Raw genomic sequence first — 57,671 nt, 5'->3', positions numbered from 1 at the left:
GACGCGACCGTCGTCCTGCCCGACGACTACGCGCGCGGCAACCACGCCGCGCGTTTTCCGGTCATCTACGTGCTGCACGGCTCGGGCGGCAGTTATGCCGACTGGACCTCGAACACCCAAATCGGCAAGCTCGCCGACCGCTACCACGTGGTGCTGGTGATGCCGGACGGCGGCCACGAAAGCTGGTACATCGACAGCCCGTTCGATCGGAGCAGTCGTTATGAGACCTATGTCGGCAACGAGGTCGTGTCGTATATCGACATGCATTTCCGCACGATCGCCACGCGCGAGGGGCGCGCGATCACGGGTTTGAGCATGGGTGGTTTCGGCGCGCTGCGCATTGCGCTGGACCGGCAGGAGACGTTCGGCGCGGCCGGCAGCATTAGCGGCGCCGTCGATCCGCGCAATTGCGACGACGAACCCGGCATCGCTCACGTATTCGGCGATCCCGCGCGGCACGCGTCGTTCTGGAACAGCAATGCGATCGTGGATAGTGCGCAGGACTTCGAGCATGCGCATATCGCGCTCACCATCGACTGCGGCGTGAGCGACTTCTTCGTGCAGTCGAACCGTACGCTGCACGAAAAGCTCGTCGAACTGGGCGTGCCTCACGATTACGCGGAACGCCCGGGCGGCCATACGTGGTCCTACTGGTCGAACTCGATCCGCTATCAGGTGCTCTTCTTCGCCACGACATTCCAGCGCGCCGGCTGGCATCCGCAAGTGGCGTAACGCGTCGCGGCACGCGCGCGTTTGCCAACATCTTTCCATCACACGATTGTCCGCAGCGCTTGCCTGGCCTCAGGCACCGCGTTTGCTCCAGTGGTCCTGCAGGGATGGGCGCGTAGATCCGTCCCGCTCAACCAGATGCCGGGCATCGGGCGACCGCACGCGGCGCCGGGGCGCGGCGACCACCCTTGAGCCGGATCGCACCGGGTGCAGGAGGACGTCATGCTTCAATACGCTGTCATTTTCTTTATCATCGCGATCATCGCGGCCGTGTTCGGTTTCGGCGGCATCGCGGCGGGTGCGGCATCGATCGCCAAGATCCTGTTCTTCATCTTCCTCGTGGTTTTCCTCGTCACGTTGCTGCTTGGCGTCGTGAGAAGGGGCTAATTGGCGAGCCACGTTTGTTACGCTTGTTGCAGTCAAAGTGCAGCCCGCCCGCGCGGGCTGCACTTTTTTGTGTTCAATGCTCTGTTGCGTGTTGTGATTCGTATAACGAATCAAATCCGTGCCCTCGCGGCCGGGCGAGTCACGCGATGGTATCTACCACGCCGCCATCCACGCGCAACGCCGCGCCCGTCGTGGCCGATGCTTCCTTCGAACACGCGTAGACGATCATGTTCGCCACTTCCTCCACGCTCGCCGCGCGGCGGATGATGGAAGAGGCACGATGCGTCTGCACGAACTGCGCGGCGACTTCCTCGACGGTTTTGCCCGAAGCGGCCACTTCGTCCTTGAGCATATGCGACACGCCTTCTGAAAGCGTCGGGCCCGGCAGCACCGAATTGACCGTGACGCCCGTTCCCGCCAGGCGCTTGGCGAGGCCGCGCGCGAGCGCGAGTTGCGCGGTTTTCGTCATGCCGTAATGGATCATGTCGGCGGGAATGTTCAACCCCGATTCCGATGAAATGAACACAATGCGCCCCCAGCCACGCTTGACCATCGCGTTCGCATAGGCGCGCGAGAGGCGTACGCCCGACATCACATTCGTTTCGAAGAAACGCAGCCATTCGGCATCGGGAATCTCGAAGAAGTCCTGCTGCTGAAACACGCCGAGATTGTTCACGAGAATGTCCACCTGCGGATGCGCCTTCACGAGTGCTTCGCATCCCTCTGCGTTGGAAAGATCGCCGACGAAGCCTTGCACCCGCGCACCGGGCGCCGCGGTGCGCAGCGCCGCTTCGGCTTCGCGCACGCTTTCGGTGCGACGGCTGCTGACGATCACGTCGGCGCCCGAGAGCGCGAGACCTTTTGCTGCGGCAAGACCGATGCCGGCAGCCGAGCCGGTGACGAGCGCGAGTTTTCCAGTCAGATCGATTTTCATGCGGGCTCCTTGAGGGGGGAGGCAGGCCACGCTTCTGAACGCGCGTCGAACGTGCGGGGCGCAACGCCGGTCGCGGCCATCGTGAAGGGAACGGGCAGTGTACTGCGCAGCGGCGTTCGAGGTATTCTCGGGCGCCTCAGTCGACTCACTCACATTCACCTCATTCACCCATAGCCGGATCGCTCACGCTGTCCTTGCCGGTTTCCAGACGGCCCGCAAAGCGCCGCAATACACCGTTCTCCGCGCTTAGCGTGAAGTCGTACCAGCCGCCCGAATCCGCGAGCGCCCAGTTCGGCTGCACCTGGTCGCCGGAGCGTAACGCGTAAGTCCACGGTCCGTCGCTGCGGTAGGCATTGGCCGCTATGGTCACGTTCGAAGCCGTGCTTGCGCGATTCGCGATGCCAAGCTCGAGCGTGTTGTTCGCGGCGTCATGGCGCACGCGCACTTCAGGATTCGGCCCGTGCGCCGCCGCGCGCACGTTGCCCTCGAATGCGCGATGAAAGCCGTTCGGCCCAAGCACCCACAGGCGGTATGCGCCGTTGTCGGAGGCAGTGGGTGTCCAGGTGTCGCGCAATGTCTTACCTGCCTCGACGGTGTAGCGGCGCGGCGGCTTGTCGAGGTGAAGCTGGTTGTACACGTGAAATACGGCGCCGGCCTTTCCTTCGTTGCCGAACTCCAGCTGAATCTTGTGATGACGTCCGTCGACGCTCGCATCCACGTTGAGGCGGTACGGCAGTGCGCGCGAGGGCCGCGCCTTGCGCGCCTGCTGCGGCATGGTCTGCAGGTCGGGCTGCGGCACCGGCACGGGTTTGAGGGCGTTCTGTTGCTTGTTCAACGCGTCGGCGGCGGCTTTGGTCGGCGCGGAAAACGTCTGCACCGGCTTTTCGTTCGGTGTGCTGAAATTGAATGCCGAGGTGAGGTCGCCGAATACGGCACGCCGCCACGGGCTGATGTTCGTCTCACGCACGCCGAAGCGCGCTTCGATGAAGCGCAGCACCGACGTGTGATCGAAAACTTCGGAGTTCACATAGCCGCCCGTGCTCCACGGCGAGACGACGATCATCGGCACGCGCGGCCCAGGCCCGAACGGCAGGCCGTCTGGCTTGACCGGCTTGCCGTCGCCGGGAGGATTCGGCATGGTGAAGTATTCGTGGCGCGCGCTGGTGGTGGATTTGCCCGCGTACTCGCCATCCTTGACAGGAGAGGGCGGGCAAGGCGGCGGCATGTGATCGAAGAAGCAATCGTTCTCGTCGAAGTTCACGAAGAGCACGGTCTTGCTCCAGATGTCCGGGTTGCGCGTGAGCGCCTCGAGCAGCTTCTGGAGGTAGTAGGCGCCCTGGCCCGGCGTCGATACGGCTGGGTGCTCGCTATAGTCCTGCGGCGCGACGATCCAGCTCACCTGAGGCAACCGGTTCGCCGCGATATCGTCATTGAGCGCCTGCAGGAAGCCGCCATCGGGCATCGTATTGCCGACACCCTTGTACAAAGGTTCGCGCGCGTCGAGCGCCTCGGTCCACGGCACGTTGGGTGAACCGTCGATTGCCTCGAGCGCCTTGCGATAGCTCGCGAACCCGACGAGCGGATTGTCCGTGTAGTTATCGGGCTGATTCTCATACACCTTCCATGTGACACCTGCGGCCTGCAAGCGTTCGGGATACGTGGTCCATTTCAGGCCCGTGGCCGGCGCGGCGATGTTGTCCCAGCCGTTGTTGTCGACCACCGCGTATGGCGAGGCCGTGGGGCCATTGGTGCCGGTGAACAGAAAGAGCCGGTTCGAGTTGGTGCCGCCGTGCAGCGAGCAATAGTAGGCGTCGCAGATCGTGAAGGCGTTGGCGAGCGCGAAATGAAACGGCAGGTCGGCGGCCTGAAAGTAACCCATTGAAGCGTCGCCCTTGAACTTGGGCCAGTGCGTCATGCGGCCATGGTCCCAGGCCTCGTGGGCGTCGGCCCAGTTGTGTGCGCCGCCCGCGAGCAACGCGTTGCCTTTGCGGCTGTCCAGGTAGAACGGCAGCAGCGTGCGTGAGCCATCGCTCTGCTGCCAGACATTGGCGCCGCCGGGTAGCGGAATCGTGAAGCGGTCCGAGAAGCCGCGCACACCGGGCAGCGTGCCGAAGTAGTGATCGAAGGCCCGGTTTTCCTGCATGAAGACGACGATATGCTGCACGTCTTCAATCGTTCCGGTCGCATTGTTTGCAGGAATGGCCAGCGCCCGCTGGATGGCGGGCGAAGCGAGGCTGAGCGTGGCGCCCGCGGCGGCGGCGCGAAGGAAATCACGGCGGTCCATCGAAGTCATGTTGTGTTCGCGTTGTTGTCGTTGTACTCGCGACCATTAGCATGACACGTTGGCGCCGCCGCGGGCGCTCGATGAACGGGCGTGTGTGCGTCAGAGCTTCACACCCCCCGCTTGCGGCGGCTCACGCCCTGGCTCGGCGAGCGGCAGGCTCGCGGCGTCGTCGCTCCAGTACGGCTCGCGGCGTCGTCGCTCCAGTACGGCTCGCGGCCGTAGTACTGATGCACGGAGCTGGCCCAGGTGCGATCGGCCATCGAAGGCCACTCGCCCTTGTCGAAGCCCGGTGCGTTCTTCACGCGCTCGGAGTTGAGGGCGATCACGAAGCACTTGCGCGACGCGTCGAGCGTGAGAGCGTTCCACGGCACCGCAAGCAGCTTGTCGCCAATGCCGAGAAAGCCGCCGCTCGACATCACCATGTAGGCAATGCGGCCGCTTTCCACGTCGAGCATGATCTCCTTGACCTTGCCGACTTCGTCGCCGTCCGAGCTCAGCACGCGGTCGCTGTCCAGCGTGCTCGCCGCCATCACGTCGGGGCCGGGGCCACGCGTTGTCGCGCGGTCGCGGCCGACAATGCGCGCGCCTTCGCCGCTGCGCGGCGTTGAAGCGATTGGGGTTTGCGCTGGGTTTTTCGAATAGGCCATGATGTTCTCCTTGTTCATGATGAAACGCGCACGCCGGGTGTTTCCCGCGCGCGCCCGAAATGGACCGGCCACGCCGGTTTCCACAGCATCGGTCATGCCGTGGTGCGCCAGCGCAGGTTATCGATCAGGAAACCGAATGAAGCAAGGCCGCGCGAGTGGGCGATTTGCGCGCCGCTGCGCCACGTAAGCCGCGACAACGACGGTGTAAATCGTTCATGCGGCGCACGAGGCCCGCGCGTATCAGGGCGTGGCGACCCGGTGGAGGATGTCCAGCAATTGCGCGACCGCGAAGGGCTTGCGCAGGAAGCCCGCGACGTCGGCGTCGGGGGGCAGGGTGACGAGCGCGGAGACGAGCACGAGCGGCACGCGCGCGAGCTTGCTGCTGCGCCTCATTTCGCGCATGAGGGACAGACCGTCCATGCGCGGCATCATGCAGTCGGAGATCACGACATCGGGAGGGTCGTCGAGCGCGCTTTGCAGCGCATCCGAGCCGTCTGCGGCGGTGCGCACCCGGTAACCTTCCTGCCCGACCAGTTCCTTGAGCGCATCGAGCGCGTTGATGTCGTCGTCGACCAGCAATACGGTAGCCATACGTTTCTTGCGTGAGCGGCCCAGCCGGTTACGGTGGCTGTGCCGTTGTTCTTCGTGATCTTCTTTGCGATCGCGCCGCGGCGGGCCCAAACTATCCAGCGGCCGTCCCATACCGCGCAATTTCCGTTCCCGCGCGGGATTCTTTTCGGCTTCGATCGTCATCGCCGCGGCGCCGCTCCCTGTTGGGCGTGTCGGGCGGCGGATTCACGCAAGCGCAATTGTGCGGCGACGATGGAGGCCGCGACCTCGGGAAAGTTGCCGAACGCCTCGTCGGGCAACTGGCGAAGGGCTTCGATCACGTCGCGCGGTGCGCCGCGGCTCTCGGCGCTTTCGATCAGCGTGGCGGGGTGCGCAGGCCAGGTGACGCATTCGAGGGCGTGCAGCACGCGCCCGGTCAGGGCCTTGGCCTTCGAGCGCGCCTCGCCAAGGGTGTCGGCTCGTGTTGCCTCGCAAGCGGAAGCAGGCTTCATCGGCTCCTCCTTCGAAGATCCGATGTTTCCCGCAGGTGCCATTCCTGGCACCCTTTTACCTGCCTTTTGCTCGTTGTCTACGCGCAGTTCCCGGCGGCCATTCAAGCCGGAAGCTTGTCGGCAAGCACGTCGGCGCGGCGAATTTGCGGCGGTGTGGCCAGCAGTTCGCCCGCATGCGCCATCAAGGCCGCCGCCACCTTGCCGTTCAGATGCGCTTCACGGCCAGCTTCGTCGTCGAAGGCGTCGAAGATCGCAAACGTCGACGTGTCGAAGCGCACGCCGAACCAAGCCGGCGTGGCGGGTTCTGCGTCGACCAGCGGCTTCGCACCCGCGAGAAATGCCGCCAGTTCCTCTTCCTTGCCGGGCTGCGCATGCAGCTCGACGTACAACGCACGCTGGGTCATGACATGCCTCCTGTTACGTCGTGGCGCTTCAGGCATGGTCGCGGTGTTTCGGGGCGTTCGTCAAGCGTCGGGACGATGGGGGATAGCGAGGCCCAAGGCGCATGTTTTTCACAATGATGCCGTAAACTCGGACATATCTTCAGACCACGCCGTACATGCTAGATCCGGTCAATATTCTTCTTGTCACGGTGCTTTCGAGCATCATGAGCCTCGCCATTCTCGGCTCGCTGCGGCCTGCGGGTATTCCCGGTGTGGGGCGGTGGATCGGCGCCTATTTGATGGCAAGCGTCGCGATCCTGCTCGCGGGCATGCAACGCCTTGGCTTGCCTGTCCTCACCGTCTTCGTTTCGAATACGTTGCTGGCGCTAGCTGTGGTGCGCATGCTCGAGGGCTGCCGCGAGTTCTTCGGGCTCAAGCCGCGCGTGCCGCTCGCCTACGCGGGAATCGTTGCGCTCGCAACGGGTATTGCGTGGTGGTACTGGGTGACGCCCAGTCTCGGCGCGCGCGTGGCCGTCGCCTCTGCGTTTCATGCGGCCATTTACGTGTCGATCGGTTGGCTCGCATGGCGTTGCCGGCCGCCCGCGCGCCCTGTCTACAGCTACCGGTTCGTGACGCTGGCGGCCTGGCTGGGCGCATTCGCACACGCGCTGCGCGGGGCGATGTACGGCAGCGGCATCGTGAGGCAGTACGGGCTGCTCGACTCCACGCCGCTCAACGTGGCGTGGCTCGCACTCGGCATTCTCGTGTTACCCGCGCTTTCGATCGGCCTGGTTCTGCTCGCGCACGACCGCATGGCCGAGCGGCTCGAGCGCCTCGCGAATCAGGACGAGCTGACCGGCGCGCTCACGCGCCGCGCCTTTCTGGCCCAGGCGAACGCGACGCTCGAAGCCGCGCGCGAGCAGGGCGAGCAGGTCACGTTCGCGATTCTCGATATCGATCACTTCAAGTCGATCAACGACCGCTACGGACACGCCACGGGCGACCGCGTGCTCGCGCAGTTTTGCCGCGTCGTGAAGAGTGGCGTGCGCGTAGAGGACGTGTTTGGCCGCCTGGGCGGCGAAGAATTCGCGTTGCTCTTTGTCGGCATGACCCGCGACGACGCCGTGAGGCGTCTCGACGAATTGCGCGTGCTGGCCCTCGCCGTGCGGCGCAGCGCCGACGCTCACGCCCGTGAGTCCGGGCAGGAGGCGCACGATGGCCTCACGTTCAGTGCGGGCGTGGATGAAGCCCAGGTGCAAGACTCGCTCGCCACCTTGATGGCGCGCGCCGACGCCGCGCTCTATGTCGCCAAGTCACGCGGGCGCGACCGCGTCGTGGCCATCTGAAGAGTCTGTCGGTCTCCCTCGGTAGTTTATGCGTGGTGAATCAATGACCGAATCCTTTCGCGGCGCGACGGGTATTCCTTATCGAAACTCCATGCACTACGCATAGTTGTGCGCCGCGAAGATCTAAACAGCGCTGTTTTTAAACGATAATTATCAATGGCGCGACTGACGTTGCGTGCAGCGTAAAGGCGCTTTCGCTGCATGACGTGCAGGGTCCAAGTGGCCTGCGTGGCGCGCCTCAAAAATTTTCGGGCGGGCGTTTCTTCCCTTGTAACCAGTGGCGATCACGCGATGCGGGATTCCTGCGGATATGAAACGCCTGCTCCTGGCGCCCCGCGCCCGCATTGGTTTTCGAATTCGCTCCGCATTCAAGCGCGCTCTGGCGCCGCCGGCCTGGACACTCCCTGGTTCCCCGCCGCGCGCCGCGACTCACGCGCTCGCCAGTCATTGCATCACCCACATTCAAAAGTCCGTTGCCGCAACGCGCACGTCAGGCCTCATCGCGCGTGTCGTTGCGCTGCGGGCACATTACGGGCCTGCCTCCCGGTATCCATTCTGACCAGACAAGTCGCTTCCGGGGGCAGGCTTTAACCACAAGGAGCCTGAGATGAAAGTTGGCAGCAACTGGCGTAACGCACATAACAACGACGCGGCATTGCCCGCATTCCTCGCAGCACGTGTCGATCGTTACTACACCGAGCGCGTGCAGGAAAGCTGGGCCGGGGGCCACATCATGAAGGGTCGTGTTGCCGATGCTGATGCCTTGCACCTTTCGAGTAACGACTACCTTTCGATTGCGCGTCACCCCGAGATTCTCGATGCAATGTGCATGAGCATCCGCTCGGAGGGCAACGGGCTCTTGATGTCGGGCGTGTTCCTGCACGGCGACGACTGCCCGCAACTCACGCTCGAAGACCGCTTCGCGTCATACATGGGCGCCGAAGCGAGTGTGTTGTGCCAGTCGGGTTTTGCTGCGAACACGGGGCTGATTCAGTCGATCGCCAATGCGCAAACGCCGGTGTACGTCGACATGATGGCGCACATGTCGCTGTGGGAGGGCATACGCAGCGCCGGTGCGCGCGCGATCAGTTTCTTCCACAACGATGTCGAACACCTCGAGCAGCGCATTCAGCGCTACGGGGCCGGGATCGTGATCGTCGACTCCGTGTACAGCACGAACGGCAGCGTGGCGCCGCTCACGGCGATTGCCGAGGTGTGCGCCGAGCACGACTGCGTGCTGGTCGTCGACGAGTCGCATTCGCTCGGCACGCACGGCCCGCACGGCGCGGGCATGGTGGCCGAACTCGGGCTCATCGACCGCGTGCATTTCCGCACGGCCAGTCTCGCCAAGGCGTTTGCCGGGCGCGCGGGCATCATTAGTTGTTCGCGGCGCTTCCAGGAGTATTTCAAGTGCGAGGCGCTGCCGGCGATTTTCAGCTCGACGCTGCTGCCGCATGAAACGGCGGGACTCGCGGCGACACTCGACGTGATCGAGCGCGAAGACTGGCGGCGCACGCGCGTTGCGGCCAACGCGCGTTACGTACGCGGGCGGCTTGCCGAACTCGGCTACAACCTGAACGGCAGCGAAACGCAGATCATCGCGCTCGAAGCCGGGCCGGAGCCGCAGACGATCGTGCTGCGCGACGCGCTCGAAGCGCGCGGCATTTTTGGCTCGGTGTTCTGCGCGCCCGCCACGGCGCAGAACCGCTCGCTCGTGCGGCTCTCACTCAACGCGGCGCTGTGCGAGGATGAACTGGAGCGGCTCGTGGAGGTGTGCGCGGAGATTCGCGATGAGGTGCAGATGTGGAACTGGCCGTCTACGCGCCGCAACGAGCGCAACGCGGGCCGTGCGCGCGTGCGTGTGCCGCAGGCTGTGGTGAATATGCCGATGGTGGCCGTGGCGGCCTGAGCATGCGTGCAGCGAGGCGGCGATAGCGTGGGGGTGCACCCGATTGACGGCCTGCGGAAAACTTACCGCAATTCGGTGCCGTAAATCAGGGTGAGTCCCACGCCGCCTGGATCTCGCGGTCGAGCTGGTCGAGATGCCGGTCGTAGGGCAGCACGTTGTCGAGCGCGAGCCCCGCCGGCTTCTTCACCACGGCGTAGAGATAGCGACGGTCGCCATGAAATTCCGATGCGGGGTGCATATACGGCTGCCATTCCGCACACTGCGCCGGGTAATAGCCTTCCGTGCGCCAGAAATAGGGCAGGCTGCGGCGGCTGTCGAGTTCCGCGAGAAAGCTTGCGGGCGCACCTTGTTCGACCGCGATTTCGCGCACGCCGCGCAGCGATTCGTCGGTGTGAATGACGAGCAGGTATGCCGTGCCGACCCCGTCGAACATCAGGAGTCCGTGCGGTTGGTACGAGAGATAGTGCTCGACGATGCCCAATGAATCGGCAATGCCTTTCACGTGCGCGGCGAGCGCATGATCCTTGAGGAAGGCATATTCGGAAACGGCGAGTGCGTCGAGCACCGTGCTGCAACAGCGGTCGAAATACGCGCGCTGCATATCGTCGATCGCCTGGTTCAGCGTTTCCACGGCATCGACTTCATGCTTGCGGATGAAGCGGTCGATCAGCCCTTCGTTGAAGCTTTTCACCGCCACGTGCTCGTCGGCCTTGCCGGTCAGCACGATTTTCCTGATCGACGGGTCGGTAATCCGGCGGCAAAACTCCATGCCGTTGAGTTCGGGCATGTCGTAGTCGACGACCACGACCGATACCGACTCGAAGCGCGACGCGTTATGTACGAGACTACGTATCGCGTCGACGCGCATGGCGATGACCTGGTGCGCATCGTTTTCTTCGGTGCGGTCCAGATACGGGCTAAAGATGGGCTCAGCGGCCCGGTTCGGTCCGGCACGGCCATTGAGAAACTTCAGCGCCTCGCTGGGCGAGCTGAACAGGCGGAAGGCCAGGTCGGGGTCGAGTTGCAGGCTCAGGTTCGAAAGGAACGCGGCGCTGTCGTCGACGAAGGCGACGGTGGTCGGGTAGGAGAACGGCTGAATGGCTTTCGTCATGGCGCAGGGAATGTCAAAACGAACTCGGTATATTCGCCTTTTACGGAAGAGCAGGTAATTGCTCCACCCATCGCTTGCATGACATCGCGGCAGAATGCCAGCCCGATTCCTGCTCCGAGCGTCACGTCATCGGTGGCGGTTGTCGAAGTATAAAAGCGCGTGAAGATGTGCGGCAATACCTCAGGGGAAATACCGGTGCCCGTATCGCTGAAAATCAAACGATTGGCCCGTTGCCCTGATTCAAGACGAATAGAAATCTGCGCGCCTTCGATGCTGCCCATGTGCCGAAAGGCATTTTTGAGCAGATTGAAGAGCACGTGAACGGTAAGCATTTCAGATCCGTGGAATTCGAAATCGGGGCGCAGATTGCAGATTACCCGACGCCGGTCGCCTTCGCGAAACGGAAAACGCGCAAGCGCGGTTTCCACGCAATGCACGATCGAGCACGTTGTTGCGTTTTGCATGTTGCCGCCCGTGAAGCGCGCCGTGGCGAGCAGCATGTCGATGATCGCGTTCGAATGCAGGGCTTCCTGTTCAATGCGGCCAACCACGCCTTGCAGCGAATGCAGATGCGCCACGCGTATTTTGGGCACGGGCAAGCGGCTGCGCTGGGCGAGCTGATAGGTGTCGAGCAGCGCGGGTAAATAGCGCATGAGGCCTGCGGCGCCCACGCGGATCGCCACGAGCGGGGTGCGCAGTTCGTGCGCCACGCTGCCTGCCGTGGCCAGCATGGCGCGCTCCTGTTCGATCTGAATGCGGTCCTGATCGTAATTGGCCACGGCGCCGATCGCCACCGCGAATGAAAAGATCGCCAGATGGGTGAGGTAGTTCGGCCCGAGCACGATGGGGTACGTGGTGAGGCAGTACGCGATCACCGCCAGGCTGATGCCCACGAGGAACTGCAGCACGAGCATGAGCCAGTCGAGCAGCAGCACCATCACGAACGCCGCGATCAGCGCGCTTTCCACCCACACTTCGTTGCCGTTGTTCTTGAGCAGCATGAACGTGAAAAAGAACGGCAATGCGTAGAGCGTGCAGAAGTACCAGTACCACGGCAGCAGCTTTTTCAGCGCGGCAGGCCAGCGTTCGAACGCCAGAATCGGCACGAACAGAAGCGAGCCGATCAGGCGCAGCGTGAGATTTTCATACGGCTGAGGAAAGAGGTCTTTCCAGACGTAGTAGTAAAGCGGAAAGCCCACGCTAGCCACGACGGCGAGCGGGCGCATGCGGCGCTTCACATATTGCAGGTTGCGCAGCGCGGGCGCGAAGGCGCGCACGAAGCGCGGACGCATCGACGCCCAGGCTCGCCTCAGTCGCACCGAGGTTCTTGAAACGTTCATCAGAATGGAATCGCTCATCGTTCTGGCCGGCGCGCGCGGTCCGGCCGGTCTTCTTGCGTCTCGCTTTTTTGGTGCCCCGTGCTTCTGCTTTCCCGCCGGAGGTCTCGCGTGGTCGGACCCCGTCTCCACCCGGCAAAGAAAGACAATATCACCAAAGGATTGCAGCGATGAGGCGTGTTTGGCCCCTGGATGGACTTCGATGCGGTACCGGAGGCGGTTTGTTATGCGCTGCGCATCGATTCGCCTCATTTTAGAGGCATTCGACGGGCGCTCGGGCGCGCCTCTGTGCGGCCTTCAGGCCGCTGGCTTGCGTTGGGCGGAAGTGAACTGCTCGATTGCGTCGTCCAGTGGCTGCGGCGCATCGCGATGCGGAGAATGGCCGCCGTGTGCTAGCGCGTGGACGCTTGCGTGCGGCACGGCCGCGCCAATCGCTTCGACCTGCGCCATGGTGCCGTAGTGGTCGTCTACGGCCTGTACGGCGAGCAATGGCGCACGAATCGATGCAAGATCGCCGACGATGTTCCAGGCCCGGAAGGCGGGATCGAGCCAGATGTCGTTCCAGCCGTAGAATGCGGAATCGACATCGTCGTGATAGCGCGCGAGCTTTTCGCGCAGGCGGGTCGTTTCGTACGCAACCTTCGCCTCGGCTATGCTTTCGACGGATATCGCTTCGACGAAGACGTGCGGCGCGATTGCCACCGCGCCATCGAGCGCTTCGGGAAAAGCGGCGGCATAGAGCAGCGCGATGGAGGCGCCGTCGCTATGACCGATCAGCCACATGCGCGTGCGTTCGGCTGCGCTGATGCCGAGTGCGTCGAGCAGGGCGGGCAAGACCTCGCGCGCCTGCTGGGTCATGAAATCGACGGGCCATTTCACGTGAGGCGCGCGCGGCGTGGAGCGCCCGTAACCCGGACGCGAATAAACGAGCCCGCGCATGCCGAGGCGCGCGCAAAGCGCGGCGGGCCACTCCTTCCACATGGCGATCGAGCCGAGACCTTCGTGCAGGAACACGGCGAGCGGCGCTTCGCCGTCTGCCGCGCCGATCCAGCGATATTCAATGCGCAGCGCATCGTGCGCATGCGTGGCGGGCAGGTCGGCAAATTCGCTTTCGTTCATGGCGCTTGTCATAGTGTCGTCACGTGTCGCTGTCACGACTGAAACTGCTGGCGCAGCCGGAAACGCTGGATTTTACCGGTCGCCGTTTTCGGCAGATCGTCGACGAACAGAATGTCGCGCGGATACTTGTGCGGCGCGAGCCGCGTTTTGACGAACGCCTTCAACTGCTCGGCCAGTGCTTCATGCGAGGTGTCCGCTGCCGCCTGCTTGAGGACGACGAACGCGCAGGTCTTCACGAGGCCGCCCTGATCGACGCCGATCACGGCGGCTTCGAGCACCGCGTCGTGCTGCATGAGCACCATTTCGACTTCGATGGGCGAAACGTACTGGCCGCTCACCTTGAGCATGTCGTCGCTGCGGCCCGCATAGACATAGGCGCCGCCTGGCAGGCGCCGGTACTTGTCGCCGCTTCTCACCCAGTCGCCGAGGAAGGTCGCGCGCGACTTTTCGCGATTGCACCAGTACATCACGGCCGCGCTCGGCCCGCGGATGAAGAGGTCGCCGATTTCGCCGTCGGGCACAAGCGCGCCGGTCTCGTCGCGCAGTTCGATTTCGTAGCCGGGCACAGGGCGGCCCGTGGTGCCGTATTCCACGGCGCCCGGGCGGTTCGAGAGGAAGATGTGCAGCATTTCCGTGGAGCCGAGGCCGTCGAGAATGTCGCTGCCGAAGTGGTCCCTGAAGCGCTCGCCCAGTTCGCGCGGCAGCGCCTCGCCCGCGGAGGTGCATACGCGCAGCGCGATATCGGCGCGTGCGGGCAGGTTGGGCGAGGCCATCATGCTCGCATAGAGCGTGGGCACGCCGTAGAACACCGTGGGCCGATGCTGCACGAGGCGCGCGAATACGGCGTTGGCGGTGGGGCGTTCGGCCATCAGGATCGTGGTCGCGCCGACCGACAGGGGAAACGAAAGGCCGTTGCCGAGTCCATAGGCGAAGAACAGCTTGGCCGCCGAAAACACGATGTCGCTTTCGCGTATGCCGAGAATGGGCTTCGCGTAGGTCTCGACGGTCCAGTAGAGATTGGCGTGCGTATGCACCGTGCCTTTGGGCTTTCCCGTCGATCCTGAGGAGTAGAGCCAGAACGCGATGTCGTCGCAGCCCGTTTGCGCGGCGCGCGGGGCGGGCTCGGCGCGCGCGATCAGATCGGCGAGGACCGCTAGTGGTTCATCTAAAGCGGGCTGCGAAGCGATTAACTGGCAGTCCTCACATTGTGCTTCGGCGAGCGCGGCGCTCACCGCTGGCAGCACCGCGCCCGATGCGATGACCACGCGCGCGCGGCTGTGCGTGAGCATATACACGTAGTCGGCCGGCGTGAGCAGCGTATTGACGACCACCGGGACGATTCCCGCATAGAGCGCGCCGAGAAAGGCAATGGGCAACTCGATGGTGTCGAGCATCACGAGCAGAACACGTTCTTCGGTGTGAACGCCGAGCGCGCGCATGGCGGACGCGAAGCGGCGGGCCTGCGTTTCGAGTTCGCCGTAGCTCAGCGTGAGCGTGTCGTCGATATAAGCGGTCTTCGCGGCGCGCGCCGCATTGAGCGAGAACAGGTGCGTGGCGAAGTTGAATTGCGCGGGCGGCGCTACAGCCGCGGCGTGTTCTGGCGACGCTGCATGGATTTGCACGGTGGTGTCTCCGCTCTGTCTGCCACGATCGGATTTGTCGTCGTTCGACCTTTTCGCGGAAAATTAGCGGTTAGCAAAATGCATGTCAAGCACTATAGTACATCAACGCGGGTTAAGAGATTCCCTAAGATGAAGCAAACTTACATTGCCGAGCTTCCAGCGGAAGCCGCCGACGACGCCGCGCGCGGCGAGCGCGCCGAACGCGATCCGTTCCTCACTGCCATGGGTGAGCGCGTGCGCATGCTGCGCGCGCGGCGCGGCATGACGCGCAAGACGCTGGCGGCGGAAACCGGGCTCTCGGAGCGGCATCTGGCGAATCTGGAGTCCGGGGTGGGGAATGCCTCCGTGCTGGTGCTGCGGCAGATCGCGAACACGCTGAACTGCCCGCTCGCCGAGGTCATCGGCGACGTCACGACCTCGTCGGCGGAATGGCTCCTGATCCGCGAGCTGCTGCAGGGGCGCGACCCGGCTGCCTTGCAGCGCGCGCGCGTGGCGCTCGCCGAGATGTTCTCGCAAACCAGCGCCGATCCGCAACGCAACGAGCGTATCGCGCTCATCGGCCTGCGCGGCGCGGGCAAGTCCACCTTGGGGCGCATGCTCGCGCAGGAGCTGAAGGTGCCGTTCGTCGAACTGACGCGGGTGATCGAACAACTGGCGGGCTGTCCGCCGTCGGAGATCCACTCGCTGTATGGCGCAAGCGCCTATCGCCGCTACGAGCATCGGGCGCTGGAGGCCGTGGTCGCGGAGCACCCGCGCGCCGTGATCGCCTCGCCGGGCGGTCTCGTTTCCGAGCCGGCCACCTTCAATGTGCTGCTCGCGCATTGCTTCACCGTCTGGCTGCAGGCCGCGCCCGAAGAGCACATGCGCCGCGTCGTGGCGCAGGGCGACCTGCGCCCCATGTCGGGCAATTCGGGCAACAGCGAGGCGATGGACGACCTCAAACGTATCCTGGCGGGCCGCAGCGAACTGTATGGCCGCGCCGACATGAGCTTCGACACCAGCGAAAAGACGCTCGCCGACGCCTACCTGCAACTGCGTGACCGGCTCGCCGCCCGCCTGGCCGCCGAGGCGCCGCGCATCGAGTAACTGGCGGCCGCGCCTGCGAAGGCATCGCGGGTTTACCCCTCAACATGCACTAAACTGCATTGATATGCTTTACATGAGCACTCCATTGCACTATCGTTGATTGAAACGAAGTGCAGAAAGGAGACGCTCATGGCCGCAGTCGAAACCGCCGTCGCCCCGCAACGGGTCGATTACCGCACCGAGCCTTCGCAGTACCGGCACTGGAAGCTGACGTTCGACGGCGCCGTGGCCACGCTCGGCATGGACATCGCCGAGGACGGCGGCATTCGCGACGGCTACAAGCTGAAGCTGAATTCATACGACCTCGGCGTCGATATCGAACTGCACGATGCACTCCAGCGCATCCGCTTCGAGCATCCGGAAGTGCGTACCGTCGTGCTGACCAGCCTGAAAGACCGCGTGTTCTGCTCGGGCGCCAATATCTTCATGCTCGGGCTCTCCACCCACGCGTGGAAGGTCAACTTCTGCAAGTTCACCAACGAAACGCGCAACGGCATGGAAGATTCGTCGCGCCATTCGGGCCTGAAGTTCATTGCGGCGGTGAACGGCGCCTGCGCGGGCGGCGGCTATGAGCTGGCGCTGGCCTGCGACGAGATCATGCTCGTGGACGACCGGTCCTCCTCGGTCGCGCTGCCGGAGGTGCCGCTGCTTGGCGTGCTGCCGGGCACGGGCGGCCTCACGCGTCTGACCGACAAGCGCAAGGTGCGCCACGACCGCGCCGACATCTTCTGCACCGTGGTGGAAGGCATACGCGGCGAACGCGCGAAAGCCTGGCGCCTCGTGGATGAAGTCGTGAAGCCGAACCAGTTCGGCCAGGCCGTGCAGGCACGTGCGCTCGAACTTGCGGCCGCGAGTGACCGGCCAGCGGGTGCGCAAGGCATTGCGCTTACGCGTATCGAGCGTGTGGAGCACGATAGTGGTCTGAGCTACGCAACCATCGATATTACGATCGACCGCGCGAAGCGCACCGCGACGTTTACCGCGAAAGCGCCCGTCACAGCACCTGCTTCGGACATCGAATCAATTGTCTCCGCCGGCGCGTCGTGGTGGCCGCTGCAGTTCGCGCGCGAGCTGGACGACGCGATACTCTGCATGCGCACGAACGAACTCGACATCGGCACGTGGATCCTCAAGACCGAAGGCGACGCGCGCACCGTGCTCGCCGCCGACGCCGCGCTGCTCGCGCACCGCGACCACTGGTTCGTGCGCGAGACCATCGGCATGCTGCGCCGCACGCTGGCGCGCATCGATGTGTCTTCGCGTTCGCTGTTCGCGTTGATCGAACCTGGCTCGTGTTTCGCCGGCACCTTTGCCGAACTCGCCTTCGCCGCGGACCGCACATATATGGCCGCGCTGCCCGCGAACGAAGACGAAGAACCGGCCATCACGCTCTCGGAAGCGAACTTCGGCCTTTATCCGATGTTCACGCATCAATCGCGCCTCGCGCGGCGTTTCTATGAGGAAACCGAACCGCTCGATGCCGTGCGCGCCAGGATTGGCGAAGCGGTGAAGCCGGTCGAGGCCGAGCGCCTTGGCCTCGTGACGGCCTCGCCCGACGACATCGACTGGCCCGACGAAATCCGTCTCGCGCTGGAAGAGCGCGCGGTCATGTCGCCCGACGCGCTCACGGGTCTCGAAGCGAACCTGCGCTTCAACGGCCCGGAGACGATGGAAACGCGCATCTTCGGGCGGCTCTCCGCGTGGCAGAACTGGATCTTCAACCGGCCCAACGCCGTGGGCGAGAAGGGCGCGCTCAAGGTGTACGGCAAGGGCAGCAAGGCGCAGTTCGACGTCGCCCGCGTCTGATATCCGCATCCGCCGCCGCGTTTGCCGCGTCCGTCGAATTTGCCGCAAGGAACCGCAATGTCCACGATCAATTACAGCGAAAAGATTCCGAACAACGTCAACCTGGCCGACGACCGCGCGCTGCAGCGCGCCCTCGAGCAATGGCAGCCGAACTTCCTCTCGTGGTGGGGCGACATGGGCCCCGACGGGTCGCACGGCTACGACGTCTATCTGCGCACGGCGGTGAGCGTCGACGCGGGCGGCTGGGCGCACTTCGACCATGTGAAAATGCCCGATTACCGCTGGGGCATCTTCCTTACGCCTGGCGTTGCGGATCGCAAGATCCATTTCGGCGCGCACAAGGGCGAGGCCGCATGGCAGGACGTGCCGGGCGAGCATCGCGCGAATCTGCGCCGCATCATCGTCACGCAAGGCGACACGGAGCCGGCCTCCGTCGAGCAGCAGCGTCATCTCGGCCTCACCGCGCCTTCCATGTACGACCTGCGCAACCTGTTCCAGGTGAACGTGGAAGAAGGCCGGCACCTGTGGGCGATGGTGTATCTGCTGCATCGCTACTTCGGACGCGATGGTCGTGAGGAAGCCGAAGCATTGCTCGATCGCCGTTCGGGCGACGACGACAACCCGCGCATTCTCGGTGCGTTCAACGAGAAAACGCCTGACTGGCTGGCGTTTTTCATGTTCACGTATTTCACCGACCGCGACGGCAAGTTCCAGCTTTCGGCGCTTTCCGAATCCGGCTTCGACCCGCTCGCGCGCACGACGAAATTCATGCTGACCGAAGAGGCGCATCACATGTTCGTCGGTGAATCGGGCATCTCGCGTGTCGTGCAACGCACCGCGCAGGTCATGAACGAACTGAAGACCGACGACGTGAAGCGCCTGCGCGCCGCGGGCGTGATCGACCTCGAAACGATTCAGCGCTACCTGAATTTCCACTATTCGGTGACGATCGACCTGTTCGGCGCCGACCACTCGTCGAATGCCGCGACGTTCTATAGCTCGGGCCTGAAGGGCCGCTATGAAGAGACCAAGCGAGACGACGACCACCAGCTCGAAGGCCAGCAATACCGCCTGCTCGACGTGCAGGACGGCAAGCTCGTGGAGCGCGAGGTGCCGATGCTCAATGCCATGAACGAAGTGCTGCGCGACGACTACATCAAGGACTCGATTGCGGGCGTGAACCGCTGGAACAAGGTGCTGGAAAAGGCGAGCATCGACGCCCGGCTCACGGTGCCGCACAAGGCGTTCAACCGCCAGATCGGCACCTTTGCGGGCGTGCGTGTTTCGCCGGACGGCCGCGTGATTGGCGAGGCCGAATGGGCCGCGAACGAAGCGAAATGGCTGCCCACCGCGGAAGACCGCGCCTATGTCGCCTCGCTCATGGGCCGCGTGACCGAGCCCGGCAAGTTCGCCAACTGGATCGCGCCGCCGGCCATGGGCATCAACCGGCAGCCCATCGATTTCGAATACGTGCGCTTTAACTGAGGAGCGCGGCGGCGCGTAGCGACGCATTCGCGCGCCGCGGTGGGAGACAATCATGAACGGTCCGCTACCCGTGGAAATTCTCAGGCAACACCTGATCGATCCTGAAATCTGCATACGCTGCAATACGTGCGAGGAAACGTGTCCCATCGACGCGATTACGCACGACGGCACCAACTATGTGGTGAAGGCCGATGTCTGCAACGCCTGCATGGCCTGCGTGCCGCCATGTCCGACCGGCGCGATCGACAACTGGCGCAACGTGCTCAAGGCCGAGGCGTACTCCATTGACGAGCAGTTCACGTGGGACGAACTGCCCGCGCAGAATCCATCGGTGGGTGCGCCGGCCGCAGCACAAGAATCAGGCGATGCGGCAAGCGTTGCACAAGCGGCGCCGAATGCGGTCGATGTGCCCGTCGGTGGCTCCGACATGGTGCGCGGCTCGACCGTGCCGCCGTGGTCGGCAGCGCGCCCCTATGTCCAGCTCTACACGCACAAGGCGCCGACCACGGCGACCGTGGTCGGCAACTATCGCCTGACCCACGACGCCACCGAAAGCGACATCCATCACATCGTGCTCGATTTCGGCGCCATGCCGTTCCCGGTGCTGGAAGGCCAGTCTATCGGCATCTTGCCGCCGGGCGCGACCCCGGAAGGCCGGACCCATCATGCGCGCCAGTATTCGATTGCGAGCCCGCGCGACGGCGAGCGTCCCGGCTACAACAACGTCTCGCTCACGGTGAAGCGCGTGACGCGCGACCACAGCGGCAACGCGACCGATGGCGTGTGCTCGAACTATCTCTGCGACCTGAAGAAGGGCGACGTGGTGACCGTGATCGGGCCGTTCGGCAATACCTTCCTGATGCCGAACCATCCGAATTCGCATCTGCTGATGATCTGCACGGGCACCGGCTCCGCGCCCATGCGCGCGATGACCGAATATCGCCGCCGCCGCAGGCTCAAGGGCGCGACCGGCAAGCTCATGCTCTTTTTCGGCGCGCGCACGCAGCAGGAACTGCCGTATTTCGGACCCCTGATGAATCTGCCGAAAGATTTCATCGATACGACCCTCGCCTTTTCACGCACGCCGGGCCAGCCCAGGCGCTATGTGCAGGACGCCATGCGCGAGCGCGCCGTGGATGTTGCGCAGTTGCTCAAAGACGGCAACACGCATGTCTATGTCTGCGGGCTGAAGGGCATGGAGGACGGCGTGCTGCAGGCGCTTCAGGAGATTGCCGAGAAGCACGGCATGGGCTGGGAGGCCTTGTGGGACCGTCTCAAACGCGAAGGGCGGCTGCATCTCGAGACGTATTGAAACGTTCGAATGCAATGAATCGAGGCCTGAATCGAAACACATAGCGAGCCCGCGATAGTTTAAGCACGATCGTTCTAAAAGCGTTACGATGGCGAATCGCAAAGGCGCGCGCACTCGCGCGTCATCGTTGGAGACGCCTGAATGAACCTCGTTGCTGAAATGCCTGCCGGCCTGACCGGCGTCGAACAGTTGCAGCACATGCTGCATGGAAGCCGTGGCCCGGCCATTGGCGAAACGCTTGGCTTCAGGCTGGTCGAAGTCGAAGAGGGCCGCGTGGTGTTCGAAGGCACGCCCGGTCCGCACGTGTACAACCCCATCGGCACGGTGCACGGCGGCTATGCCGCCACGCTGCTCGATTCCGCGTGCGGTTGCGCCGCGCACTCGCGGCTCGGCACGAATCAGGGCTACACCACGCTCGAGCTGAAGGTTGCGTACCACCGGCCCATGACCGCCGATACCGGCCCGGTGCGTGCGGAAGGGCGTGTGCTGAGCATTGGCCGCCGCGCCGCCTTCACGGAGGCCAGCATCACGGATGCGCAGGGCAAGCTCTACGCATCCGCGACTTCCACCTTGCTCGTGTTCGACCGCTAACGCATGACGAGCATGACGACCGGCGCACGCGGGCTAGATCGCCGCGCGCGCCTTGTCCTCGATGAGTCGCACGAGCGTTTGCAGCATACGGTTCGCAGGCGTGGGCACGCCAAGCGCCGCGCCGCGTTTCACGACGTAGCCGTTGAGGTGATCGATCTCGCTGAGTTTGCCGCGCGCGAGATCCTGCGCCGTGGACGAATACTGGCCGGGCATGGTCTGCGCGATGCGCGGCACTGCGCTGTCGATGTCCGGTGGCAGCGTCACGCCGTCGGCCTGAGCGACGGCCACGCATTCGCCCACGATGTCGTGCATCGTCTCGCTCACGCCCGCGCCCTTCACGAGACGCCCATACGGCAATTGCGTGATTGCCGAAAGCGCGTTGTACGCGCAGTTCACGATCAGCTTCGCCCACAGCGCGCCGCGTACATTGGGCGAGATTTCCGTGGGCACGCCTGCGTCGATGAGCGTGCGCGCGGTGGCGTCGCTCGCGCGTGAAGGTTCGATCACCAGTTCGCCGCGCCCGTGATGGCGCACGTGGCCGGGCCCCGCCATCTCCGTGGCGACATAGACCACCGCGGCCGCCACGTCCTGCGGGATCACGGTGCGCAGGCGCTCCGCGTTATCCGCGCCGTTCTGCAGCGTGAGCACGAGCGTGTCGGCGCGCAGATGCGGTTTGATCGCCGCGCCTGCGTTCTCGGTGTCGGTCGACTTTACGCAGAACAGCACGAGGTCGGCGCCCGCCACCGCGGAGGTTTCGGTGCTGGCCGTGAGATGTGGCGCGCCGATGCGCTCGTCGAACTGCTGCGCTTCGACGCGCAGCCCGTCGCGCGTAATGGCCTCGACGTGCTGGGGCCGGCCGATCAAGACCACATCGTGTCCCGCGCGCGCGAGCATGCCGCCGAAAAAGCAGCCTACTGCGCCTGCGCCCATGACGGCGACTTTCATTTGCGTTTCTCCTGTGTGGCGTACGGACTACGTCGTCTGTGATGTTCAGCGCAGCTCGAAGCCGAGCGCGTTGAGCGCGTCGCGCAAGCGGTCGCGGCCATGCAGCGACTCGCGGCTGCGCCAGCGCGCAAGCGAGCGCACGGTCCAGCCCGCCGCGCTCAATCCCTGGGCGGTCTGGAAGCCGCCCATGACCTCGTCGTACTGCGCAATGGCCGCTGCTTGCGAGGGTGCGTCGTATTGTTCGCGGTGGAGTACGACCTCCTGCGGCAAGCGCGGTTTCACATCCGCGGGGCGCGTTTCGTCGGGATAGCCCACGCACAGGCCGAACACCGGGAGCACGCGCGGCGGCAGGCCCAGTTCCGCGGCCACCTGCTCAGGCTGATTGCGGATGCCGCCGATATACACCGCGCTCATGCCGAGCGATTCGAGCGCGACCACGGCGTTTTGCGCGGCAAGCGCCGCATCGATCATGCCGACGACCAGCGTCTCCATGTAGTGCAGACCTTCGACGCTAGCCCCGCTGCGCGCGCCCGCCGCTTCGAGGCGCGAGAGGTCGGCGAGCCACACGAGAAAGAGCGGTGCTGCGCGAACATGCGACTGGCCGCCCGCAAGCTCGGCGAGGCGCGCCTTGCGCTCGGGGTTCTCGATGGCAACCACGCTCCACGTCTGCAGGTTCGACGAGGTCGAGGCCGATTGTGCCGCTGCGATCAACGTTTCGAGCGTGCCTTCAGGCAGCGGACGGTCCGCGTAATTGCGCACCGAGCGATGCGCGAGCAGCGTGTCGAGCGTAGCGTTCCAGTCCGGCAACGGCGCGGACCACGGCGTGCCGTAGCGCGCTTCGAGGGCGCGCACGGCATCGGCGATTTCGGCAGTGGGGTGCGCGGGCGTGGTGACGGTGGACATCGGGTTTCTTCTCCGGCAGGTGACGGTTGAATCGGGCGCGCTGTAATCCGCAGTAATCGACAACTGCGATCGATCGCGGCGCCAAGCGCCGTATGGTACATGGCTCGGGCGATTGGCGCAGGCGTTCACCGGCACGCGATCAAGGGCAAGGGCGCGCCAGCAGACTTCCTGCGTGACCGGTATCATCTGGATCTGCGCATGCGATCGCCCAGGGCGGCGGCCGCCATCTTCTGCTTTCCCCCTGTCTTCGGCAGCCTTGTCTGCCCCTTCTTCCGGGAGGCTATCCCATGTCCGTTGATTCCCAGAATGCAACGCCCGTCTGGTTCGTGACCGGCTGTTCGACCGGCTTTGGCCGCGAGCTTGCGCGCGCCGTGCTCGCGCGCGGCTGGCGCTGCGTGGCGAGCGCGCGCAACAAGGCCTCGCTCGACGATCTCGCGCCCGAGGCCGGCGATCGCCTGCTGCCCGTTTCGCTCGACGTGACCGACGTCGCGCAAATCGACGCCGCCGTCGCGGCCGCGCACAAGCAGTTCGGCGCGGTCGACGTGCTCGTCAACAACGCGGGCTACGGCTACCAGAGTTCGATCGAAGAGGGCGAGGAGCACGCGATCCGCGCGCAATTCGACGCCAACGTGTTCGGCCTGTTCGCACTCACGCGCGCGGTGCTGCCGGGTATGCGCGCGCGCCGCAAGGGACACGTCATCAACATTACGTCGGTGGCGGGGCTCGCCGGCTTTCCGGGTTCCGGCTACTACGCGGCGTCGAAGCATGCGGTGGAGGGATTCTCCGATTCGCTGCTGGCGGAAGCCGGGCCGCTTGGCATCAAGGTGACCTGCGTGGAGCCGGGGCCGTTTCGCACGGACTGGGCAGGCCGCTCGCTCGTGCAGACGCCGAATCGTATCGACGACTATGCCGAAACGGCCGGCGCGCGCATGAAGCGCACGGCTGAAGGCAGCGGGCATCAGCCCGGCGATCCGGTGCGCGCGGCGCAGGCGATGATACGCATCACAGAGGTCGAAAAGCCGCCGCGGCATCTCGTGCTGGGCGCATTCGGCGTGGATGCGGTGGCGAACCGCTTGCGCGCGGCGCTTGCCGATATCGAGGCGTGGCGCGAGTTGAGCCTTGGCACGGATTTTCCAGCGGGGAGTTGAGGCGTTCGGGGTTCACAACGGCCCGCATGGCAGCGACGCGATCGCTCAGCGTTCGCAGCAACTACGCCGGTTCGTGCGGGCAGGCCCGGTGTGAGTCATCACGCCCGGGCCTGCCGGTATGGCATTAGCCGCCCAGATCCGCCGGCAGCTTGCCGCCATTTGCGGCCAGCGCTGCCATGACTTGCCCATGCAGCCATACGTTCATGCTGGCCGAGTCGTTCATGTCGCCGGTGTACTTGAGTTCCTGCGCCAGTTGCTTGCGATGCTCAAGGCTGCTGTCCACACCCAACGCCTTCATCGTGTCCACGATGGACGTGCGCCAGTTGAGCGTCTGCCCGCTTTCCGCAACGAGTTGATCCATCACCGCCGCAACGTCGACATCGGCCAGCGGCGCGGGCGCCGGTGCTGCTTCCGGTGCGGCAGCCTGAGCCGTCGCCGGATCCGGAGTCGGCTCGGCAGCGGGCGGGGCCGCATCGGGTTTGGCCTTGTGAAACAGTTTGTTGACGATGTCACCGAAGATACTCATTTCTCTCTCCTTTGGTTCAGGGGTTGGCGTGTTGGCTAACAAGGCACCCACGCTAATCGCGCAGCGACCTGCCGGCAAGTATCGCGCAGTTCGCGCAGGCACAGTTTCAGGAAAGGTCAAGGATGCGCGGGCACTGTCCAACCGCAAACAGACGATGCCGCCCCGAGAGTTTGAATCGACGACTCACGCCGTCGCGATCATCAATGTGCCAGTCGCCACGAGCGCTCCGCGCCAGAGCCAGTCGAAATTGATCCAGCCCCGCCGCAACACGCCAAGGCCGAGATACTCGTAGGCAAGCAGCGCGATGGCCGCCGTGGTGGCGAGCGTCGTGACCGTATGCAGTGCGGTGAACGCAAACGAAAGCGCAAGCGGGTTCGCAAGGCCCGCTGTGCCGCCCGCGCCTGCGCACAGCGGCAGCATGGCGGGCATCAGCATGAGTCCCGCGCCGTGCAGCGTGGCCATCAACGCGGACCATGCCGCAAGCCCGGCAAAGCCCACGGTCATCCCCACGCGCACACGGTGCCGGTGCCCATACGCGTGCTGCCAGGCGGCCCATGCGATGAGTAGCGCACCGAGCCCCCAATGCAGCGCGGCAAGCGGCAGGTGCGCGCCCAGCGCTGCCGTGGAACTCGTGAACAGCAGAATGGATGCCGCATGACCGAGCGCGATAGGCGGCAACGCGAACAGCAGCGCTGTGCGGCTTCCGCGCTGCAGACCGAGCGCGGTTGCGAAGAGCCAACCCATCGCCGGGTTCACACCGTGAAAGACGCCGCTGCCCACTACGGCTGCCCAGGCGCCCCAGTGTGTGCCAAAGACTTCCTCCATACGATGCTCCGCGCTTATGGGTAGCAGTACGAATCAGATGAGCAATCGCCGCCTTCGAGCCGCATCTGGTGAGGCCGGTGCGACTTCGGCCATTCGACAAAGAAGCGCTCGTCGAACTCGAGGCCGCCGTCGGGCGCGGCGTCGAGTTTCACCATCCAGCCGTCGATGCCTTCGGGATAGAACTGCCCGTCGATCGCACCATACAGCGAGTTGCTGAAATAGACGCGCCGGCCGTCGCGGCTCGCTTCCACCATTTGCGGTCCGCCGTTGAGCTTGCGCCCGGGCGCGAAGGGATGCGCCGCGTGCGCCGCAATGCCGCCGATGCGCACGCACCCCGTCAGACGCGCATTCTCCGGGTCCGACACATCGTATTGCCGCAAATCCCCCGTTCCCCAGCATGACGCGTAGAGAAAGCGGTCGTCGAGCGAGAGCGCGATATCGGTGACGAGCGGCGGCACCGCCGCAAAGCCCTTGAGCATGGGCGGCAGATGTTCGGGATCGGCCGGCTCGGCCGGAATTTCGATGATCTTGCGCGCGGCCCACTGGTCGCCGTCGAGATACCACTGCCAGATCGAGGCCGAGAGGTCCTTCAGGCTGATCACGGAATTCACGAAGCCGTAGGGTCGCGTGGGGTTGTGCGCGGGGCGCAGCTCGAACACGAGCTGGTTTTCCGCGCCGAAGTCGAGCACCTGCTTGTGCTGGCGCGTGTGCAAATCCCAGAAGTGCAGGCGATGGCCATACTGGCCGCCGAGCAGCACTTCGGGCACGAGGCCGTTCTCGAAGTCCGCAGGCAGGCCCCATTCGCTCGTCACGAGCGTGTCATAACCGAGGTGCCACCAGCCGTCGTAGGCGAGTTGTTGCGGGCCGCGGTCGATCTCCCACTGGCCGAGAATGTCGAAGCTCTCGTGGTCCATCAGAAAGACGCCGCCTGGCGCCTCGCCCTGCGCGTTCGCAAGCGACGTCACATAAATGCCTTCCGGCCCGCAATGCACGGTGTGGGGCCGTGTATAGCCCGCGCGTTGCGCGACGCTCTCGGGTTCGTGCACGCGCGCGATATGGGGGCGACGTGCATCGGGCTTCGTGTCGACAATATGAATGCGCGAGGAGCGTATCCCAGGCACGATGAGATAGCGGCGCTCGGTATGCGCGTGAGGGGCGTTTGGGCACAGACACGAACTGCAGGCATTCCAGCCGAAGTGATGGAGCTCGTCGCCGACATTGGGCATCGGCAGCCGGTGCACGATGCACCCAAATTCCGGTGAACGCGGGTCCAGATCGACCACATCGAGTGAATCGGGCACGCTGCGCGTGGGGTCGAAGCTGGCGACGTACGCCAGTGTCTCCGGTGGGGCGTCGCCAGCCATGCGCGCAGACGGGTAGAAGGTCGGGTCCGGTTGCCATGTCGCCATTGCTGCCTCCTCATCGAAGATTCGGAAGAGTCCCTATCATGCATCAGAGTGGAACAGTGCGTTGCGCACATGCTCCATATTCCAAACGAATAGAAGCTTATGCATTTGAGCAATGAGAGTGGATTATCTGCCCTGAGAGAATAGTAAATTCGCGTTTGCGGCATTTATTCGCAAGGCCAACGTTCCTAGACTTGTACTCAACGGATGCAGACAAGCTGCTGCGCCGATTCGACCAAGTTACTGGAGGTGAGTCATGAGAACGCTAATCAAGGCCGTTGCGATCGCTGCTGTGCTTGCAGCGCCGGCCATTTCATTTGCGCAGTCGCAAGGCACCAATGGTCCTGTGACGCGCGCCCAGGTGCGCAGTGAGCTCGTGCAACTCGAAGCGGCGGGTTATCGTCCTTCGACGAACGATCTGAATTACCCCAATGATCTGCAACGCGCCCAGGCGCGCGTGAACGCGCAAAATGGCGCAGCCGTTGCGCAGGCAACCGGTTATGGTCCGGCCACGAGCGGCTCTTCGGAAAGCGGCTCGCGCACCGATGGCGCAGTGAGCAGCTATTCGCCGCCGGTGTATAACGCGCGTTGAGTTTGACTGCGGGACGAAGCCGATTCGTGCCGCATAGCGACTATCAGCCCGCAACGGCGCGAATGCGCGCGGCGGGCTGATTCACTTCGCGCCTGCTCACACAACACAGGCAGGGGCCGCTTTCAGTCATGCGGTGCTTCACGTTCGCCAATCCAGGCGCGCGTGGACTTGAGGATCTCGTTCGATAGCGCGGGATCGTCGCACAAGCGCGCAAGCACCACCGCACCCACCATCGCGGCCCAGCCACCTATCGCCGCCTGGCGCGCCGCTGCGGCATCCACGCCATTCACGCCCGCGCTCAAGCGCCCGATTTGACGCTCGAGTCCTGCCGCCATGACGGCGCGCGCCTCGGGCGTTTGCCGTGCCGTTTCAGCGGCGAGCGCCGCAGTCGGACAGCCGCCCGCTACGTTGTCGCGATGCTGGGCCGAGAGATAGCGCGACGCATAGCGCGCCAGATCGGTATCGCCGCCTTCGCCCTGTGCGAAGACGTGGGCGAGCGTTTGCGCGATCAATTCGTCCTTCGACTTGAAGTAGCCGTAGAACCCGCCGTGCGTGAGCCCGGCGGCGCTCATCACGTCCGCGACGGTCACCGCATCGTAGCCGTGCTCGCGAAAGAGCCGGCCCGCAGCTTCCAGGATCTGCTGGCGATTGATCTCCACCTGTTCGCGACTGACCCTCATTGTTCTCTCCGCTTTCCTTCGATCGACGCTTGACATTATACATGACGATCATCATGATTCCGTTTACATGACGTTCATCATGTAAACGGAATCCCCAAGGAGAAGTTTCGATGTCTGCTAAACCTGCTGTCCTGATCACTGGCGCATCCACGGGCATCGGCGCCGTGTACGCCGACCGTTTCGCCAAGCGCGGTCATGACCTCGTGCTGGTGGCGCGCGATCGCGCCCGCATGGAAGACCTCGCGGCGCGCCTGCGCGAGCGCGATGGCGTGAACGTGGAAATCGTTCGCGCCGATCTGGCCTCGCATGCCGACCTTGCGCTGCTGGAGGCGCGCCTCGCGGAAGACTCACGCATCGGCGTGCTGATCAATAACGCAGGTGCGAGCCTGCCGGGCACGTTCGTCGAGCAGGGCCCGGAAGCAGTGGGCGGCCTCATCGGCCTGAACGTCACGGCGGTTGCACGCCTCGCCGCAGCAGTCGCGCCGCGTTTTGCGCGCGAAGGCAAGGGGGCGATCGTGAACGTCGGTTCGGTCATCGGTCTTGCGCCCGAGTTTCGCTCGAGCGTGTACGGCGCGACGAAGGCATTCGTGCTGTATTTTTCGCAGTCGTTGAATCTGGAACTTGGCGCGAAAGGCGTGTACGTTCAGGCCGTCGTGCCTGGCGCCACCCGCACCGAAATCTGGGAGCGCTCCGGCAAGGACGTGAACGCATTGCCGGCCGTGATGGAAGTGGGCGAACTCGTCGACGCGGCGCTCGTGGGCTATGACCGGCGCGAGACGGTGACGATCCCGCCGCTGCCCGATGCGCAGCAGTGGGACGACTACGAAGCCGCCCGGTCTGCGATGTTCGCAAACTTTGGCCAATCGAAGCCGGCGGCGCGCTATCGCGAAGCCATGTAGTCCGATGTATTGCGAGCGGCCGCCGGCCGCTCGCGTTCCATGGCGCGGCTGCGGGGCGCGGTAATCTCCTCAGCGCGCCTTCTCTACGCATCATCGCCACACGTTTGCGCCATCTCCCACCGGCTCGCGTTCGCAAGCCAGGCTAGCGTGTTTCACGCGGTCCTCCCTCCACCGTAGCCCCTTCGAAAATTCAGCGGTTTCCGATATCGCCGGTTGCCAGGTCGCGGCATGCTGCGCGTTCGGTGCGAGCCGCCTGCGCAAGCGCGCGGCCGGCCATTCCTGGCGCGTAAGCGTGCGGCGCCCTGTACCATTCACCGCACGCCGCCCGGCACTGGCCGCGCGGCGTGCGCGCAAACGAGGACCGGTCGATGCAACGAACAACACGAAAAACTGGCGGGTGGTGGACGTTGGCGCTAGCGCTGGTGCTGGGCTTATGCATGGTCTGGGCGTGGCGCGCCTATGCCGCGCGCGTGGTGAGCGTGTCGCCCCAGGGGACGGTGGCACAAGTGCGCCAGGCGGTGGTGAAGTTCGACGAGGCCATGGTGGCGTTCGGCGCGCCCGACGCGAAGGACCCCGCGCGCCTGCAATGCAGCAATGCGGCGGCCAGTGCGGGCCAGGGCCGCTGGATCGACGGCAAGACGTGGGCCTACGATTTCGCCGCCGATCTGCCGCCCGACGTGCAATGCAGCGTCACGCTCGCCGACGGGCTCAAGTCGCAGGCCGGCAACGCCGTGACGGGCGCGCGCCGCTTCACGTTCTCGACGGGCGGTCCGTTTCCGGTGAGCGTGCGACCCTATGGTGGCGAAATAGAGGAAAACCAGGTATTCGTGCTGAAGCTCAATGGCCCCGCCACGCCGGCTTCCGTGCGCGAACACGTATGGTGCGAGTCGGGTGGGCTCGGCAACCGCATTCCGGTGCAGCTTGCCGATGCATCCACGCGCGCGGTGCTGCTCAAACATTTCCGGCTCGAGAAGGACAGCGCCAGCGTGCTCACGCTCGCCTGCCAGCAAACGCTGCCCTCCAGCGCGAAGATGCAACTCGTGTATGGCAAGGGCGTGCTGGGACCGAACGGCACGCCCAACGACGTGGAACGCCGCTTCGACTTCACGGTGCGCGCGCCCTTCACCGCGAGCATGAGTTGCGAGCGTGAGAATGCGAAGGCGCCATGCACGCCGCTGCGGCCCCTGCGCATCGACCTGAGCGCGCCCATCACGCGCGCCGACGCGCAGAAGTTCCGCCTGCAAGGGCCGAAGGGCGAAATCGCTCCGACCTTCCGTGCAGACGACAAGGATAACGAAGTCAGTTCGATCTCGTTCGCCGCGCCGTTGCCCGATCACGCAACGCTCACGCTCACCGCGCCAGCGGGCCTCAAGGACGTCAGCGGTCGAGCGCTCGCGAACGCCGACCTGTTCCCGCTGCACACGGCAACCGCGCCGATGCCGCCGCTCGCGAAATTTCCGTCCTCGACTTTCGGCATCATCGAGCGCTATGCGGAGCCGGGCACGCCGCCGCTCGTGCCGGTCACACTGCGCAACGTCGAGGCCGACCTGCACGTGCAGGGGCTCAACGCGGGCGAAGCGAAGTTCGCAAAACTCGCGGTGCAGTCCGACATCGACATGCGCCGCTGGATGCGTCTCGTCGATCAATTCGACAACTTCGGCATGAGCGAAACGTCGATCGACAAGCTGATGCCGGGGTTGCTCGCGCGAGCAAAGTCGCCGGTGGTGATTCCGCGCACGACGGGTGATGGGGACGACGACGCGAAGGAGCGCATCATCGACGTGCGTTCGCTTTCGCTGCTCGAGGGCCAGCCGGGCGTGCAGACGCTCACGCTGCCGAAGGCCGACCCCAAGGCGCTGCGGCCGTTCGAAGTGGTGGGCATACCCGTGCCGAAGCCGGGCTTCTATGTGATCGAACTCGCTTCGCCCTCGCTAGGGGCATCCTTGCTCGGCAAGCCCGCGCCCATGTACGTGCGCACGACCGTGCTCGTCACGAATCTCGGCGTGCATTTCAAGCAGGGCCGCGAGAACAGCGTGGTGTGGGTCACGTCGCTCGACAAGGGCGAGCCGGTAGCGGGCGCGGACGTGCACGTATCGGATTGCAATGGCGAGACGCTCGCGACGGGAAAAACAGATTCCCACGGACTGCTGACGATCGACGGCCCGCTTTCGAACCGCCGTGACTGCGGCGAAGACAGTTTCAGCGGGCTATTCGTCTCAGCGCGCATCGACGACCCCAAAACGGGCCCCGACATGGCCTTCGTGCAGTCGGACTGGAATCGCGGCATCGAGTCGTGGCGCTTCAATGTGCCGACCGATACGAGCGTGGCGCCCACGGTGCGCGCGCATACCGTGTTCGACCGTACGCTGCTGCGCGCGGGCGAGACGGTGTCGATGAAGCACTTCATCCGCGCGCAGACGATGCATGGCTTCGTGTTCCCGCAGCAGTACCCCACGCGCGTGACGATACGCCATGCGGGCAGCGGGCAGACGTGGCACCTGCCGCTCAAATGGGCCGCCGACCATACGGCCGATTCGACCTTTGCATTGCCGCCCGAAGCGAAGCTTGGCGAATACGACGTCTCGCTCGACGACGGCGACGCGCACGCGAGCACGGCGGCCCAAGGCAATGACGAAGCCGACAGCAGCGCCGACGCGATACACATGAGCTACGACAGCGGCAGCTTCCGCGTGGAGGCGTTCCGCTTGCCGGTGCTCAAGGGCACGATAGCCGTACAGAACGAGAAAACATCGCCGCTCGTCGCGGCGACGCAAGCGAGCGTCGCGGTGCAGATCGATTACGTGTCGGGCGGCGCGGCGTCGAATCTTCCCGTGCAGGTTTCGGCGCTCGTGAAGGAGACGACGCCGTCATTCGCCGGCACGTACAGCGATTTCAGTTTCACGCCGTACGTGAGCAGGAACCAGGCCGACAACACATCCGAAGACGACGAGAGCGGCCCACAGGAGGATAACGAGGTCGCGAAGCTCGTGGCCGACAAGGAGCCGCTCACGCTCGACCGCAACGGTGCGGGTACGCTGGTGCTGAAAAGCCTGCCGAGCGTGGAGGGACCGAAGCGCCTGGCGCTAGAAGCGACCTTCGCGGACCCGAACGGCGAGGTGCAGACCATCAGCGGTGCGGCCACGCTCTGGCCAGCGGCCGTAGTGGCGGGCATCAAGTCGGGGCATTGGGTTTCCGTGGGCAATACGGTGCCGGTCACTGCGATTGCGCTCGACTTGCAGGGCAAGCCGCACGCGGGCGTGAAGCTCGAAGTGCGGGGCGTCGCGAAGATCACGACCACGTCGCGCAAGCGCATGGTGGGGGGCTTCTACGCCTACGACAACCACACTCAAACGCGCGATCTCGGCACGCTGTGCAGCGGCACGAGCGACGATCACGGCTTGCTCACGTGCAACGCCAAGCTCAAGGAAGCGGGCAACATCCAGCTCGTTGCGACGGCGCGCGACGGCGACGGCCATGCATCCACGGCAACGACTTCGGTTTGGGTCACGCGCGAGGAAGAACTCTGGTTCGGCAGCGAAAACACGGACCGCATCGACGTGTTGCCCGAAAAGACGAGCTACGAACCCGGCGAGACCGCGCGCTTCCAGGTGCGCATGCCGTTTCGCTTCGCGACGGCGCTCGTGGCCGTGGAGCGCGAGGGCATCATCGAAACGCACGTGGTGCAGCTCGACGGGCGCGACCCGACCGTCGAGCTGAAGGTGAGCGACACGTGGGGGCCGAACGTGTACGTTTCGGTGCTTGCGCTGCGTGGGCGTATTCACGAAGTGCCGTGGTACTCGTTCTTCACCTGGGGCTGGAAGGCGCCGCTCGAATGGGCGCGAGCGTTCTGGTATGAAGGCCGCCAGTACGAGGCGCCCACGCCGCTCGTCGATCTGTCGAAGCCCGCCTTCCGCTACGGCCTCGCGCAAATCCGCGTGGGCGACGCGGCGCACCGGCTGGCGGTGAACGTGACGCCCGATGCGAAACGCTACGCGGTACGCGCAACGTCGCATGTACAGTTGCGCGTGCAACTACCTGACGGCCAGCCGGTTCCGGCGGGCACGCAGATCGCCGTGGCGGCCGTGGACGAGGCGTTGCTCGAACTCATGCCGAACCGCAGCTGGGACCTGCTCGACGCCATGCTGCAGCAACGCGCCTACGGCGTGGAAACTTCTACAGCGCAGATGGAGATCGTCGGGCGTCGTCACTTCGGGCGTAAGGCCGTGCCGGCGGGCGGCGGCGGGGGCCATGGCGCGACGCGCGAACTCTTCGACACGCTGCTCTACTGGAACCCGCGTGTCACGCTCGACGCGAAGGGGACGGCGCAAGTGGATGTGCCGCTGAACGACTCGATCACGCGTTTTCGCATTGTCGCGATCGCGGCGAGCGGGGCGGCGCGTTTCGGCACCGGCAGCGCGACCATCGAGAGCACGCAAGACCTGCAGCTGATTTCGGGCCTGCCGCCGCAAGTGCGCGAAGGCGATACCTTCCGCGCGCAATTCACCCTGCGCAATACGACTGCGCGCGCGATGAAAGTGCTGGTCACGCCGAACGTGCCGCCGCTCGCGCTCGCCGCGCAGACTGTGGACCTCGCGCCCAATGCCTCGCAAGAGATTGCGTGGACGGTCGCGGTTCCTGACGATCTCGCCGAGGCGGAGCGGCCCGCGCTCGTGTGGAACGTGAGCGCGGCGGAGCAGGGCGGCGCGCACGCGGCGGACGCGGTGAAGCTCGCGCAGCAGGTGAGCGCGGCGATACCCGTGACGGTGCAGCAGGCCACGCTCGCGCAAGTGGACGGCACGCTCTCGATTCCCGTTGCGCCGCCGGCCAATGCGAGCGTCACGCGCGCAGGCGTGGTGCGAGGCGGCATCGCGGTGTCGCTGCAGCCGAAGCTCGCGGATGGTTTGCCCGGCGTGCGCCGCTGGTTCACGCGCTATCCGTATTCCTGCCTCGAGCAGCAAACGTCGATCGCGATCGGTCTGCGGGACCCTGCGCGCTGGCAGGCGGAGCTGGCGCGCATGCCGGTGTATCTGGATCGCGACGGCCTCGCGAACTACTTCCCGCCCGCCGACGGCAGCGCAAGCCACGGCAGCACCGCGCTCACCGCGTATCTGCTCACGGTGAGCGACGAGGCGTCGAAGCTCGACCCGCGCTTCGCGCTTCCCGACGCCTTGCGTAGCAAGATGGTCGAGGGCCTCACGCGCTTCGTGGAAGGCCGTATCGAGCGCAATTCGTGGGCGCCGCGCCGCGACCTCGATCTGCGCAAGCTCGCGGCCATCGACGCGCTCTCGCGCTACGGCGCGGCGAACGCACGCCAGTTCGGCTCGATCGAGATCGCGCCGAACCAGTGGCCTACGTCGGCGGTCATCGACTATGCGGAAAGTCTCGCGCGCATGCGCGACGTGCCGGAGCGCGCGGAAAAACTGGCACAGCTCGATCAGATCCTGCGCTCGCGTCTTACGTGGCAGGGCACGCAGCTTACGTTCTCTACAGCCGCCGAAGACGATCTGTGGTGGCTCATGACGGGCACCGAAGTCAACGCGGCGCGCCTCGCGCTGGCGTTCGTCGATAACCCGGCGTGGAAGGATGAAATGCCGCGGCTCTTGGCGGGCCTGCTCGCGATGCAACGCAATGGCGCATGGAGCACGACGACCGCGAACGCCTACGGCTCGCTTGCGGTCGAGCGCTTCTCGCGCGCATTCGAGCGCGATCCGGTAACCGGCGCGACGAAGCTTCAGCTCGGCGATACGTCTCGCGTCGTCGATTGGAACGTGGCGGCGCAAGCGGCATCGAGCGCGAGCGGGGCCACGGCGGCGACGCGCAATGCGCCCGCGCGCAGCACGCTTCTCGCATGGCCAAAGCAGAGCGGGACCCTCACGCTGGCTCAGGAGGGAAGCGGCAAACCGTGGGCTACAGTCGAAAGCCTCGCGGCTCTCGCGTTGCGCGCGCCGTTCGCGGCAGGCTATCGCATCACGAAGACCGTCACGCCGGTGAGCGCAGCAGTGAAGGGCGTGTACACGCGCGGCGACATCGTGCGCGTGCGCCTCGACATCGACGCGCAAACCGACATGACGTGGGTCGTCGTCAACGACCCGATTCCCGCGGGCGCGACGATCCTGGGCTCCGGGCTCGGGCGCGATTCGGCCGTGGCGACGCAGGGCGAGAAGCAGGACGAGAACGGTCCATGGCCCGCATTCATCGAGCGCGGCTTCGACGGCTATCGTGCGTATTACGAGTTTCTGCCGAAGGGCAAGGTCTCGGTGGAGTACACGGTGCGGCTCAACAACGTCGGCACGTTTGGGCTGCCGCCCACGCGCGTCGAGGCGCTTTATGCGCCGGCTACGTTCGGCGTCGCGCCGAATGCGCCAGTGGTCGTGAAGGCAGCGCAATGAGCCGCCTGGTCGCGCTACGGCATCGCTGCACGTGGGCACTTGGTGTTGCCACGCTATGCCTCGTGTTGCTGCCGTTGCCCGCATTTGCATTGCCGACGTTCGATGACGTGCGCGGCCAGTGGCAAAGCTCCGACTGGGTGCTGCTCGCGCGCGACGGCACGCCGCTGCAGCGCACGCGCGTGGAACACACCGCGAGGCGCGGCGACTGGGTGGCGCTCGCCGACGTCTCGCCGGCGCTGCGCGAAGCGATCGTCGTTTCGGAGGACAAACGATTCTACGAGCATAGCGGCGTGGACTGGCGCGGCGCGGCGGCCGCCGCGTGGGCGAACCTGTGGAATACGCGCACGCGCGGGGCCTCCACGGTCACGATGCAGCTTACCGGCCTGCTCGACGACGACCCGAAGCACTCGGGCCAGCGCTCGCTCGCGCAAAAGGCCGTGCAGGCGGTGGACGCGTTGCGGCTCGAGCATAACTGGCGCAAGGACCAGATTCTCGAAGCATATTTGAACCTCGTGCCGTTTCGCGGCGAGTCGGTGGGGCTTTCCGCGCTTTCGCAAACGCTGTTCGGCAAGGCGCCATCGGGCCTCGACGAGCGCGAATCGGCCGTCGCCGCCGCGCTGATCCGCGCACCGAATGCGCCCTATATGAAGGTCGCCACGCGTGCGTGCCGCATTCTGCGCGACATGCGCGCCGCGAACGTCGATAGCAGCTGCCCCAATCTCGATGCCTTCGTGCAGATGGCTTTCGCGCGCCCGTCCATCGCCGCCGACGATCCTTCGCTTGATGGCCGCAGCGAAAACTCGCCGCAGCTTGCGCCGCACTTCGCGCGCCAGATCGCGAACGCCGTGCACCCCACGCCCGGCATGCGCGTGCGCTCGACGCTCGACGCGAGCCTGCAACGCTACGCGCGCGACACGCTCACGCGCACGCTCATCGAACTCAACGCGCGAGCGCATCCGCGCAACGTTCAGGACGGCGCGGTGGTCGTGCTCGACAACGCAACGGGCGAAGTGCTCGCCTGGGTCGGATCATCAGGAGGCCTGTCGAAAGCGCGCGAGGTCGACGCGGCGCTTGCGCTGCGCCAGGCTGGCTCGACGCTCAAGCCTTTTCTCTACGCCGAGGCCATCGACGAGCGCCGCGTGACGACCGCTTCGCTGCTCGACGACGCGCCGCTCGATCTTGCCGCAGGCGGCGGCCTCTACATGCCGCAGAACTACGACAAGGGCTTCAAGGGCTGGGTGAGCGTGCGCACCGCGCTCGGTTCGTCGCTGAACGTGCCGGCTGTGCGCACGCTCGTGATGGTCACGCCGCACCGGTTCGCGAAAACGCTCACGGCGCTCGGCCTGCCGCTCACGCAAGCGGGCGACTACTACGGCTTCAGCCTCGCGCTGGGCAGTGCGGACGTGAGCCTCGTCACGCTCACGAATGCGTATCGCGCGCTGGCCAATGGCGGCGTCGTGAGCCCGATCGCCGAATTGCCCGCGCCTGCGAAGGCGGTATCCAGTCCGGCGCCAAAGCGCGTATTCAGCCGCGAGTCCGCGTTCATCGTCACCGACGTTCTCGCGGACAACAACGCGCGCACGCGTACCTTCGATTTCGACAGCCCGCTCGATACGCGCATGTTTTCCGCAGTCAAGACGGGCACGAGCAAGGACATGCGCGACAACTGGACCGTGGGCTTCACGTCGCGCTATACGGTGGGCGTATGGGTCGGCAACGCGGACGGCTCGCCCATGTGGGACGTTTCCGGCGTGACCGGTGCGGCGCCGGTGTGGGCCGCCATCGTCGGCTATCTGCATCGGCGCGTGCCGAGCGTCGCGCCGGCCGCGCCACCTGGCGTCGAACGCGTGCGCGTGCAGTTCGTCGATGCCGTGGAGCCCGCGCGCAACGAGTGGTTCATCGCAGGCACGTCGACTCCGCTGGTGGGCCTCGCCTCGAACGCCGCCGATCTCGCGCGCGGCCCGGCGCAGATCGGCAGTCCTGTTGACGGTACGATCTTCGCGCTCGATCCCGATATTCCCGCGCAGCGTCAGCGCGTTTGGTTTGAGCGCGCGACGGGCTCGACCGCGCGTGTGAACTGGCGCCTTGATGGCAAGGTGTTGGGCGCCGCCGCGCGCGTGGCGTGGCTGCCGTGGCCCGGCAAGCACACGCTCGAACTCGTCGATGCGCGAGGGCAGGTGATCGACACCGTGCGCTTCGAGGTGCGCGGCGCGCTTGCGAAGCCGCAGAAGTCGATGCGCGCCGACGCCGCGCAAGGCGGCGTGGCGCGCTGAGGGGGGGCCGGCGTCTTTAGTTCGCCGGCGCTGGCGACGTTGCAGCGGCTGCTGCCGGCGCGCTTTGAGCGCCTTGCTGCTGCAGCGTTTGCTGATTGCCTTCCCAGCCGCCGCCCAGCGCGAGGAACAACCGTACCTGGTCGAGCGCAACCTGGCCTTCGGCGGCCGCGACCTGCGCATGCACGCTGGTCAGCGTGCGCGTGGCGTCCAGATCGGAGAGGAACGGTTCGCGGCCCGCCGCATAGAGACGATGCGTTTCGTCCGCCGACTGCTGCGCGGACGTGTAGGCCGTGCGCAGCGCATCGGCGCGCTGGTCGTCGGCGGCGTAGGTCGCGAGGCTCGACTGCGTTTCGCGCAGCGCGTTGAGCACCACGCCGTCGAAGTGCGCGAGCGCGCCGCCCGTGGCCGCCTCTGCCGCATGCACGCGGTCGCGCTGGCCGTTGACCGGGAAGGTCCAGCTGATCAGGGGTCCGAATGACCACGCGTTGGTCGCGGGGGTGAACAAATCGCTCGTCAGGCCGATCGTGCCCACGCCCGCACCGAACGTGATGTCGGGGTACATCTGCGCGATCGCCACGCCAATGCGCGCGGTGGACGCCGCAAGCTGGCGCTCGGCCTCGCGCACGTCGGGCCGGCGCTTGAGGAGCGTCGCGCCATCTCCCACGGGAATCGGCTGCTTGAGTTTGGGCAGGCGCCTGCACGCAAGCGCGGCGGGCGGCAGGTCCTTGGGTGCGCGCGCGAGCAGCATGGCGAGCTGGTACTGGGCCACGCGGCGGCGTCCCTCGAAGCGCGGGATATCGGCGGCGATCGTGTTGGCCTGGGTCTGCCCGCGCGTCACATCGGGCTGGTTGCCGCGGCCCGCGTCGCGCAGGCGCTTCGTGAGCGCCACGCGCTCTTTCTGCAGCTTGAGCGATTCCTGCGCGATCTCCAGTTCCTCGGCGGCCGAGCACGATTCCACGTAAGCCTGCGCTACGCTCGCGACCACGGTGATGCGCGCGAGATCGGCGGCGGCTTCCACGGCTGCGTCGTCGGCGCGCGCGGCTTCCACGCCGCGCCTGAGCTTGCCGAACAGATCGAATTCGTACGACACGTTGAGGCCGAGGTCGCCCAGCGTCGCAACGGGCACTTTTTCGAACAGGAGGAACTGCTCGCCCGACACCTGCGCGCGCTCGACGGCGGCATGCGCGTTGCCCGAGAAACCGCCTTGCGCGTTGGCGATATCGACCGCCGCACGCGAGCGCGCGAGGTTCGCCGCCGCCACGCGCAGGTCCGTGTTCGACTTCAGCGCTTCCTGCACGAGTTCGTTGAGCGTGGGGTCGTCGTAAAGCTGCCACCAGTTGGCGGGCACGCCCAGTTGCGAAACGGGCGCATGGTCCGCGCCTTCGATCGGCCCTTGCGCGAACGGCGCATTGACCATGGCTTCCTGCGGCACGTGGTAGTTGGGACCGAGCGTGATGCACGCGCCGAGCGCGAGCGTGAGCGGCGCAAGCGCGAGGCTGGACCAGGAGCGGCGGCGCCAGAGACTGCGGCGTGTCATTGCGAAGCTCCGGCGGCCTGGGAAGCGGCAGGGGCGCTCGCGGCTATAGCGGGCTGCGAGGCGACGGCGCCGCTCGCGTTATTCGCGCCTGCGGCCTGGCGGTCGTTGCCCGCCTCCGTGCGTACGGCCACCGTTGCCGTGCGGCCCGCGATCATGCGGAAATCGGCGGGCACTTCGTCGAGCGCCACGCGCACCGGAATGCGCTGCGCGAGACGCACCCAGCTGAACGCCGGATTCACGTTGGGCAGCAGGTTCGGGGCCGCCTGGCGGTCGCGGTCCTCGATCGCCGCGACGATGCTTTGCACATGACCACGCAGCGGGCTCGACTCGCCCATCACCGTGATCTCCACGGGCTGGCCGATCTGAATGCCGTGCAGGCGCGTTTCCTCGAAGTAGCCATCCACGCGGAACGAATGCATGTCCACGACGGCGACCACGGCGCGGCCCGCGGTGACGTACTCGCCAACCCGCGGTGCGCGGTCGTTCAAATAGCCGTCCACGGGGCTCACGATGGTCGTGCGCTGCAGATTGAGCTTGGCGGTATCGACCTGGACCTGGGCGTCGGCCGCCGCGGCTTCGCCCTGATCGACGCGCGTGCGGCTTTCTTCGAGCGTTTCCGCCGCCACGAGATTGCCGAGCGCGATGTTGCGCGCGTATTCGCGCTTCGCCTGGGCGAGCGTGGCCTTGCGCTGCTCGAGCGTGGCCTGTGCGAGGCGCAGCGCGAGCGCGTAGCGCGCCTGGTCGATCACGAACAGCACCTGGCCTTGCTTGACCTGCTGGTTGTCGACGACGTCGACGCCGGTGATGAGGCCGCCTACGTCCGGCGCGACCTGGATCACGTCGGCGCGCACGCGGCCGTCGCGCGTCCACGGCGAGAACATGTAGTAGTTGACGATGCGCCACAGCACGAGGGCGGCGACCACGACGACGATGAGCGTCAGCAGGATCTGTCCTGCGGAGAACCAGGTTTTTTTCACGTTAACGTTATTTCACGAAGCGATGCGACACGATGACGACGGCAGCCAGCACGAACACATAAATGCCGAGATCGAAAATGGAACGATGCCACACGAGCCGGTAGAAGCCGACGCGCGTGAGCACCTTGCCGATCACGACATTGATGAGGTACGCGATCAGCATCAACACAAGCACGGTGGGCACGAACACACCAAAGATATCGATTTCGCCGATCATGATGCGGGTTTCGAAAAAGGATAAGAGGAATGCGCGCTCATACCGTGGCGTCCGGGTGGGAAGGCGACTGCGCCGACAAAGCGGGGTACAGCGCGAGCCGCATACCCACGAGCGCGTGCAGCGTGTTGCTCAACGAGCGCTGCGAAACGAGCGCGCGCGGCGCGCTCTGCGCCTCGGCGTCGCCTGCGGTGGCGGGCGGCAGTTGCGCGCGGGCGTGGGCCGCGACGCGGCGCATGGCGTCGTCGATGTTCGCGAGCAGCGCGGGTGGCGCGCTCTGGCGCTCGCTTTCGCGCGCGCAACGCGCATAGTGGTCGCTCACGCCGCTGAGCACGCGGTCGATCGCGTCGATCACTTCGCTGTCGAGCTTGCGCAGCGAGCGGCGCAAATCGAGCGCCGAGAGCGCGATGCGCAGATCGCGAAAGCTCTCGACCGACGGATGGCGATGGTCGTCGGATGCGGCCAGACGCGGAATGATCTGCATGAGCCGGTCGAGCATGCGCGAGGTGAGGTTGCGCTGGTCCGCGATGGGCGTGGGCGAGGCCGAGAGCGCGACGTCGCTCCAGCTCGAGCGCAATAGCCGCTTCGCCGCGAGTTCGGCGCCGAACGGGCGCGTTGCGCGCGTCCACAGGTACGCGAACAGCAGGCCCGCCACGCCGGCGATATTGCTGTTGAGGAACACGAGGAAGTCGGCCTCGTAGGCGCTCTGCACGCTGATGAAGGTCGCCGTGTTCACGGCCACGAGCATCGTCACCATATTGAAAGCAGGGCGTGGAATGAGCGTGCCGATCAGGATGAACGGCCCCGCGAACAGCAGCACGAGCATGGCGAAATCGTGCACCTTGGGCAACACGACGAACAGGTACAGGCCCGCAAAAACCACGCTTGCCGCCGTGGCGAGAAAGAAGCGGAACACGAGGGGCGCGGGCTCGTCGGACGCCGCGAAGAAGCAGCAGGCCACGGCCGCGAGTGTCACCGCGCCCGCGCCGTCGTGCCAGCCCGAACTCACCCACAGCCAGCAGGCCACGAGGATCGCGCTCATGGGCACGAAGCACGAGAACAACATGAGGCCGCGGTCGTAGAAGCGCTCGGTGCCGCCGAGCCGCCAGTGCCGATAGCGCGCGCGCCATGTGCCGCCCCCGTCGTGCGCGATAAGCGCGCGCAGCGCGCGGCAGTCCTGCCACACATCGATCACCTGGCCGAGGCGCCAGAGCGCGTTGGAGAGCAGCGCGCCTTCCCAGCTCGCAAGCGCGTCGCGCGCGGGCTGCAGCGCGGCGACGCGTCTGCGCAGGCTTTCCGCGGTCGCGTCGCCCGCGTCGTCGTGCATGTCGGCGGCGCGCGTGGGCAGCGGCTCGCTGAACCAGCGCGCCGCGTCGTCGAGCAGACTGTCGAGGCCCTCGGGCCACACATGCAAATCGCGGCGCAGCGCGATGAGCGGGTCGGCGAGCGCGGAAATCATCGGCAGAAAGAGCAGCATGCGCCCGCGCAGCGATTCGGCGCGCGAAAGGATTTCCGGGTGCGTGTGGTCGTAGCTCAGCTGGCTCAGCAGGAATTCGAGCTGGTTCACCGTGGCCGCCAGTCGCTGGCGGCAGGCCGAAAGCGCGTTGCCCACAATATGGCCCGAGAGCGTTTCGCTGCCGTACCAGGCGGCGTCGCGGAACCACGCGTCGGCGCGTTCGATCAGCGTGGGCGCGAGGCGGCTCGGCAAAATGTTGCTGCCCACCACGCTCGCGCAAATGATGCCGAGCGTGATTTCCTCGGTACGCGCGATGGCCACGTCGAAGATCGTGGTGGGATCGGTCACCGTGGGCAGCGCGATGAGCGGCATGGTGTAGCCCGCGAGCATGAACACATAACTGCGCGCGGTTCGGTCCGAGATCGCCAGAAAGAGCAGCGTGCCGGTCCACGCGGCGACGATCACGCTGAAAAGCAGTGGCGTTTCGACGAAGGGCGGCACGAGCAGGATGGCAGCGGCCGCGCCGAGCGCCGTGCCGAGCGCGCGATACAGCGCCTTCGAGCGCGTGGCGCCCACGAAGGGGTTCGAGACGATGTACACGCTTGCCATCGCCCAGTAGGGACGCGGCAGCTGGAATACGAGCGCGATATAGAGCGCAAGCATCGACGCGGCGAAGGTCTTGACCGAAAAGAGCCAGTCGCGGATGGAGGGGTAGGTCATGGGTCCGCTTTCTGCTTTCAGTCGTGTAAGGCCCGGTCAGCCTGGTCAGCGGAGGGCGCCGCATTGAACGCGTTGAGCACGCGCAGCGTCGCTTCGAGGTCGGCGCGGCTCACGCCTTTGAGCACGCGCGCACGCAGCGAGCGCAGTTCGTCCTCCATGCGCTCGGTCACGGCGCGGCCTTCGCTCGTTAGCGAGATCGTTTTCGCTCGGCGGTCGTCGGGGTCCTCGTCGCGGCGTACGAGCCCGGCGGCGCACAGCTGGTCGAGCAGCCGCACGAGCGAAGGGCCTTCAATGCCCACGTGCTCCGCGAGCGTGACCTGGCGCACGGCTTCGCCAAGACGCCCGGCGGTGAGAAGCGGCGCGGCGCACGCTTCGGAGACGTTGTATGCGGTGAGCGCGCCGTGCGTCGTGCGCCGCCATTTGCGTGCCGCCACCACGAGCGTGCTGCTAACCGCAAGGCGTAAAGTATGAAGATTCGACATCGGCGGATAATAGCCCAAAGCGATTCGATAGCAAACTATCTTTTTCTTTCGCAGCGCCACGACTCGGATGGTATGCGAGTCGGGAGCGGGCTGCTTTCTATGTGGTGCGCGGTGATGCGTGGGGCCAACAATACGCGGGGAGCGCGCCTGTTGGCCGTTTTTTATAGGCGCTTAACGATTTGACCAGCCGGCAAGCAGGGCGGGGAGCTGCACCATGTCGGTGAAAACGTGCGCAACGCCCGCCTCGAGCAACGCTTGCGCGCTGCTGTGGCCGGGCTCGGGCGGGCTGTAGCCGAATACGGTGGCGCCCGCAGCGAGGCCCGCGCGCGCGCCCGTGACCGTGTCCTCGATCACGGCGCAGCGTCCGGCCGCGACGCCCAGACCGGCCGCCGCCGCGAGATAGACATCGGGATGCGGCTTGCTGCGCGGCGTTTCGTGGCCGCTGTAGATGTGCCCTTCGAAGCAGTCGAGCAAGTTCACCTTGCGCAGTTGCAGCTCGACCTTGCGCCGGTCAGCACCCGAAGCCACGGCGATGCGCCCGTCCATTGCCGCGTGCACCGCGTGAACGGCAGCGGGCGCGCCCGGAATCTCGACGAGATCGCGCTCGAGCGCCTCGTTGCGGCGCGCGCGAAAGCCTTCGAGCCAGGCGTCCGTGATCGCGAAGCCCGTGTGCGCCTCGATACGCGCCGCTTCGTCTTTCACGGCCTTGCCCACGAAGATGCCCATGGCCTCGTCCACGGAGAGCGTCCAGCCGAGTTCGCCCAGCATCTGCGTGAGGACCACGTGCGTAATGCGCTCTGAGTCGACGAGAACGCCGTCACAGTCGAAGAGGATGGCGTCGAAAGGGATGGGGGACATCGTTTGCCTGCGGTTGCGTTATGCCGTGCGCATCGGGATCGCGCACGCAAGAGCGCGATGATAACCGGGGTCGCGTTTGTGTGGGCTTTTCGCGGGCAATTCACTGAAGCGGCGGCGGGCCAGGGCGGCCCGCCATACGGGGTGCGGTATCAGCCGGACTGACCGGCGCCCGGTGTCCCGCTACATCAACCGAGTTCGATGACGATACGGCGCCAGCCGCCCATGCGCTCGTCCGTGACGATGCGCCCCGCGGCCACGGCCACGCCGCGCGCTTCGCTTGCGGGCAAGCGGATCTCCGCCGACATAGGCGCATGAGGCATCGCCCCGGTCGCTTCGACGGCGAGCGTGAGGGTGGTTGCGTCGCCTTGCGCGCGCACAATCCACTCGCCGAACGCGCCATGCCGCCACGCCTCCGATTCGCCGTCGTCCTCCACATAGCGGCGGCACACGCGTTCGCCGCCCGCGAACGGCACCACGATGAATGCGCGCTGATCGGCGCGATGCCCGAACTGCTGTTCGGCGACGTTCAGCGCAATCACGCTGCCCTCGCGCACCAGCATGGCGGGCCGGTCCCACGGCGCGGGCAGCGTCACGCTCTGGCCGCCCTCGAACGGTTCGCCGCTCCAGTAGCAGGTCCAGCGCGCCCCGGTTGGTAGCCAGACTTCGCGCTCCGTTTGCCCCGGCTCGACCACGGGCGCCGCAAGCAGCGAAGCGCCGACCATCATGTCGTCGGATTCGGCGTAGCAGCGCGCGTCGTCGGGAAACTCAGCGAAGGTCGGGCGCAGTACGGGCTCGTAGTGCGTCGTCGAATCCCAGAGCAACTGATACAGATAAGGCAGCAGCCGGTAGCGCAGTTTGAGCAGCGCCGAAACCTGGGGCGTGAGCTGTGGGTACATCCACGGTTCGTTGACCGTGCCGTCGTCGTTCCAGGAGTGAATGGAAAAGCGCGGCATCCACACGCCGAACTGTATCCAGCGCATGAACAATTCCGGCTCGGGTGCGGGACCCGCAAAGCCGCCAATATCGTGGCCGATGTTCGACACGCCCGAAAGCGCCAGCCCCAAGCCCATTTTCAGGTTGTAGCGCAGCGTTTCCCACGAGGTGCAGTTGTCGCCCGACCAGGTCTGCACGTAGCGCTGCATGCCCACGCCGCCCGAGCGCGAAACGAGGAAAGGGCGCGTATTGGGCGCGTGCTCGCGCTGCGCGTCGCGCGAGGCGCGCATCATCAGCAGCGTTTGCAGAACCTTCGTTTCACGCGCGGGCCACGGCGTGCCGAAGCCATGCGCCATGGCGTGGGGCGACCCGATCTCGAACTCGTTGTTGTCGTTCCACGTGGCGGCGATGCCGTAGCGCAGCAGCGCGTCTTTCACGTGCTCTTTCCACCAGAGCGCGGCGGCGGGATTCGTGAAGTCGAGATACGCGCCTACCTCGTCCCAGAACTGCACCCACGCCGGTTCGCCGTTGCGGTCCTCGATCAGCAAGCCTTCTCGCGCGGTTTGTTCGAACTCCGGATGATCGCGCAGCAAGCATGGTTTGATATTCGCGCATAGCTTCACGCCATTTTCAAGGTAATCCTGAACGAATCCCGAAATGTCGGGAAACTTCTCGTGATTCCAGTTGAACACATAGCGCTTCGCGCCGATCGACGTATAGCCCGACGACAGATGAAACGAGTCGCAAAGCATATCGTGCTCGCGGCAACGCTCGAGGAATTCGCCCATGCGGCGCTGCGCGTCGGGCGCATCGGTGTAGCTCATGGTCGAGCCCGAGTAGCCGAGGCCCCACTTCGGCATGAGCGCCGGGCGGCCCGTGAGCCATGTGAAGCGTCGCACGGCCGCAAGCGGCGTTTGCGGCGAGGCGATGAAGTAGTAGTCGAGATCGCCGTGGTCGGCGACGAAGTGGCGGTAGGGGCCGTGATAGTTGTCCAGCTCGCGGCCCATGTCGAAGGTGCAGTCGGCGAGCGTGTCGTAAAAGAGGCCGAAGCCGAGCCGCGCATCGCGTTGCCAGGTCAAAGAGAACGGAATGTGCTTGTAGAGCGGGTCGGTTGTTTTCGCGTTGTAGCCCATCGCGTCGACATTGGTCATGCGGTAGCTTTGGTTCGCGCGGTCGAGCGAGCCGGCGCGTTCGCCAAGACCCAGATACATCTCGCCGGGCTGGCGGCGCACGTAATGGTAGACGCGCTCGTCCCACCAGCCAAAGTTGTAGGCCTGCGTCGCGCGGTCCTGCAGCACGCAGAGCCAGCCGTCGCCGTCGCGCATTTCCCACGTGCAATGGCCGCCTGCCAGCGCGATGGTGAGCCGGATCTGCGAGGTCTCGATGCAGATCTCATCCGGATTGGCAAGGATGCCGAACGAAGGTAGCGTGAAGCCGGTCACATCGAGCCGGTCGCGGCCCTCGTACGGAACGTCTTCTAGCCCTGGCGCAATGGCCCACGTGCGCGGCCCATGCGCGCGGCCATCGGGCAGTACGCGTACGCGCACGATATCTTCTTCGAGCACGAACACATCGATCGTGGCGCCCTGAGCGCTTTCGAGGCACAGGTGGTGCCCGTCGTGCTTCGCGAGCGTGAACCTGGGGGGATGGAGGAGCGTCGTCATGGGTAATCCTTGTTGGTCTTGCCGGGCGCTGTCATGCGCGCGCCAGCTTGTATTCGCTGCGCGATTGCCCCCGGATGAGCCACACGAGCAGCGCGGCGCCGATCAGGTCGAACGCGCCGAGGCTCGCGAACAGTGGGCCGTAGCCGACCTTGTCGGCGAGCGCGCCGACCACGAGCGAGAAGCTCAGTCCGCCGATCCACGCAGCCATGCCCGCGAAGCCGCTTGCCGTGCCGACTTCGCGCGGGTCGAACACATCGGCGGCGAGCGTGTTGACGAGCGCGGAGATCATCTGGTGGGCGAAGCCGCCGACGCAAAAGAGCGCGATGGCCGTATACGGCGAAGCGACGAGCCCGATGCACGCGGGCCCGATCATCATGAACGCGCCGAGCACCACGCCCGCCACGCGCGACCAGAGCAGCGGCAAACGGAAATGGCGCATCAGGAAGGGCGAGAGATAGCCGCCCAGAATGCCGCCCAGGTCCGCGGCGACGAAGGGCAACCATGCGAACGCGGCAATTTGCTTGAGGTCCATGTGGCGTTCCGTGGCCAGATAGAGCGGGATCCAGAAGCTGAAGGTTTGCCAGGCCGGTTCCGCGAAGAAGCGCGGCAGTGCAATCGCCCAGAAGCGCCGCGAGGTGACGACCTCGCGCGTGCTCGCCTTGCCCTGCGCGGCCGGGCGGTGCTGCCCTTCCACGATGAACGCGCGCTCGCCTTCGCTAATGCGCGGGTGAGCGCTGGGCGCGCGATACAGCGCGTACCAGGCGGCGGCCCAGATGAAACCGACCGCGCCCGTCACGATAAAGGCCGTTTGCCAGCCAAAGCGCAGAGAAAAGAAAATGACGACGGGCGGCGCGAGCACGGCGCCCAGCGACGTGCCCGCGTTGAAGTACCCGACTGCCACCGACTTTTGCCGGTCGGGAAACCATTCCGCAACGGCCTTCATGCCCGAGGGAATGGCCGCGGCTTCGAAAAGACCGAGCAGGCCGCGCATGGCGCCGAGCGACAGCCAGCCCGTGGCGAAGCCGTGCATGACGCCCGCTGCGGACCACAACGCGGCGAACAGCGTGAAGCCGATGCGCAGTCCGAGCAGGTCGACGATGATGCCGCAGACCGGCTGCATGATGGTGTAGCCGATTTGAAAGGCGGCGACGATATACGAATATTGCTGCGTGCTGAAGCTCAGCACGTGCCGGAGTTCGGGCGCGAGCACCGCCAGCGAGTTGCGCGCCAGGTAGTTCAGAATGGTGCCCACGCAAACGAGGGCAATGATCCACCAGCGCAGGCCTTTGACTGTTTTCAAGTTTTGTCTCCTCCTGTTTCCGCGCGCGGTGACGTGTTGCGCCTGGAAAACAGTTCACTGTACTAATTAAATGGGCTTTTTCGTGTAGGCGCTCCGTGTCGTGCGTGCTGGGTCGTGACCGCTACAAGTTATACGACAACGCACATCTATGTTTTCGCTGATGCTAAGTTTTGCGGCTAGCAGGTGTCAAGATACGCAGGGCCAGGCAGACGACGCCGGTACGCGTGTTTGGCGCTTTATATTTCGCCGGGTTGAGCGAAATCACACCTTTGCGATAAAGGCCGGCGTACCGTGGGAGGGGTGCTTGACGGCGTTCAGGTGCAAATCTACGATGGCTCCGATTTTTCATGATATCGGTTGTCGTATGACATGGCTTATCACCTGTTTCGTTCGGCTAGCCGGTGCGTTCAATAACATAAGGAGACCTGATGAAAAAACACGCTACGCTGCGTGCCTTTCTGCTTGCGGCAGCAATCTGCGAGGTGGCACCCGTTCAAGCGCAATCGAACGTGACGCTATACGGCGTCGTGGACGACGCGATCAGCTACGTCAACAACCAGAACGGCAGCTCGAACGTATACCTGCGGCAGGGCAACCTTTACGCCTCCAAGTTCGGACTTCGCGGCAACGAAGATCTGGGCGGGGGAACACGCGCGATCTTCGACCTTCAGGCAGGCTTCGACGCGAACACGGGCGCGGCGTCGTCGGCCGGATTGCTCTTCAACCGCCAGGCCTACGTGGGCCTCGCCAACGACACCTACGGCACCGTGACCATGGGCCGCCAGTACACGCCCTATATGCTTTTCGTCGGGCCGCTTGCGTCCAGCAGCTGGCTCACGGGCGCGACCGGCGCGCACCCGGGCGATTACGACAGCCTCGACACGACGGTGCGCATCAACAATGCGCTCACCTATACGTCACCCGTTTTCAAGGGCGTGAGCGCGAGCGTGCTGTACGGATTCAGCGGCATAGCCGGCAGACCGGGCGCGGGGCAGAGCCTCAGCGCCGCGCTGCGCTACACGGCAGGCCCGCTGAGCCTCGCGGCCGGTTATCTGCGCTTGAATAACACGGGCCGCACGCCGAACTTCGATCCGAACGCGTCGGGCTCGTTTGCCGTTTCGGCGGTGAATCGCGGCTATGCGTCGGCGCGCGCGGTGCAGAACATCGCCGCCGCCGGCAACTACACGCTGGGCGATTTCACTTTCGGCTTGAATTACACCAACGTGCAATATCTGGCGGGCGGCAGCGCGGCGTTCGCGAACACGGCCGTGTTCAACACGTACGGCGCACTGGCCGCATGGCGCGCGACACCGGCGTTCGATCTCGCGGGCGCGTTCTCGTACACCATGGCGGCGAAGGCGAACGGCATCGCGAACGCAGCGCGGTACCAGCAATACTCGCTGCGCGAGTCATGGCATCTTTCGAAGCGCACCACGCTCTATGCGCTGCAGGCGTATCAGCGTGCGAGCGGTCAGACGCTCGGCGCCACGGGCGTTATCACCGGTGCCGTGGCGACAGTGGGGGACTCGCAGAACGCAACGCCTTCGTCGACGAACGCGCAGTTTGTCGGCATGGCGGGGATTTCGGTGCTGTTCTAGTCCGGCCGGACCTACCCGGCCAGCCAGGTCCGGCTGGGTAGGTGTAGCCTGATGCGGCGTTGGTCCGCAGGCGTGAAACGATGGACAATAGCGTACCCAATCGCCATCCAACCGCTCTCATGTCCACCGACGACAAGAACACCACCCCAGCGCCCAACGAACCGCCCGGCCGCGCCAGCTACACGCAGTTCGCCGATCGCTACGCCGAGCAGGCCCCCGTCAAGCCGCATAACGCGCTCTACGAGCGTCCCGCCACGCGCTCCCTGCTAGGCGCGGTGGCGGGGCTCGACGTGCTCGACGCGGGCTGCGGGCCCGGCATCGTGAGCGCGGAGCTGGCGGGCGAGGGCGCGCGCGTGCAGGCCTTCGACGTTACGCCTGCGATGGTCGAACTGGCGAAGACGCGTTGCGCGGGCCTTGCCGTCGAGCTCACGCAGGGCGATCTCGCGCAGCCGCTTGAATGGCTCGCGAGCGCTTCGGTCGACCGTATCGTGTGCTCGCTCGCGCTCGATTATGTCGAGCACCTCACGCCGACGTTTCAGGAGTTTCACCGCGTGGCGCGCCCAGGCGCATTGCTGGTGTTTTCGATGTCCCATCCCATGCGCGACTGGATCGACACGCGCACGCGCGGTTCGCGCACCTACTTCGAGACGACGCGCTTCGGCCTGCATTGGGGCGGCTTTGGCGAGCCGAAGCCCTGGGTGGAAGCATTCAGGCGCCCGCTTGCCGATATCTTCAACGCGCTCATGGAAACGGGCTGGGCCATCGACCGCGTGCTCGAACCCGTGCCGCAAGCGGAAATGAAGGCGGTATCGCCGGCGCTGCACGCAGAACTCGTGCAGTCGCCGGCGTTCATCTGCGTGCGCGCGCGGCGCGTTTGAGTGCTTGAGCGGCCGCGCGGCGCGATGAGCGCTTAACGGCGCGCTTCGCGCGAGCCGGCCGAAAGCGACTCTTCGAGCGCGGCAACCCCGGCGGGCAGATCGACCTTCACGCCGAGGTCGCTCATCGTGCGGCCGAGCGCGTGCACGGTGCGGAAGAGATTGTGCTCGCGGCACTGCTCGCCCATTTGCCCGATGCGAACGATCGGGAGACCGAACGATCCGGCAATCTCAACCTGATATTGCTGCGAGATGTGGTTGCACACCTCGCGCGCGGTCGCGCCTTCGGGCAGTTCGATGCCGACCACGGAATTCAGGCGGCACGTTGGCGGCGTATACAGCGCGAGGCCCAGCGCGCTCACGCCGCTTTGCAGCGCGAGCGAGCAGCGCAGGTGGCGCGCAAAGCGCTTTTCAAGCGTTTCCGTGCACACGAGGCGCAGCGCCTCGTGCAGCGCCAGCACGCCCGAAACGGGCGCGGTGTAGTGGTAACCGGCGTTGTGCCAGAAGTTTTCGGCGAGCATGGCGTCGAGGCACCAGTGCGTGTTCGGCGCGGTGCGCGTGCGCACGCGCTCCCATGCGGCGTTCGAGAAGGCAATGAGCGACACGCCGGGGATCGACGAGAGGCCTTTTTGTCCGCCCGTGATCACGACGTCGATGCCCCAGGCGTCCATTTCCAGCGGCATGGTGCTGAGCGTGCACACGGCGTCCACCACCACGAGCGCGCCGGCGGCCTTGGCAAGCTGCACGATTTCCTTGAGCTCACGATTCCAGACCGTGTTGGACGTTTCGCCATGGACGATCGTGACGACTGCCGGGCGCGTGCGTTCGATGGCCTGCGCCACGGCTTCGAGCGAGGCGATCTCGCGGTTGGCCACGTCGAGCGTGGTGACTTCGGCGCCCACGCGGCCCGCCATTTCGGCCATGCGCTGGCTGAAGAAGCCGTTGACGATGGAGAGCACGCGGGTGCCGGGCCACGCGAGGTTCGAGATCGCCATTTCCATGGCCGCCGAGCCCGGTCCGGCTACGCCGAGCACCCAGTTCGAGTGCGTCTGGAACACGTAGCGCGCCATCGCCTTCACCTGGTGAATGACGCGCGCCATGGTGTCGCCGAGGTGATTGATGACGACGGTGTTGGCCTTGGCCACGGCGTCGGGAATCGGCACAGGGCCCGCACCCATCATGAGGAGCGGCTCCTCGGGCAGGATGCGGTCGAGCGTATCGACAGTGGGGCAAGGCACGGGCGCGGCCCCGGCCGCCGCCGCCGCGGCAGCGCGCGAAGGGGGCAGCGGATCGGAGTGGAGCGCGTTGTCGTTCATCTTGGGTACCTTGATTGACCGGGAAGTGGGTTGCGTGGGAGGCGCGGATCGTGCGCCTTCAGGCAGTGTTGTGCGGCGCGGCAGTGCTGGCCATGTACAGTTGCGCGGAATTTCGCTGAACAGTCGTTCGGGCGGCATTGCTGCGCTGCGGCCTTCGTACAGCCACCCTATAATCGATCGCATCGCCCGATAATGCAAGGAAGACAGCGTATGTCGCAATTCGCCGTGGACAATCCATTTCTTGAAACGCTCGGCGTGAGCGTCGCGCAGTGGCGCGAGGGTTATGCGGAGCTTGTCATGCCTATCGACGCTTCGAAGCTCAATCGCCAGGGCGTGCTGCAAGGCGGCGCGATTGCCACGCTGCTCGACGCGGCGGCTGGCTATGCGGGGTTGTTCGCGCCGGTTGGCGACGCACCGCGCCATGGCTTCACGCTCTCGCTCACGACCAACTACCTCGACAAGGGACTTGGCCAGTTCGTGCGCGCGAAGGGATTTCTGGAGCGTGGCGGCCGCTCGATCTTCTTTGCGCGCGCCGAGGCGTGGGTGGACGATCAGTTGCTGATTGCGAGCGCGCAGGGGACGTTCAAGTATTCGTATCCGAAGAAGGCTTGAACGGTCGTCATGCCGGGTTGAAAAAGCCCGCCGTCTCGATCGAGGGGCGGGCCTGGCGTGAGCGGCGGTTTTTTGCGGAAGCGCGTTATCCCAGCAGCAGCGCGTCGTCGTCGAGCTTCTCGTGGCGATTCTGCTCGAACATGCGCAACAGGTCAGGCACGTCGAGTCCGCGGCGCGCATCACCCGAAACGTCGAGCACCACCTGACCCTGGTGCAGCATCACCGTGCGCTGGCCGTAGTCGAGCGCCTGGCGCATGCTGTGCGTGACCATCATGGTCGTGAGCTTCGCTTCCTCCACGATACGCGCGGTCAACTCCAGCACGAACGCGGCCGTTTTCGGATCGAGCGCGGCCGTGTGCTCGTCGAGCAGCAGGATGCGCGAGGGCCGCAGCGACGCCATCAGCAGACTGACCGCTTGACGCTGGCCTCCCGAAAGCAGGCCGATGCGATCGGTCAGACGATTTTCCAGACCCAGATTCAAGAGCCGCAGCTTCGCGCGAAATAGTTCGCGGTCCTGCTTTTTCAGGGCGGGACCGAAGCCGCGGCGCTTGCCGCGCGCCATCGCGAGCGCCATGTTCTCTTCGATGGTGAGCGCCTCGCAGGTGCCGGCCATCGGGTCCTGAAACACGCGGGCGACGAGAGGCGCGCGGTCCCAGGCCTGTTGCTTCGTGACGTCGTGGCCGTCGATGGTGATCGTGCCGCTATCCACGCGCTGGTCGCCGCTGATCGCGTTGAGGAAAGTGGACTTGCCTGCGCCGTTCGAACCGATCACGGCCACGAACTGGCCGCTCGGAATCTCGAGCGTGAGCCCGCGCAGCGCGCGCGTTTCGATCGGCGTGCCGGGGTTGAAAGTCAGTTTGAGGTCTTTGGCGCTGAGCATTTCATGCCCTCCCGTTCTTGCGGCCGAACAGCTTCTTGCGCGTGGCGGGGAGCACGAGCGCGATTGTCACGAGCACGGCGGTGACGAGATTCAGGTCCTGCGCCTTGAGGCCGATGAAGTCGCTGTTGAGCGCGAGCGCAATGAAGAAGCGATACAGGATTGCGCCGAGCACGGCGGCGAGCGTGGTGAGCACGAGCCGTCGCGCGGGCAGGACGCTCTCGCCGATGATCACGGCCGCAAGCCCGATCACGATGGTGCCGATGCCCATTGAAATGTCCGAGCCGCCCTGGGTTTGCGCGAAAAGGGCGCCGGCCAGCGCGACGAGCGCGTTGGACAGCGCCATGCCGGCGAGCGTTGCGCGGCCCGTGGCGATGCCCTGCGCGCGCGCCATGCGCGGATTCGCGCCCGTTGCGCGCAGCGCGAGACCGTATTGCGAAGAGAAGAACCAGTCGAGCCCGAACTTCGCAGCCAGCACGACGACGAGCAGCGCGAGCGGGCGCAGCACGTAGTCGGGCAGCCATGCGGGCTGGATCATCGTGAATACCGTGGCTTCGGAAATGAGCGGCACGTTCGGCGCGCCCATCACGCGCAGGTTGATCGAGTAGAGCGCGATCATCATGAGGATGCTCGCGAGCAGATCCATGATCTTCAGGCGCACGTTGAGCCAGCCCGTAATGAAGCCGGCGATTGCGCCCGCAACGATCGCACAGGCGGTCGCGAGAAACGGATCGTGGCCCGCGGCGATCAATGTGGCCGCCACGGCGCCGCCCAGCGGAAAGCTGCCGTCGACGGTGAGATCGGGGAAGTTGAGGATGCGAAACGAGATCAGCACCCCGAGGGCCACGAGACTGAAGATCAAGCCGATCTCGAGTGCGCCCAGAAGCGAGTAGAGGGACATGAGGAGAAATCCTGTTGCGGTCTGCGGCGGCGGTGCGCCGGAGTCGATGCGCGGCGTACCGCCCGGATGGGGCAGCGCGCCGTTGTGCATCGTCGTTACGCAAATGAGCGGCCTTTAACGGGCCTGGCAGTGTGGCGCGTGCAATGCGCCACGCCTGCGGCTTACTTCACGACCGTGGTCGCGTCCTTGAGCAGGTCGGCCGAGAGCGTCACGCCTTGCTTTTGCGCGGCGGCCGGATTCACGAACAGTTGCAGCTTGCTGCTGGTTTCCGAGGCGATTGCGCCCGGCTTTTCGCCCTTGAGAATACGCACGACGACCTTGCCCGTTTGATGGCCGAGGTCGCTGTAGTCGATGCCGAGCGCCGCGATGGCGCCGCGCTTCACGCTGTCCGTGTCCGATGCGACGAGCGGGATCTTCGCGTCGTTGGCGACCTTCACAAGCGCTTCGTATGCCGAAACCACGTTGTTGTCGGTGTTCGTGTAGATCACGTCGACCTTGCCGATCAGGCTCTTCGCAGCCGGGCCGATGTCCACGGTGCGCGGCGCGGCGGCTTCCTTGAGCGTCATGCCCTGTTGCGCGAGCAGTTCCTTGAGCGCCTTCACGACCACGACCGAATTCGCTTCGCCCGGGTTATAGACCATGCCGACGGTTTTCGCGTTCGGCACGACGCGCTTGATGAGCGCGACCTGCTTGTCGAGCGGCAGCTTGTCGGAAACGCCGGTCACGTTCGTGCCGCTCGGCGTCCATGTCTTGACGAGTTGTGCGGCCACCGGATCGGTCACGCCCGAGTACACCACGGGCACGGACTTCGTTGCGGCCACAACGGCCTGCGCAGAAGGCGTGGCGATCGCCACGATCGCGCTCGGGTTGTCGCCCACGAACTTGCGCGCGATCTGCGCGGCGGTGCCCGTGTTGCCTTGCGCGCTCTGGTATTCCCACTTGAGATTCTTGCCGGCGTCGTAGCCGGCGGCCTTCAGTTCGTCGCGCACGCCGTCGCGGATCGCGTCGAGTGCCGGGTGCTCGACGATCGACAGCACTTCCACGGTCGCGGTTTCGGTGGCGCGTGCGGCGCCCGAAGTCAGCGCGAGCGCGGCGGCGCTGGCGATCAGGGAAAGGGTGGCGGCAGCGGCTGCCTGCTTGAAGGTCTTCATGCTGTTTGATCTCCCCCGAGTGCTGGGTTCTTGCGGTTTTTTCGGATCTGCAGGGTGCGGCATCGCCGGTTTCACACGTGGCGGGAGCACGCGGCGTGCGCCGTCGTGGTGCATGCGGGCGCGGCGAGGGAGCGAGGATACCACCGACTCTTGCGGGGCTGGAACGCGTTGGCGGGACAGTGAGGCGGCCGCGCGACGGTGCCGTGAAGATTTATTCGAGATTGCACAAGCCGATTATGAGGAACCGCCGCGCTTTAGCGAAAGGTTTCTGACTTTCGGGGTTTGGGTGGAAAGTGAGGGTGAGGTGGGGGGTGATATGGATCGTGTGTTGATCTCAAAAATTGCATTTTAAGGCTATTGTAATATTTATCCTTATAAATCAACGATTTGGCGCATTTTGCATTTAGGGTATTCCCGGTATCTCGATAATATGTTCGATGATTTTTGTGTGGTTGTCGATTGATATTTATTTTATTGATTCGTGCGATTTGTCGATCGGATTTCGCTGAAAATTAAAATAACCGGCAAAGCCGCGTAAAAATCAGAAATCCTGTCATTCCGTACACCCGCATCAGCCGGTCATCTCAGGGCGGAGAGTGGTCTGCAACCCGCATGAGCGGGCATTTTCCCGAGCCTTTTCAAGCGCTTTCCGGCACTCCCCTCAATTGACCGATGTCAAAAGTCAAGTCGATATCCGAAAAAACCCTTAGTTGCCGTGAAAATGGATTATTGATAGCATCCGCGGGTCGCTGATTCAGGCCGGTCCACCTTACCGGTACGAATTGCAGCGAACGGGGCAGGCGGATCGCTTGCGCAACAGAGTCTGTAACTCAGCAGTCTCTCCGAACTCAGCTGCCTACCAGGGCGCTGATACACGCCGGGCCCCGTCACGTCTTTTTCTCTGGTGCTCGTCGTGGTTGTTCCCCATTGAATGTCATTGGGGCGCTGTTCGTTTGCGCAGGTCATTCCGTCTGACCGGTTGACCCGAAAACAATCGAGGAGCTCCTGATGACGTTGTCCCGTCTTACCGCTGTTTCCGTGGCTGCCGCGCTGCTCGCATTTGGTGCAAGCGCAAACGCCGACACCGTGAAGATCGCCATTGCCGGCCCGTTCAGCGGCCCGGTCGCCCAGTACGGCGACATGGTCAAGGCGGGCGCGCTGACTGCCATCGAGCAGATCAACGCCGCCGGCGGTGTGAACGGCAACAAGCTTGAAGCCGTCCTGATGGACGACTCGTGCGAGCCGAAGCAGGCTGTCGCCGTCGCCAACAAGATCGTTTCGCAGCACATCCAGTACGTGGTTGGCCACGTTTGCTCGGGCTCGACGATTCCCGCCTCGGACATCTACGAGAACGAAGGTGTTGTGATGGTCACGCCGTCGGCCACCGCGCCGCAGCTGACCGAAGGCAAGAAGCGCCAGTTCATCTTCCGCACCATCGGCCGCGACGACCAGCAAGGTCCGGCAGCCGCCGCCTACATCATCAACAAGGTCAAGCCGAAGAAGGTCGCGATCCTGCATGACAAGCAGTCGTACGGCCAGGGCATCGCCACGTCGGTCAAGGCCGCGCTCGACAAGGCACACATTCCCGTTGTCGTGTTCGAAGGCATCAACGCCGGTGATTCGGACTACTCCGCAGTCGTCACGAAGCTCAAGTCGCAAGGCGTGGACTTCGTCTACTTCGGCGGTTACCACCCGGAAATGGGCCTGCTCATGCGCCAGTCGCGTGAACAGGGCGTGAAGGCTACGTTCATGGGTCCGGAAGGCGTGGGCAACAAGGACGTGACGGCCATTGCCGGCCCGGCTTCGGAAGGCATGCTCGTCACACTGCCCGCCGACTTCGCATCGGACCCGGCCAACGCCAAGCTCGTGAAGGCATTTGCCGACGCCAAGCGCGACGCGAACGGCCCGTTCCAGATGCCGTCGTATGCCGCGGTTGAAGTGATCGCCGACGGCATTGCCGGCGCGAAGAGCACGGACCCGACCAAGGTTGCCGCCTACCTGCACAAGAACGCGTTCAACACGCCGATCGGCAAGGTCGAATACGACGCACAGGGCGACCTGAAGTCGTTCCGCTTCGTCGTCTACACGTGGCACAAGGACGCCACCAAGACCGCCGCGAACTGATCCCGGCGCTGCACGTAGCAAACGCCCCGCGCCTGGTGGCGGGGCGTTTTTGCAGCGGTTGCGCGCGCAACTAAAGCAACAGGATCGGTTTCAAAGGTCTCTCCAAAGGTCTCTCATCGGCTTCACGGCCGCGGGGCTTACGCATGAATGATTTTCTTCCGCAGTTCACCCAGCAGCTCGTCAACGGGCTTACGCTGGGCGCGATCTATGCGCTGATCGCCATCGGCTACACGATGGTCTACGGCATCATCGGCATGATCAACTTCGCTCACGGCGAGATCTACATGATCGGCGCTTATGTGGGCCTCGTCACGCTCACGGCCATCGGCACTTCGGCGGGT

At 65.1% G+C, this 57,671-nt stretch carries 47 protein-coding genes (1 of these 47 running past the window's edge); 19 read left to right on the top strand and 28 right to left on the bottom strand.

Annotated elements, in window-relative coordinates:
* Positions 1 to 732, top strand: partial view of an alpha/beta hydrolase family protein gene (locus U5A58_RS17600; RefSeq protein ID WP_321962404.1) — the 3' portion only. It extends 114 nt beyond the left edge of the window; the window shows 732 of its 846 coding nt (coding positions 115-846); the start codon falls outside the window, past its left edge; it ends in the stop codon at positions 730 to 732.
* A gap of 219 nt (positions 733 to 951) precedes the next feature.
* Positions 952 to 1,116, top strand: a complete 165-nt coding sequence (locus U5A58_RS17595) for a DUF1328 family protein (protein ID WP_027820439.1) — start codon at positions 952 to 954, stop codon at positions 1,114 to 1,116.
* A gap of 139 nt (positions 1,117 to 1,255) precedes the next feature.
* Here U5A58_RS17595 and U5A58_RS17590 read toward each other — a convergent pair whose 3' ends face one another.
* From U5A58_RS17590 to U5A58_RS17565, 6 genes are all read right to left on the bottom strand, one after another.
* Positions 1,256 to 2,050 (bottom strand): SDR family oxidoreductase, encoded by a 795-nt coding sequence (locus U5A58_RS17590; protein ID WP_321962403.1) that lies wholly within the window; start codon positions 2,048 to 2,050, stop codon positions 1,256 to 1,258.
* A gap of 160 nt (positions 2,051 to 2,210) precedes the next feature.
* Positions 2,211 to 4,343: a phosphocholine-specific phospholipase C gene (locus tag U5A58_RS17585; protein ID WP_321962402.1), complete on the bottom strand. Its 2,133-nt coding sequence runs from the start codon at positions 4,341 to 4,343 to the stop codon at positions 2,211 to 2,213.
* 98 nt (positions 4,344 to 4,441) lie between these two features.
* Positions 4,442 to 4,981, bottom strand: coding sequence for a PRC-barrel domain-containing protein (locus U5A58_RS17580; protein ID WP_321962401.1), 540 nt, complete (start codon positions 4,979 to 4,981; stop codon positions 4,442 to 4,444).
* A gap of 240 nt (positions 4,982 to 5,221) precedes the next feature.
* Positions 5,222 to 5,734 carry a response regulator gene (locus U5A58_RS17575; RefSeq protein ID WP_321962400.1) on the bottom strand — a complete coding sequence of 171 codons (513 nt, stop codon included), beginning with the start codon at positions 5,732 to 5,734 and terminating at the stop codon, positions 5,222 to 5,224.
* Positions 5,731 to 6,042, bottom strand: coding sequence for a DUF2795 domain-containing protein (locus U5A58_RS17570; RefSeq protein WP_321962399.1), 312 nt, complete (start codon positions 6,040 to 6,042; stop codon positions 5,731 to 5,733). Before U5A58_RS17570 ends, U5A58_RS17575 begins: the two co-directional genes overlap by 4 nt.
* A 101-nt stretch (positions 6,043 to 6,143) precedes the next feature.
* The gene (locus U5A58_RS17565) at positions 6,144 to 6,446 is read right to left on the bottom strand and encodes an antibiotic biosynthesis monooxygenase (protein ID WP_321909440.1); all 303 of its coding nucleotides are present in this window, start codon (positions 6,444 to 6,446) and stop codon (positions 6,144 to 6,146) included.
* 155 nt (positions 6,447 to 6,601) lie between these two features.
* Here U5A58_RS17565 and U5A58_RS17560 point away from each other — a divergent pair, with 155 nt between their 5' ends.
* Together U5A58_RS17560 and cqsA are read left to right on the top strand one after the other, a co-directional pair.
* Entirely contained in the window at positions 6,602 to 7,771 is a 1,170-nt protein-coding gene (locus U5A58_RS17560) for a GGDEF domain-containing protein (RefSeq protein ID WP_321962398.1), read from the top strand.
* A 607-nt stretch (positions 7,772 to 8,378) separates the two neighbouring features.
* Positions 8,379 to 9,680 carry an alpha-hydroxyketone-type quorum-sensing autoinducer synthase gene (gene cqsA / locus U5A58_RS17555; protein ID WP_321962397.1) on the top strand — a complete coding sequence of 434 codons (1,302 nt, stop codon included), beginning with the start codon at positions 8,379 to 8,381 and terminating at the stop codon, positions 9,678 to 9,680.
* A gap of 85 nt (positions 9,681 to 9,765) precedes the next feature.
* On the opposite strand, the gene U5A58_RS17550 is transcribed toward cqsA, so the two are convergent.
* The 4 genes from U5A58_RS17550 to U5A58_RS17535 all read right to left on the bottom strand — a co-directional run bounded on the left by U5A58_RS17550 (position 9,766) and on the right by U5A58_RS17535 (position 14,869).
* The gene (locus tag U5A58_RS17550) at positions 9,766 to 10,791 is read right to left on the bottom strand and encodes a response regulator (protein WP_321962396.1); all 1,026 of its coding nucleotides are present in this window, start codon (positions 10,789 to 10,791) and stop codon (positions 9,766 to 9,768) included.
* Positions 10,788 to 12,149, bottom strand: a complete 1,362-nt coding sequence (locus tag U5A58_RS17545) for a HAMP domain-containing sensor histidine kinase (protein WP_321962395.1) — start codon at positions 12,147 to 12,149, stop codon at positions 10,788 to 10,790. Before U5A58_RS17545 ends, U5A58_RS17550 begins: the two co-directional genes overlap by 4 nt.
* A gap of 276 nt (positions 12,150 to 12,425) precedes the next feature.
* Positions 12,426 to 13,247, bottom strand: a complete 822-nt coding sequence (locus tag U5A58_RS17540) for an alpha/beta fold hydrolase (protein ID WP_321962394.1) — start codon at positions 13,245 to 13,247, stop codon at positions 12,426 to 12,428.
* A gap of 32 nt (positions 13,248 to 13,279) precedes the next feature.
* Positions 13,280 to 14,869 carry a benzoate-CoA ligase family protein gene (locus U5A58_RS17535; RefSeq protein ID WP_321962393.1) on the bottom strand — a complete coding sequence of 530 codons (1,590 nt, stop codon included), beginning with the start codon at positions 14,867 to 14,869 and terminating at the stop codon, positions 13,280 to 13,282.
* A 129-nt stretch (positions 14,870 to 14,998) separates the two neighbouring features.
* Here U5A58_RS17535 and U5A58_RS17530 point away from each other — a divergent pair, with 129 nt between their 5' ends.
* The 5 genes from U5A58_RS17530 to U5A58_RS17510 all read left to right on the top strand — a co-directional run bounded on the left by U5A58_RS17530 (position 14,999) and on the right by U5A58_RS17510 (position 21,149).
* Positions 14,999 to 15,955 (top strand): helix-turn-helix transcriptional regulator, encoded by a 957-nt coding sequence (locus U5A58_RS17530; protein WP_321962392.1) that lies wholly within the window; start codon positions 14,999 to 15,001, stop codon positions 15,953 to 15,955.
* 129 nt (positions 15,956 to 16,084) lie between these two features.
* A complete protein-coding gene (boxC, locus tag U5A58_RS17525) occupies positions 16,085 to 17,761 on the top strand; it encodes a 2,3-epoxybenzoyl-CoA dihydrolase (RefSeq protein WP_321962391.1) in 1,677 nt (558 codons plus the stop codon).
* A 57-nt stretch (positions 17,762 to 17,818) separates the two neighbouring features.
* Entirely contained in the window at positions 17,819 to 19,246 is a 1,428-nt protein-coding gene (gene boxB, locus U5A58_RS17520) for a benzoyl-CoA 2,3-epoxidase subunit BoxB (RefSeq protein WP_321962390.1), read from the top strand.
* 52 nt (positions 19,247 to 19,298) lie between these two features.
* Entirely contained in the window at positions 19,299 to 20,558 is a 1,260-nt protein-coding gene (boxA, locus tag U5A58_RS17515) for a benzoyl-CoA 2,3-epoxidase subunit BoxA (RefSeq protein ID WP_321962389.1), read from the top strand.
* Between the two features lie 141 nt (positions 20,559 to 20,699).
* Positions 20,700 to 21,149 carry a PaaI family thioesterase gene (locus U5A58_RS17510; RefSeq protein ID WP_321962388.1) on the top strand — a complete coding sequence of 150 codons (450 nt, stop codon included), beginning with the start codon at positions 20,700 to 20,702 and terminating at the stop codon, positions 21,147 to 21,149.
* Between the two features lie 33 nt (positions 21,150 to 21,182).
* Here U5A58_RS17510 and U5A58_RS17505 read toward each other — a convergent pair whose 3' ends face one another.
* On the bottom strand, positions 21,183 to 22,094 hold the full coding sequence (locus U5A58_RS17505) for a 2-dehydropantoate 2-reductase (protein WP_321962387.1): 912 nt from the start codon (positions 22,092 to 22,094) through the stop codon (positions 21,183 to 21,185).
* Positions 22,095 to 22,139: 45 nt separating this feature from the next.
* Positions 22,140 to 22,997 carry an NADPH-dependent oxidoreductase gene (locus U5A58_RS17500; protein WP_321962386.1) on the bottom strand — a complete coding sequence of 286 codons (858 nt, stop codon included), beginning with the start codon at positions 22,995 to 22,997 and terminating at the stop codon, positions 22,140 to 22,142.
* A gap of 287 nt (positions 22,998 to 23,284) precedes the next feature.
* On the opposite strand from U5A58_RS17500, the gene U5A58_RS17495 reads away from it, so the two are divergent.
* Positions 23,285 to 24,145 (top strand): oxidoreductase, encoded by an 861-nt coding sequence (locus tag U5A58_RS17495; protein ID WP_321962385.1) that lies wholly within the window; start codon positions 23,285 to 23,287, stop codon positions 24,143 to 24,145.
* Positions 24,146 to 24,269: 124 nt separating this feature from the next.
* Here U5A58_RS17495 and U5A58_RS17490 read toward each other — a convergent pair whose 3' ends face one another.
* The 3 genes from U5A58_RS17490 to U5A58_RS17480 all read right to left on the bottom strand — a co-directional run bounded on the left by U5A58_RS17490 (position 24,270) and on the right by U5A58_RS17480 (position 26,905).
* A complete protein-coding gene (locus U5A58_RS17490; RefSeq protein WP_321962384.1) occupies positions 24,270 to 24,671 on the bottom strand; it encodes a DUF3597 domain-containing protein in 402 nt (133 codons plus the stop codon).
* Between the two features lie 183 nt (positions 24,672 to 24,854).
* Positions 24,855 to 25,496, bottom strand: a complete 642-nt coding sequence (locus tag U5A58_RS17485; RefSeq protein ID WP_321962383.1) for a hypothetical protein — start codon at positions 25,494 to 25,496, stop codon at positions 24,855 to 24,857.
* Between the two features lie 14 nt (positions 25,497 to 25,510).
* Positions 25,511 to 26,905 (bottom strand): selenium-binding protein SBP56-related protein, encoded by a 1,395-nt coding sequence (locus U5A58_RS17480; RefSeq protein WP_321962382.1) that lies wholly within the window; start codon positions 26,903 to 26,905, stop codon positions 25,511 to 25,513.
* A gap of 253 nt (positions 26,906 to 27,158) precedes the next feature.
* Here U5A58_RS17480 and U5A58_RS17475 point away from each other — a divergent pair, with 253 nt between their 5' ends.
* The gene (locus U5A58_RS17475; RefSeq protein WP_321962381.1) at positions 27,159 to 27,494 is read left to right on the top strand and encodes a DUF4148 domain-containing protein; all 336 of its coding nucleotides are present in this window, start codon (positions 27,159 to 27,161) and stop codon (positions 27,492 to 27,494) included.
* Positions 27,495 to 27,616: 122 nt separating this feature from the next.
* Here the strand turns inward: U5A58_RS17475 and U5A58_RS17470 are convergent, their stop codons facing one another.
* Positions 27,617 to 28,174, bottom strand: a complete 558-nt coding sequence (locus U5A58_RS17470) for a helix-turn-helix domain-containing protein (RefSeq protein ID WP_321962380.1) — start codon at positions 28,172 to 28,174, stop codon at positions 27,617 to 27,619.
* Between the two features lie 110 nt (positions 28,175 to 28,284).
* Between U5A58_RS17470 and U5A58_RS17465 the strand changes: the two genes are divergently transcribed.
* The 3 genes from U5A58_RS17465 (at position 28,285) to pbpC (ending at position 37,735) form a co-directional block, all read left to right on the top strand.
* On the top strand, positions 28,285 to 29,073 hold the full coding sequence (locus U5A58_RS17465) for an SDR family oxidoreductase (RefSeq protein WP_321962379.1): 789 nt from the start codon (positions 28,285 to 28,287) through the stop codon (positions 29,071 to 29,073).
* Positions 29,074 to 29,441: 368 nt separating this feature from the next.
* On the top strand, positions 29,442 to 35,462 hold the full coding sequence (locus U5A58_RS17460; RefSeq protein ID WP_321962378.1) for an MG2 domain-containing protein: 6,021 nt from the start codon (positions 29,442 to 29,444) through the stop codon (positions 35,460 to 35,462).
* Positions 35,459 to 37,735, top strand: coding sequence for a penicillin-binding protein 1C (gene pbpC, locus U5A58_RS17455; protein WP_321962377.1), 2,277 nt, complete (start codon positions 35,459 to 35,461; stop codon positions 37,733 to 37,735). The genes U5A58_RS17460 and pbpC overlap by 4 nt, the downstream gene beginning before the upstream one ends.
* A 16-nt stretch (positions 37,736 to 37,751) precedes the next feature.
* Here pbpC and U5A58_RS17450 read toward each other — a convergent pair whose 3' ends face one another.
* The 8 genes from U5A58_RS17450 to U5A58_RS17415 all read right to left on the bottom strand — a co-directional run bounded on the left by U5A58_RS17450 (position 37,752) and on the right by U5A58_RS17415 (position 47,876).
* On the bottom strand, positions 37,752 to 39,272 hold the full coding sequence (locus U5A58_RS17450; RefSeq protein ID WP_321962376.1) for an efflux transporter outer membrane subunit: 1,521 nt from the start codon (positions 39,270 to 39,272) through the stop codon (positions 37,752 to 37,754).
* Positions 39,269 to 40,249 (bottom strand): HlyD family secretion protein, encoded by a 981-nt coding sequence (locus U5A58_RS17445; RefSeq protein WP_321962375.1) that lies wholly within the window; start codon positions 40,247 to 40,249, stop codon positions 39,269 to 39,271. Before U5A58_RS17445 ends, U5A58_RS17450 begins: the two co-directional genes overlap by 4 nt.
* A 7-nt stretch (positions 40,250 to 40,256) precedes the next feature.
* Entirely contained in the window at positions 40,257 to 40,466 is a 210-nt protein-coding gene (locus U5A58_RS17440; protein WP_158760323.1) for a DUF1656 domain-containing protein, read from the bottom strand.
* A gap of 37 nt (positions 40,467 to 40,503) precedes the next feature.
* Entirely contained in the window at positions 40,504 to 42,639 is a 2,136-nt protein-coding gene (locus tag U5A58_RS17435; RefSeq protein WP_321909396.1) for an FUSC family protein, read from the bottom strand.
* A gap of 17 nt (positions 42,640 to 42,656) precedes the next feature.
* Positions 42,657 to 43,121, bottom strand: coding sequence for a MarR family winged helix-turn-helix transcriptional regulator (locus U5A58_RS17430; protein ID WP_158760321.1), 465 nt, complete (start codon positions 43,119 to 43,121; stop codon positions 42,657 to 42,659).
* A 171-nt stretch (positions 43,122 to 43,292) separates the two neighbouring features.
* Complete coding sequence (locus tag U5A58_RS17425) at positions 43,293 to 43,979, bottom strand: HAD family phosphatase (protein WP_321962374.1); 687 nt, start codon at positions 43,977 to 43,979, stop codon at positions 43,293 to 43,295.
* A gap of 185 nt (positions 43,980 to 44,164) precedes the next feature.
* The gene (locus U5A58_RS17420) at positions 44,165 to 46,576 is read right to left on the bottom strand and encodes a glycoside hydrolase family 31 protein (protein ID WP_321962373.1); all 2,412 of its coding nucleotides are present in this window, start codon (positions 46,574 to 46,576) and stop codon (positions 44,165 to 44,167) included.
* Between the two features lie 31 nt (positions 46,577 to 46,607).
* Positions 46,608 to 47,876 (bottom strand): MFS transporter, encoded by a 1,269-nt coding sequence (locus U5A58_RS17415; protein WP_321962372.1) that lies wholly within the window; start codon positions 47,874 to 47,876, stop codon positions 46,608 to 46,610.
* A 428-nt stretch (positions 47,877 to 48,304) separates the two neighbouring features.
* On the opposite strand from U5A58_RS17415, the gene U5A58_RS17410 reads away from it, so the two are divergent.
* Together U5A58_RS17410 and U5A58_RS17405 are read left to right on the top strand one after the other, a co-directional pair.
* Entirely contained in the window at positions 48,305 to 49,474 is a 1,170-nt protein-coding gene (locus U5A58_RS17410) for a porin (protein ID WP_321962371.1), read from the top strand.
* Between the two features lie 119 nt (positions 49,475 to 49,593).
* Positions 49,594 to 50,352 carry a class I SAM-dependent DNA methyltransferase gene (locus tag U5A58_RS17405; RefSeq protein WP_321909833.1) on the top strand — a complete coding sequence of 253 codons (759 nt, stop codon included), beginning with the start codon at positions 49,594 to 49,596 and terminating at the stop codon, positions 50,350 to 50,352.
* 32 nt (positions 50,353 to 50,384) lie between these two features.
* On the opposite strand, the gene U5A58_RS17400 is transcribed toward U5A58_RS17405, so the two are convergent.
* Positions 50,385 to 51,530, bottom strand: coding sequence for an alanine--glyoxylate aminotransferase family protein (locus U5A58_RS17400; protein ID WP_321962548.1), 1,146 nt, complete (start codon positions 51,528 to 51,530; stop codon positions 50,385 to 50,387).
* A 345-nt stretch (positions 51,531 to 51,875) separates the two neighbouring features.
* Between U5A58_RS17400 and U5A58_RS17395 the strand changes: the two genes are divergently transcribed.
* Entirely contained in the window at positions 51,876 to 52,277 is a 402-nt protein-coding gene (locus U5A58_RS17395) for a PaaI family thioesterase (RefSeq protein ID WP_321909387.1), read from the top strand.
* Positions 52,278 to 52,362: 85 nt separating this feature from the next.
* On the opposite strand, the gene U5A58_RS17390 is transcribed toward U5A58_RS17395, so the two are convergent.
* The 3 genes from U5A58_RS17390 to U5A58_RS17380 form a co-directional block, all read right to left on the bottom strand.
* Positions 52,363 to 53,157 carry an ABC transporter ATP-binding protein gene (locus U5A58_RS17390; protein WP_321962370.1) on the bottom strand — a complete coding sequence of 265 codons (795 nt, stop codon included), beginning with the start codon at positions 53,155 to 53,157 and terminating at the stop codon, positions 52,363 to 52,365.
* A gap of 1 nt (position 53,158) precedes the next feature.
* Positions 53,159 to 54,055, bottom strand: a complete 897-nt coding sequence (locus U5A58_RS17385) for an ABC transporter permease (protein ID WP_321962369.1) — start codon at positions 54,053 to 54,055, stop codon at positions 53,159 to 53,161.
* A gap of 161 nt (positions 54,056 to 54,216) precedes the next feature.
* A complete protein-coding gene (locus tag U5A58_RS17380) occupies positions 54,217 to 55,206 on the bottom strand; it encodes an ABC transporter substrate-binding protein (protein WP_321962368.1) in 990 nt (329 codons plus the stop codon).
* 1,008 nt (positions 55,207 to 56,214) lie between these two features.
* Here U5A58_RS17380 and U5A58_RS17375 point away from each other — a divergent pair.
* Positions 56,215 to 57,330: a branched-chain amino acid ABC transporter substrate-binding protein gene (locus U5A58_RS17375; RefSeq protein ID WP_158760309.1), complete on the top strand. Its 1,116-nt coding sequence runs from the start codon at positions 56,215 to 56,217 to the stop codon at positions 57,328 to 57,330.
* 143 nt (positions 57,331 to 57,473) lie between these two features.
* Positions 57,474 to 57,671 (top strand): ABC transporter permease subunit (locus U5A58_RS17370; protein WP_415774242.1); only part of this gene is annotated, 198 nt, incomplete at its 3' end.

The sequence above is a fragment of the Paraburkholderia sp. J7 genome (genome assembly GCF_905220155.1).
Classification (GTDB): Bacteria; Pseudomonadota; Gammaproteobacteria; order Burkholderiales; family Burkholderiaceae; genus Paraburkholderia.
The sequence above is the reverse complement of the archived record's forward strand: the minus strand, read 5'-3'. Positions and strand labels throughout refer to the sequence as shown.

Bases quoted from the DNA above. Each gene is read 5' to 3' on its own strand.
- U5A58_RS17500 (WP_321962386.1), bottom strand. From the start codon at position 22,997: ATGTCCACCGTCACCACGCCCGCGCACCCCACTGCCGAAATCGCCGAT.
- pbpC (WP_321962377.1), top strand. From the start codon at position 35,459: ATGAGCCGCCTGGTCGCGCTACGGCATCGCTGCACGTGGGCACTTGGT.
- U5A58_RS17405 (WP_321909833.1), top strand. From the start codon at position 49,594: ATGTCCACCGACGACAAGAACACCACCCCAGCGCCCAACGAACCGCCC.
- U5A58_RS17505 (WP_321962387.1), bottom strand. From the start codon at position 22,094: ATGAAAGTCGCCGTCATGGGCGCAGGCGCAGTAGGCTGCTTTTTCGGC.
- U5A58_RS17490 (WP_321962384.1), bottom strand. From the start codon at position 24,671: ATGAGTATCTTCGGTGACATCGTCAACAAACTGTTTCACAAGGCCAAA.
- U5A58_RS17495 (WP_321962385.1), top strand. From the start codon at position 23,285: ATGTCCGTTGATTCCCAGAATGCAACGCCCGTCTGGTTCGTGACCGGC.
- U5A58_RS17460 (WP_321962378.1), top strand. From the start codon at position 29,442: ATGCAACGAACAACACGAAAAACTGGCGGGTGGTGGACGTTGGCGCTA.
- U5A58_RS17560 (WP_321962398.1), top strand. From the start codon at position 6,602: ATGCTAGATCCGGTCAATATTCTTCTTGTCACGGTGCTTTCGAGCATC.
- U5A58_RS17595 (WP_027820439.1), top strand. From the start codon at position 952: ATGCTTCAATACGCTGTCATTTTCTTTATCATCGCGATCATCGCGGCC.
- U5A58_RS17465 (WP_321962379.1), top strand. From the start codon at position 28,285: ATGTCTGCTAAACCTGCTGTCCTGATCACTGGCGCATCCACGGGCATC.
- cqsA (WP_321962397.1), top strand. From the start codon at position 8,379: ATGAAAGTTGGCAGCAACTGGCGTAACGCACATAACAACGACGCGGCA.
- U5A58_RS17440 (WP_158760323.1), bottom strand. From the start codon at position 40,466: ATGATCGGCGAAATCGATATCTTTGGTGTGTTCGTGCCCACCGTGCTT.
- U5A58_RS17475 (WP_321962381.1), top strand. From the start codon at position 27,159: ATGAGAACGCTAATCAAGGCCGTTGCGATCGCTGCTGTGCTTGCAGCG.
- U5A58_RS17575 (WP_321962400.1), bottom strand. From the start codon at position 5,734: ATGACGATCGAAGCCGAAAAGAATCCCGCGCGGGAACGGAAATTGCGC.
- U5A58_RS17540 (WP_321962394.1), bottom strand. From the start codon at position 13,247: ATGAACGAAAGCGAATTTGCCGACCTGCCCGCCACGCATGCGCACGAT.
- U5A58_RS17510 (WP_321962388.1), top strand. From the start codon at position 20,700: ATGAACCTCGTTGCTGAAATGCCTGCCGGCCTGACCGGCGTCGAACAG.
- U5A58_RS17530 (WP_321962392.1), top strand. From the start codon at position 14,999: ATGAAGCAAACTTACATTGCCGAGCTTCCAGCGGAAGCCGCCGACGAC.
- U5A58_RS17480 (WP_321962382.1), bottom strand. From the start codon at position 26,905: ATGGCGACATGGCAACCGGACCCGACCTTCTACCCGTCTGCGCGCATG.
- U5A58_RS17400 (WP_321962548.1), bottom strand. From the start codon at position 51,530: ATGATGGGTGCGGGCCCTGTGCCGATTCCCGACGCCGTGGCCAAGGCC.
- U5A58_RS17425 (WP_321962374.1), bottom strand. From the start codon at position 43,979: ATGTCCCCCATCCCTTTCGACGCCATCCTCTTCGACTGTGACGGCGTT.
- U5A58_RS17390 (WP_321962370.1), bottom strand. From the start codon at position 53,157: ATGCTCAGCGCCAAAGACCTCAAACTGACTTTCAACCCCGGCACGCCG.
- U5A58_RS17450 (WP_321962376.1), bottom strand. From the start codon at position 39,272: ATGACACGCCGCAGTCTCTGGCGCCGCCGCTCCTGGTCCAGCCTCGCG.
- U5A58_RS17590 (WP_321962403.1), bottom strand. From the start codon at position 2,050: ATGAAAATCGATCTGACTGGAAAACTCGCGCTCGTCACCGGCTCGGCT.
- U5A58_RS17580 (WP_321962401.1), bottom strand. From the start codon at position 4,981: ATGGCCTATTCGAAAAACCCAGCGCAAACCCCAATCGCTTCAACGCCG.
- boxA (WP_321962389.1), top strand. From the start codon at position 19,299: ATGAACGGTCCGCTACCCGTGGAAATTCTCAGGCAACACCTGATCGAT.
- U5A58_RS17375 (WP_158760309.1), top strand. From the start codon at position 56,215: ATGACGTTGTCCCGTCTTACCGCTGTTTCCGTGGCTGCCGCGCTGCTC.
- boxB (WP_321962390.1), top strand. From the start codon at position 17,819: ATGTCCACGATCAATTACAGCGAAAAGATTCCGAACAACGTCAACCTG.
- U5A58_RS17550 (WP_321962396.1), bottom strand. From the start codon at position 10,791: ATGACGAAAGCCATTCAGCCGTTCTCCTACCCGACCACCGTCGCCTTC.
- U5A58_RS17430 (WP_158760321.1), bottom strand. From the start codon at position 43,121: ATGTCGAATCTTCATACTTTACGCCTTGCGGTTAGCAGCACGCTCGTG.
- U5A58_RS17420 (WP_321962373.1), bottom strand. From the start codon at position 46,576: ATGACGACGCTCCTCCATCCCCCCAGGTTCACGCTCGCGAAGCACGAC.
- U5A58_RS17585 (WP_321962402.1), bottom strand. From the start codon at position 4,343: ATGACTTCGATGGACCGCCGTGATTTCCTTCGCGCCGCCGCCGCGGGC.
- U5A58_RS17385 (WP_321962369.1), bottom strand. From the start codon at position 54,055: ATGTCCCTCTACTCGCTTCTGGGCGCACTCGAGATCGGCTTGATCTTC.
- boxC (WP_321962391.1), top strand. From the start codon at position 16,085: ATGGCCGCAGTCGAAACCGCCGTCGCCCCGCAACGGGTCGATTACCGC.
- U5A58_RS17395 (WP_321909387.1), top strand. From the start codon at position 51,876: ATGTCGCAATTCGCCGTGGACAATCCATTTCTTGAAACGCTCGGCGTG.
- U5A58_RS17410 (WP_321962371.1), top strand. From the start codon at position 48,305: ATGAAAAAACACGCTACGCTGCGTGCCTTTCTGCTTGCGGCAGCAATC.
- U5A58_RS17435 (WP_321909396.1), bottom strand. From the start codon at position 42,639: ATGACCTACCCCTCCATCCGCGACTGGCTCTTTTCGGTCAAGACCTTC.
- U5A58_RS17470 (WP_321962380.1), bottom strand. From the start codon at position 28,174: ATGAGGGTCAGTCGCGAACAGGTGGAGATCAATCGCCAGCAGATCCTG.
- U5A58_RS17565 (WP_321909440.1), bottom strand. From the start codon at position 6,446: ATGACCCAGCGTGCGTTGTACGTCGAGCTGCATGCGCAGCCCGGCAAG.
- U5A58_RS17570 (WP_321962399.1), bottom strand. From the start codon at position 6,042: ATGAAGCCTGCTTCCGCTTGCGAGGCAACACGAGCCGACACCCTTGGC.
- U5A58_RS17545 (WP_321962395.1), bottom strand. From the start codon at position 12,149: ATGAGCGATTCCATTCTGATGAACGTTTCAAGAACCTCGGTGCGACTG.
- U5A58_RS17485 (WP_321962383.1), bottom strand. From the start codon at position 25,496: ATGGAGGAAGTCTTTGGCACACACTGGGGCGCCTGGGCAGCCGTAGTG.
- U5A58_RS17380 (WP_321962368.1), bottom strand. From the start codon at position 55,206: ATGAAGACCTTCAAGCAGGCAGCCGCTGCCGCCACCCTTTCCCTGATC.